Genomic DNA, 49,735 nt, shown 5'->3' on the forward strand with positions numbered 1-49,735 from the left:
GAGGTGGGACGACGAAATCGAATTCTAACGAATGACCGATTTCTGTCCCACTTTCTTTTTCTTATGCATGTGGGGGGAGCCATGAAAGGTCAAACTGGAGCAATTGGGCTTCAAGGAGATCTTGATGGGAAATCTCTTGTTTCTCTTTGCCATCTAATAGGGCTTTTTGGATGAAATAGGCGCCTGCAGTGTGTGAGTTGGCGCAAATCTTGAGCTCTTGCTTGGGAAGATGGAGAAGGACTTCTTTAAAGAGAGGGAGTCCCAGATCATAGATTGGTTTTCCTGGGCAGGTTGGATAGAGCCCAAGGGCTGACCAGATGTACCAAGCAGATAGGCTACCGTTGTCTTCATCACCTGGATAGGCTTGGAAATCTTGATGAAAAGCTTGGGAACGGATCTGGTGGATCAGGAGATTGGTGTATTCGGGATGAAGGCTGTGACGGAAGAGGTAGGGAATGTGAAAGCTGGGTTGATTGGAGATGGCAATCTGCCCAAATGGGGCTTGGGCCATTTCACTCATTTCGTGGATTTCATAGCCATATCCTCTTACGTCAAATTGAGGTCTTTGATTGGCCAGATCCAGCAGTCGTTGGGTGAAGGCTTTTTTACCGCCCATCAGCTCTATCAGGCCGGAGAGGTCGTGTAAGGCTCCAAAAGTAGCCTGGGTGGCAGAGCATTCTGCATAATCTCCTCCCCAGCTGGTAGGAGAGAAGGGCTCTTTAAAGTTTCCATTGGTGGATCGCGCTCTCATGAAGCCCGTTTGGGCATCATACAATGTTCGGTAGGAGAGGCTGGAAGTAGCATAGCGAGCGGCTGTTTCTGCATGACTCAATTGCTTGGCAACGGTAGCAATGCAAAAATCACTATAAGCATAATCTAGGCTGTGGCTCACACTTTCGTGAAAATCATCGGGTAGATATCCAAGGGTCTTGTAGCTTTCATTGCCATGGCGACCAAAATGTTGAGTAGGATCTGTTTTTTGGGCCGTTTGGAGCATGGCTGTCAGCATGTTTTCATGTAGGTCTGGTGCGATCCCTTTTGTGACAGCATCCGCAAAGACTCCATCGATGAGGGTACCTGGCATCATTCCTCGTTCATCTGGGGCCAACCATTTTGGTAGAAAACCAGTATCCTTGTAAGTGTTTAAAAATCCTTCGAGAAAGTGACGGTAATAATCGGGGTAGACAAGGCTAAAGAGCGGAAAAGAGGTCCGAAAGAGGTCCCAAAATCCGATATTGGTATAAGCTTTTCCTGGTTTGATTTCATTATGAGTGACATCCAGGTGCCAGTCATTTCCCTCGGTATCTGTTTCATAAAAGGTTTGAGGGAAAAGGAGGAGTCGGTAAAGGCAATGATCGAAAAAGGCTTGGTCACGCCCTCCGGTATCTTTTGCTTCAATTCGTTTTAGCAGCTGATTCCATTGATCGGCTGCTTCTTTTTTAGCTTCCTCTAGAGAAAGGTTGGGAAGATGGCTGTGAGCCATGTCTTGGGACAGATAAGAAGTTCCTAATTGGACGGTCACTTCATTGCTAGAAAAGGTCAGGAAAAGATCTTGATCGATGTGAGTGACGTTCTCGATCGGCTGGCTAAATTGCCACTGGAGATAGAAAGAGTAGGAAGTATCTGCGGTATGGGCCTGATCCAGAATATGGAAGTGGCAGGTTTGGTCTGTCAGGGTCAAGTCCTCTAGTTCATTTGCTGCATGAAAACAGAGTGTCAGCTTTTCTGGTGCTCGAAAGCGCATGACAGCCCCGTAGTGGCTTGGAACTAGCTCGCTTTGAATCTGATAACGTTCTGAAAAAATACGAAGGTAGTGGGGCTGGAAAACGGCTTCTTTCATCGAATAACTGCTTTGACGACGGAAGAGGTCGGAACTTGCAACTTCCCCTGTGATGGGCGTGATGAGGCACCAAGCGTAGTCTCCTATCCAAGGACTAGGCTGGTGGGTGAGACGAAATCCCTGAAAAATAGGGAGATTGGGGTTGAAAAACCAAGCTCCTTGTTCGTGTGTCGTCTGGGGAAGGAAGTAATTCATTCCAAAAGGGACTCCTGTATAAGGGAGGGTGTTTCCGTGGGAATAGTGGGGATGATTATCGCTTCCCCAGCGGGTATCGATGGTCTGGCAATGTGTGCGCATCTTGTCTCCTTTTTCTTCATCAACCTTAAATGATCTGTATTTTTTTTGAACACGCGCTGGTATTTTCTTCATTGTATCAAAGTGTTGTCAAATATGATAGCGTTTTTATCAAATGGAAAATTTTGTAGAAAAAGGGCTATAGTTTGCGTATGTATTTCCCATCTGAAATCTTTTATACTGAATAGGAAAGAATCGATACGTGTGAGGAAAATAAATGACCTATTCAAAAGAAATCGTCAGAGAATGGCTGGACCAAGTAGCAGAACGTGCCAAGGAGTACCCGGAGTGGGTGGATGTCTTTGAGCGTTGCTACACAGACACTTTGGACAATACAGTTGAAATCTTGGAAGATGGGTCAACCTTTGTGTTAACAGGGGACATCCCAGCTATGTGGTTGCGTGACTCAACGGCTCAATTGAGACCCTATCTTCATGTAGCTAAACGAGATCCCCAATTGCGCCAGACCATTGCTGGCTTGGTCAAACGCCAGATGACCTTGATTCTCAAGGATCCCTATGCTAACTCTTTTAATATTGAGGAGAACTGGAAAGGCCACCACGAGACCGACCATACCGACTTGAATGGCTGGATTTGGGAGCGCAAGTATGAAGTGGATTCGCTGTGCTACCCCTTGCAGCTGGCTTATCTTCTTTGGAAGGAAACTGGTGAGACTAGCCAATTTGATGAAACCTTTGTCACTGCGACCAAGGAAATCCTTCATCTCTGGACAGTGGAACAAGACCACAAGAACTCCCCTTATCGCTTCGTTCGGGATACAGATCGTAAGGAAGACACGCTGGTGAATGATGGCTTTGGGCCAGATTTCGCCGTGACAGGGATGACCTGGTCAGCCTTTCGTCCAAGTGATGACTGCTGTCAGTATAGCTACTTGATTCCGTCTAATATGTTTGCAGTGGTTGTCTTGGGTTATGTGCAAGAAATCTTTGCAGACTTGAATCTAGCCGATAGTGAAAGGATCATTGTAGATGCCAAACGCCTGCAAGCGGAGATTCAAGAAGGGATCGAAAACTACGCCTACACGACTAACAGCAAGGGCGAGAAGATCTATGCTTTTGAAGTAGACGGTTTGGGAAATGCTAGTATCATGGATGATCCAAACGTGCCAAGCTTGTTGGCAGCTCCTTATCTGGGATATTGCGCCATTGACGATGAGGTCTACCAAGCTACTCGTCGGACGATTTTGAGCCCTGAAAATCCTTACTTCTATGAAGGGAAGTATGCTAGTGGGCTCGGAAGTTCTCATACCTTTTATCGCTATATCTGGCCGATTGCTTTATCCATTCAAGGATTGACAACAAATGATAAAGCTGAGAAAAAACATTTGCTGGACCAGTTGGTTGCCTGCGATGGAGGCACGGGCGTCATGCACGAAAGTTTCCATGTAGATGATCCAACCAAATACTCGCGTGAATGGTTCTCTTGGGCCAACATGATGTTCTGTGAATTGGTCTTGGATTACTTGGATATTCGCTAATGAGCTGTCGCTTAACAGATTCTGGGAAAGAATCAAAAATATATTTTTAAATTTAAGTTAGAATGAGGTTTTACTCATGGAAAATGTTGTTGTACATATCATCTCTCACAGCCACTGGGATCGTGAGTGGTATTTACCTTTTGAAAGTCACCGCATGCAATTGGTGGAACTCTTTGACAATCTCTTTGATCTTTTTGAAAATGACCCTGAATTCAAAAGTTTCCACTTGGATGGACAAACCATTGTCCTTGACGACTATTTAGAAATTCGCCCTGAAAACCGTGACAAGGTGCAGCGCTATATCGACGAGGGCAAGCTCAAGATTGGTCCCTTCTACATCTTGCAGGATGATTACTTGATCTCCAGCGAAGCCAATGTCCGCAATACCTTGATCGGACAGGCTGAATGCGCTAAATGGGGCAAATCTACGCAGATTGGCTACTTCCCAGATACCTTTGGAAATATGGGACAAGCTCCTCAACTCCTTCAAAAATCAGGGATTCACGTAGCAGCCTTTGGGCGTGGGGTCAAACCAATCGGATTTGACAACCAAGTCCTCGAAGATGAGCAATTTACCTCTCAATTTTCTGAAATGTACTGGCAAGGGGCAGATGGTAGCCGTGTGCTTGGTATTCTTTTTGCCAACTGGTACAGTAACGGGAACGAAATTCCAGTGGATAAAGATGAAGCTTTGGCTTTCTGGAAACAAAAATTGGCAGATGTTCGTGACTATGCCTCCACCAACCAATGGTTGATGATGAACGGTTGTGACCACCAACCGGTTCAACGAAACTTGAGTGAAGCTATTCGCGTGGCCAACGAACTCTTCCCTGACGTGACCTTTATTCATAGCTCTTTTGATGAATATGTGCAAGCAGTGGAAAGTGCGCTTCCTGAGCAATTATCTACGGTTACGGGAGAATTGACTAGTCAGGAAACCGATGGTTGGTACACACTGGCAAATACGTCTTCCTCTCGGATTTATCTCAAGCAAGCTTTCCAAGAAAACAGCAACTTGCTCGAGCAAGTGGTGGAACCTTTGACCATCATTACTGGTGGGCACAACCACAAGGATCAATTGACCTATGCCTGGAAGACACTCTTACAAAATGCGCCACACGATAGTATTTGTGGATGTAGCATAGATGATGTTCACCGTGAAATGGAAGTTCGTTTTGCCAAGGTCAACCAAGTTGGAAACTTTGTCAAGACCAACCTTCTCAACGAATGGAAGGGTAAACTAGCAACTCAAAAAGCCCAGAGTGAGCACCTCTTTACGGTCATCAACACTGGCTTGCACAATAAGGTGGACACCGTCAGCACGATTGTCGATGTAGCGGTTTGTCCATTTAAGGAATTGCATCCGACAGAGGGCTTCAAGAAAATGGCCGCTTTGACCTTGCCAGACTACCACGTAGAAGATTTAGATGGGCATCTTGTAGAAGCAGAGATTGAGGACTTGGGAGCAAGCTTTGGCTATACCCTGCCTAAGGATAAATTCCGTCAACCTTATATCGCGCGTCAAGTGCGCGTGACGGTTCCGGTTCACCTAGCGCCTCTTTCTTGGACCACCTTCCAGCTCTTGGAAGGCAAAGCACCTCATCATGATGGTCTTTTCCAAAATGGGGTGATTGATACGCCATTTGTAACCCTTAGTATCGATGATGGCTTGACCCTCTATGATAAAACGACCAATGAGGCTTATGAGGATTTCCTTCGTTTTGAAGATCGTGGTGATATCGGTAATGAATATATCTACTTCCAACCAAAAGGAACAGAGCCGATCTATGCGGAGTTAACAGCTTATGAGGTCTTGGAAAACAATGCTCGCTATGCCAAAATCTTGCTCAAGCATGACTTGACGATCCCGGTTAGCGCGGATGAACAATTGGATGCGGAGCAAAGAGGCATTATCGAGTTTATGAACCGCAAGGCAAGTCGCTCAGAAGAGATGACAACCATCCCTCTTGAAACGGAGATGACCATCTTTGTGGATGACCCGCAAATTCGCTTCAAGACACGCTTTACCAATACTGCTAAGGATCACCGCATTCGTCTCTTGGTCAAAACTCATAACACTCGTCCAAGCAATGACTCGGAAAGCATTTATGAGGTGGTCACACGGCCAAATAAACCGGCTGCTTCTTGGGAAAATCCTGAAAATCCTCAACACCAGCAAGCTTTCGTCAGCTTGTATGATGACGTCAAAGGGGTAACAGTGGCCAATAAAGGATTGCATGAATACGAAATCCTTGGAGACGATACGATAGCTGTAACACTTCTCCGTGCTTCCGGTGAACTTGGTGACTGGGGCTATTTCCCAACACCAGAAGCACAATGCTTACGGGACTTTGAGGTTGAATATGCAGTAGAATGCCATCAAGCTCAGGGACGCTTCTCTGCTTATCGCCGAGCTAAAGCTTTGCAGACACCGATGACCAGCCTTCAAGTTGAAAAACAAGAAGGAAGTGTAGCAGCATCTGGTAGCTTACTCAAGCATACAGCCTTGACACATCCTCAGGTTTGTCCAACAGCCTTTAAGGTAGCAGAAAATGAAGAAGGTTACATCCTTCGCTATTACAATATGAGCCAAGAAAATGTGCGCGTGTCAGAAGGACAACAAACGGTTGTCGATCTTCTTGAACAACCGTATCCGGTCCATACAGGTTTATTGGCACCGCAAGAAATCCGGACAGAATGGATTAAAAAAGAAGAAGTCTAGCTGGTTGCAGCTGAAGAAACAATAAAAGGAAAGGAGGAGCGAAAAAGTAAGAACCGACTGCTGACTCGCTCCTTTTTACAGGTAAAAGCAATGACCATTGCAACGATTGATATCGGAGGGACTGGGATTAAGTTTGCTAGTCTCACTCCTGATGGAAAGATTTTAGATAAGGCCAGCACCCCAACGCCAGAGACTCTGGAAGAGTTGCTAGCTTGGTTGGACAAACGCTTGTCAGAACAGGACTACCGTGGGATTGCCATGAGTGTACCAGGAGCTGTTAACCAAGAAACAGGGGTAATTGAGGGGATCAGTGCCATTCCATACATCCATGGTTTTTCATGGTATGAGGCTCTTTCTCATCATAAGCTTCCTGTCCATCTAGAAAATGATGCCAACTGCGTTGGGCTGAGTGAACTCTTAGCTCATCCTGAGATTGAAAATGCAGCCTGTGTTGTGATTGGGACAGGAATTGGTGGGGCTATGATTATCAATGGCAAGCTTCACCGTGGTCGTCATGGCTTGGGCGGTGAGTTTGGCTACATGACAACCATCGAACCTGCAGCAAAGCTCAATAACTGGTCACAACTAGCATCAACAGGAAATATGGTGCGCTATGTCATTGAAAAATCTGGTCAGTCTGACTGGGATGGCCGCAAGGTGTACCAAGAGGCGGCAGCAGGCAATGCCCTTTGCCAAGAAGCTATTGAGCGGATGAATCGCAACCTAGCCCAAGGACTGCTCAATATCCAGTATCTCATCGACCCAGATGTCATTAGCCTGGGTGGCTCTATCAGTCAGAATCCAGATTTTATCAGAGGGGTTCAAAAAGCAGTAGATACTTTTGTGGACAGATATGAAGAATATACAATTGCTCCAGTGATTCAAGCTTGCACCTATCAGGCAGATGCCAATCTCTACGGTGCCCTTGTCAACTGGTTACAGGAGGAAAACCAATGGTAACTTTTACCGGAATCAGCAATAAACAAGCGCAAGCTTTAGAGTTGCTCCAAAATCACATTTCTCTACCAGATGTAGAAGTGGTAGTCGCTCAGTCTGGCCATGCTTCTATTTCTATCAAGGGAGAGAATGGGCAGTATCAACTGACCTACCGTAAACCTCATCAACTCTACCGTGCCTTGTCTGTCCTCGCAACAGCTTTAGCAGAAGGGGATAAGGTAGAGATTGAGGAGCAGGCGGCTTATGAAGATTTAGCCTATATGGCGGATTGTTCGCGCAATGCCGTGCTCAATGTCGCATCAGCCAAGCAGATGATTGAAGTTCTAGTTCTCATGGGTTACTCAACCTTTGAGCTCTACATGGAAGACACTTATCAAATCGAGGGGCAACCTTACTTTGGTTATTTCCGTGGAGCATACTCAGCTGAAGAGTTACAGGAAATCGAAAGCTACGCCCAACAGTTTGACATGACCTTTGTCCCATGTATCCAGACCTTGGCCCACTTATCAGCCTTTGTCAAATGGGGGGTTAAAGAAGTGCAGCAACTCCGCGATGTAGAAGATATCCTCCTCATCGGTGAAGAAAAAGTCTACGACCTGATTGACGGTATGTTTGCGACGTTATCTAAACTACAAACTCGCAAGGTCAACATCGGGATGGATGAAGCTCACCTGGTTGGTTTGGGACGCTACCTCATCTTGAACGGTATGGTGGATCGGAGTCTTCTCATGTGCCAACACTTGGAGCGCGTGCTGGATATTGCGGACAAGTACGGTTTCCACTGCCAGATGTGGAGCGATATGTTCTTCAAACTCATGTCAGCAGATGGCCAGTACGACCGTGAGGTGGAAATTCCAGAAGAAACGCGTGTTTACCTTGACCGTCTCAAAGACCGTGTGACCTTGGTTTACTGGGATTATTATCAAGATAGCGAGGAAAAATACAACCGCAACTTCCGTAATCACCATAAGATTAGTCAGGATATTGCCTTTGCTGGTGGGGCTTGGAAGTGGATTGGCTTCACACCCCACAACCATTTCAGTCGTCTCATCGCTCTTGAAGCCAATAAAGCTTGCCGTGCCAACCAGATCAAGGAAGTCATTGTGACGGGCTGGGGGGACAATGGTGGTGAAACAGCCCAGTTCTCGATCCTACCGAGCTTACAAATCTGGGCGGAGCTCAGCTATCGCAATAATTTAGAGTGTCTATCTGCTCACTTTAAGACTAATACTGGTCTATCCGTTGAGGACTTTATGCAGCTGGATCTGGCCAACCTCTTGCCAGACCTACCAGACAATCTCAGTGGCATTAACCCCAATCGCTATGTCTTTTATCAGGATGTTCTCTGCCCAATTCTTGACAAACACATGACACCTGAACAGGATAAGCCACACTTTGCCCAAGCAGCTGAGACTCTTGCTGCTATCAAAGAAAAAGCAGGCATCTACGCCTATCTCTTTGAAACCCAGGCTCAGTTGAATGCCATTTTAAGTAGTAAAGTGGATGTAGGTCGACGCATCCGTGAGGCCTATCACGCAGGTGATAAAGAGAGCTTGCAACAAATTGCTCGGGAAGAATTACCAAAACTCAGAAGCCAGATTGAACACTTACATGCTCTCTTTAGCCACCAATGGTTGAAAGAAAACAAGGTCTTTGGTTTGGATACCGTAGATATTCGTATGGGTGGACTCTTGCAGCGGATCAAGCGAGCTGAAAGCCGTATTGAAAACTACCTAGCAGGCGAAATCCCTCGTATCGATGAACTAGAAGTAGAGATCTTGCCATTCAACGATTTCTACGGGGATCAGGACTTCGCAGCCACAACGGCTAACCAGTGGCATACTATTGCGACGGCTTCAACCATTTATACAACGTAAAAAATGCCAAGTTGGATGACAGAAGTCTCATCCACAGTGGCTAGGAGTAGAAGAGGAGCTGTCTTTACGACCACCCTTTTCTACTCTTTTTTAAAGCTATGTCATAAATTTGTAGAATTTTTTCTATAATTAGGAGTTTGAAAATGTAAATGGGCTATCTTATAATAGGTGATGTAAACGCTACCAAAGCAAATAAACACGCTCAAGGCTCAAAGGGGGGGAGTTAAATGAAAAAGTTTGTAAGGACTCTGAGAGAAAATTTCATTTTTCTTTTAATGGTCTTACCTGGTGCAGCGTGGTTAATCTTATTCTTCTATATTCCGGTTTTTGGGAATATCGTAGCATTTAAGGACTATCATATTACGGGAGAGGGCTTCATTGACAGTGTCATGAAGAGTAAGTGGGTTGGCTTTGACAATTTCAAGTTCCTCTTTAGTTCCAAAGATGCCTACATTATTACAAGAAACACGGTCTTGTACAACTTAGGATTCATCTTCTTAGGATTGATTGTTTCCGTTGGGATCGCCATCATCTTTAGTGAGTTGAGATCAAAAAGAGTGGTCAAGGTGCTTCAAACCTCCATGCTCTTCCCATACTTCCTATCATGGGTTATCATCAGCTTCTTCACCGATGCCTTCCTTAACGTGGACAAAGGATTGGTCAACCACATCTTAACTTCATTTGGTATGAAAGCCATCAATTTCTACTCGGAATTGTGGATCTGGCCAGCGCTTCTCCTCTTCTTAGGAATCTGGAAAGGCTTTGGTTATAGCAGTGTCATGTACTATGCAACCATCATGGGAATTGACCCAACTTACTATGAAGCAGCGACTGTGGATGGTGCGTCTAAGTGGCAACGCATTCGCAACATCACCATTCCTCAGTTGTCTTCCTTGATTACGGTTTTGACTATTCTTGCAGTCGGAAATATCTTCCGCGCAGATTTCGGTCTTTTCTACCAAATCCCGCATAATGCTGGAGCGCTCTATAGTGTGACCAACGTTATTGATGTTTATGTCTACAACGGTTTGACCAAGTCAGGGGATATCGGGATGACAGCAGCAGCCGGTCTTTACCAATCGGTAGTCGGTTTGGTTCTTGTTTTAATCTCAAATATCATTGCCCGTCGCATTGATAAGAATGCCGCTCTCTTCTAGAAAGGAGGATCGTATGAAAAAATCAACCATTCAAAAAGAAAAAATTGATAATGTCGGGATCCATTCTTTCAGTAAGAAGAGCAACTTCTTCTTTACCTTGTTGTTGACCTTGGTCGGCTTGACCTGTGTGCTTCCCTTCATCTTCGTTGTCATGATCTCTTTGACAGACGAACAAAGTTTGGCAGTCCATGGTTTCCAATTCTGGCCAGCAAAATTTGGATTTGATGGTTACCTCTTCTTGGTACAGTTCAAAGACAAAATCTTGCAAGCCCTCTTCATTACCTTGTTTGTGACCATTGTGGGAACAGCATGTAATGTCTTTATCACCACAACTTATGCTTACGCAATCTCACGGAGTACCTTTAAATACCGCAAGTTCTTTACCGTATTTTCACTCCTTAGTATGCTCTTTAGTGCAGGGTTGGTTCCAAGCTACATTGTGACCACTCAACTCTTGCAGTTAGGTGATACCATCGGGGCTTTGATTATCCCAATGTTGCTCAGTCCATTTAACATCATCTTGATGCGGACCTTCTTTAAACGGACCATACCAGAAGCCATCCTTGAATCCGCTCGGATCGATGGGGCAAGTGAAACACGGATCTTCTTCCAAATCTGCTTGCCATTGTCTCTTCCAGGGATTGCGACCATCAGTTTGTTCACCGCTTTAGGGTTCTGGAATGACTGGTTCAACGCCCTCCTCTATATTAAGAGTGACAACCTTTACCCATTGCAATACCTCTTGATGCAAATCCAAAACAATATGGATTACATCGCTAAAAACGTCGGGGTATCCGGCCAATTGGCAGGAGCTGTACAATCCATCCCACGGGAAACAGGACGTATGGCCATGGTGGTTGTGGCAACAGTGCCAATCGCCATTCTCTATCCATTCTTCCAACGCTACTTTGTAAAAGGCTTGACCATCGGTGGTGTGAAAGAATAACATCGTTTATTGAAAATCAGCAGGATTTTCAACTCATAACTTAGTCTAAAAAGAAAATAACATAAAGGAGATTTTTCTTATGAAAAATTGGAAAAAATACGCGTTAGCATCTGCTAGTGTCATCGCTCTTGGAGCTACTCTTGCTGCTTGTGGAAACCTTACAGGGAACAACAAGAAGTCTGCAACAACTGAAGACGGTAAACCAATCATCAAGATGTACCAAATCGGTGATAAACCAGATAACTTGGATGTTCTTCTTAAAAATGCCAACAAGATCATTGAAAAGAAAGTTGGCGCAAAATTGGATATCCAATATCTTGGTTGGGGTGACTACGCACAAAAAATGAACGTTATCATCTCATCTGGTGAAAACTATGATATTGCCTTTGCTAATAACTACGTTATCAACGCTCAAAAAGGTGCTTATGCTGACTTGACAGAATTGTACAAGAAAGAAGGGAAAGACCTTTACAAAGCACTTGACCCAGCTTACATCAAAGGGAACACTGTAAACGGCAAGATCTATGCTGTTCCAGTAGCAGCTAACGTTGCATCTTCTCAAAACTTTGCTTTCAACGGACCACTTCTTGAAAAATATGGTATCGATGTTTCAAACGTGAAAGACTATGCTTCTCTTGAACCAGTCTTGAAAGCTATCAAAGAAAAAGATCCAAACGTTGTTCCATTTGCAATGAACAAGAGCTACGGTGGACCTTCAGATGACTTCGACTACGTAGCTGTTGATGGACTTCCATTCGTGGTTGACTTGAAAGGTGACACTACTAAGATCGTTGACCGTTACACAATTCCTCGTTATGTAGAAAACTTGAAGACTCTTCACAAATACTACGAAGCAGGATACATTCCAAAAGACGTAGCAACTAGCGACACTGGTTATGATCTCTCTCAAGATACATGGTTGGTTCGTGAAGAAACAGTAGGGCCAGCTGACTACGGTAACAGCTTGCTTACTCGTGTAGCAAACCGTAAGATCGACATCAAACCATTTACTGAACTTTACAAGAAGAACAACACCACTCAAGTAGCTAACTTTGTTATCTCAAATAACTCTAAGAACAAAGAAAAAGCAATGGAAGTATTGAACCTCTTGAATACAAACCCAGAACTCTTGAACGGTCTTGTTTACGGACCAGAAGGCAAGAACTGGGAAAAAGTTGAAGGTAAAGAAAACCGTGTCAAAGTCTTGGATGGCTACAACGGAAACACTCACATGTCTGGATGGAACACTGGTAACAACTGGATCCTTTACATCAACGAAAACGTAACAGATGAACAAATTGCACAATCTAAGAAAGACTTGGAAACTGCAAAAGAATCTCCAGCACTTGGTTTCATCTTTAACACAGATAAAGTGAAATCAGAAATCACTGCTCTTACAAATACTTTGAACCAATTCGCAGGTGCGATCAATACTGGTACTGTGGATCCTGAAGTAGAAGTTCCTAAGATGCTTGAAAAATTGAAATCAGAAGGTGCTTACCAAAAAGTGCTTGACGAAATGCAAAAACAATACGACGAATACCTTGCTTCTAAAAAATAAGAAATAGGTCGTGTGAAAAGGCTTTGGAGGGATCTCCAGAGCCTTTTTAAGTTTTTTATGAAAATGAATCTTGGAAATGAAAATCAATATTTCAATTTACTAATGCAAATATGGGGAAAGCGTTTTATTTTTATGATATAATAGAATAACTAATTGGGAAAGAGGCTGAATGATGGGAAAAATCATCGAGTTCATTTTTACGAGAGTCTATGTTGCCATGCTGGTAACAGGGATTTTTTGGGTCTTGACGATCTGTGGGGGCATTCTTCTAGGAGTAGGACCAGCCAGTGCCACTATCATGAGCCTCTATGCGGAAAATGGCATGAACTACAAAGACTACCATTGGTCACGCGCTTGGGAACTCTTCAAAGAAAATCTGGTTCCGGCTAATCAAGTCTTTTACACCTTCTTTGCCATTGAAGGAATCCTCCTCTATGGCATGTACCTCATGGTCCAGATTCCTCACTTGAATTTCTTCCAAATTTTGGTTCTCTTGTTTAATTTGGTTTTCCTCTTGGTTGCGCCTCTAGCTTATGCCGTTTATTTGAAATTGCAAGTGCATTTTGCTCTCTCTTATGCCAACAGTATCAAGCTCAGTTTGATCGGAATGTTGCTGGACATTCGTCCGGTTCTGAAGCTCATCCTTGGAACCGCGCTACTTGGCGTCATTAGCTACTACATGCCAGCCCTTCTCTTTTTTGTCTTGATCGGCGTCTGGCATTTCTTTGTCAATGATATCTTTGACCCTGTTTATCAAAACATCCACGAAAAATTGGTATCCTAACGATGAAAAAAATCTGGTTAAGTACGCTTTTAAAATTCTACGCCTATGTCATGGTGGTCATTTTGACCATTATGGGTCTCGTCGTAGCGGGGATCTCTTGGAAAAACCAGCAAGCTGAAGCCGATCGGATCGCCCAACGGGTCTTGACTGAAGTCGTGACGGATCTTGAGACCTCTTATCAGCGGGTCACACAAGAAGGGCGTAGTCTCGTTGAAAACCCTGCAAAATTAGAAGGGGTTTATCGCTATTTTACCTTGTCACCATCGGAGTATGAGACTTGGCGATTGAATGCCCAGTTCCCTTCTTATATCCAATTGTCCCTACATAAGAATATTGACAGTCTCTATTTGAGCAATAAAAACATCGAGGGTATCGATGTCACCTTGTCTGATTACAAGACGGTATTTGTCTCTACCCGGCAATCACAGGGAGGCAAGCAAGTCTCAGCGGACCATTACAAGGCTCCTGCGACAGCCATTCCGGTTCCTTTGACAGATCCGACTACGGGTGCTGGAGTTGGGATTGCTTATATGACGCTGAACCAAGAAATTTTGACGGCAGCGATTGATAATGCCAGAGGCGATCTTCCGGTCGCTGTACGGATCTTCACTCCCTTTGGGAAAGAGATGTACCATGAAGGGGATAAGGGGCAATCAAAAGATGTTAAATGGCAAACCCGTAGCACGATCTATGGCTACAAGGTGGATGTGGCTGTTTCTGAAAGTTATCTGGTCAAAAAGGGTCTAGCTAACCTGACCACTTTTCTCTCCATTGCTTTCCTGATTTTCTTGATCCTTTACTTGTTATTACGGCAGATTTTCAAAAATTACCGGCGTCAAGTCCTCGATTTGGTTGATACCATGAATCAGATCAGTCAAGGCGATAGTGAACGACGGATTGATACCTCGACCAAGGACCAAGAACTGCTGGTTATTGGTAATATGATCAATACCATGTTAGACAATATGGATAAGAATATTCGGGATATCTATCAGCTACAGCTCAGCCAAAAAGATGCCAATATGCGGGCCCTACAAGCCCAGATTAATCCCCACTTCATGTACAATACACTGGAATTTATCCGGATGTACGCCGTCATGCAAGAGCAGGATGAATTGGGTGATATTATCTATGAGTTTAGTAGTCTCTTGCGCAACAATATCTCAGATGAGCGAGTGACGACAGTTGAAAATGAGCTCGAATTTTGTCGCAAATACAGCTACCTCTGTATGGTGCGTTATCCAAAATCGATTGCCTATGGCTTTAAGATCGATCCAGGCTTGGAAAAGATGAAGATTCCAAAATTCACCATCCAGCCTTTGGTCGAGAACTATTTTGCGCATGGAGTGGATCACAAACGCAAGGACAATGTGATTAGTGTCAAAGTCTTGCAAGGAGAAGGGCAAGTCATGATCCTGATCAGTGATAATGGGCGCGGGATGGAAGAAGAACAGCTAGAAAAAATTCAAGAGATGCTAGCCAATCGCAATCCACGCTCAGAAATCGAAGAAAAGAGTGGGCGGCAGTCCATCGGAATTGTCAATGTTCATGAACGCATGCTACTCTATTTTGGAGATCGCTACCATATCCAAGTCTTCTCCCAACCTAACCATGGAGTGACCTATACGATAACCATTCAAGATGAATAAAGGAGACAGAATGTACAAAGTCTTATTAGTAGACGATGAGTATATGATTACAGAAGGGTTAAAAAAATTAATCCCCTTTGACCACTGGAATATGGAAGTGGTCGCAACTGCAGAAGATGCAGACCAGGCCCTTGATTATGTACGAGAGCATCCGGTGGATGTGGTGATCACGGATGTCAATATGCCTGGAAAGACCGGACTTCAGATGATTGCAGAGATGAAGGATTTGATACCAGATGCTGCTTTTATCATTATGTCAGGCTATCAGGATTTTGAATATGTCAAGACAGCCCTCAATTTGCGCGTGGCAGACTACCTGCTCAAACCGGTCAATAAGGTGGAGATGGGCAATATCCTAGAAAAAATCCAGCACCAAATCCAGCAACCAAGCCAAGAGTTGGCCAACCGCTTGATTCACGATGACATCTCTGAGGAAGAGTTTTGTCGGTATATCGCAGGCCGGAATTCACTGTGGATTGGGATTGCTAAGGAGAAAAAAGGTTTTATCAGCTCGTCTTACCAAGTTCTCGGGCAAAATCTTCAACTCTTTATCTCAGATCAAGAAGAAGCCATGATTGAGAAGGCCTTTGAGCCACCTTATAAGGAGCACTTTCATCAATTTAAGGACCTAGTGGAGCGGAGTCTCTTTTATGGAGCGACCCCTCTCAATCAAGATGAAGAGGTCTTCCATTACTACGAGCCGGCCTACCGGGTGATCATGCAAGGAAATATCCAACAGATCTTAGAAGAACTGGACTGGTTGGAAAAAATGATCCTTGAGAAGACACCCAAGGTTTCGCTGACCAAGCAACTCTTTATCCAATTTTTGATGGATGTCTTTCATTTGTTTGAATACCTACAAGGAGATGATTTGGCCGATGTGGTCAAGAAAGTCCAAGAAGCTGCTACCTTTAGAGAGATGATTAGCTTTATCCAGGAAGAATTGTCCCGTTTCTTATCCCACTATCGGATGAACGAAAATGTAGCGAGTGTCCTCCAAGTGATTAGCCGTGATTACCAAAAAGAGCTGTCGCTCAAGGACATCAGTCAGGCTCTCTTTATCAATCCAGTCTATTTAGGCCAATTGATTAAACGAGAAACCAATGCAACGTTCGCAGAACTCCTCAACAAACAGCGGATTAAGGCTGCCCAGCAGCTCCTCTTATCGACCAATGACAGCATTGAAGATATCTGCTATAAAGTTGGTTACAGTAATGTAGGCTATTTCTACAAGGTTTTCCGTAAACTCTGTGGGAAATCGCCTAAAACCTATCGCTTACAAGTCATGACAGAGCATACAGAAGATGAGTAAAAGGCTGAGACGATTTGTCTCAGCTTTTTAATTGAAGATAAAGTCTTCTTAGAAACTTTCCTTAGGTGAGTAGATAACAGAAGGTCAGAGACTCTGAAGCTAAGTTTTGAGTATTTTTTAATTTGACAAATATAAATAGACAGTGTATACTTTATAAAAAGTAGACGGCGTATACTTTGATAGGGAAAGGTGGTCAAATGAAACGGAATACGGAAGAACTGAAAGAAAAGTTAATTTCGGTCGGCATTGAAGAAATTAGAACTAACGGGATTGACCGGATGTCTATGCGTACAATAGCTCAAAAATGTGGGGTGACTCATGGAGCTCCCTATAAGCATTTTGGAAGTAAAGATAGATATATTCAAGTGGTTATGGAACACTTATCAATGTTCTTTTTGACAAATATGATACAAGGGATTGATACTTCCATAGATGCAAGAACTCAACTAATTCTGATGGGCTGTAACTTTGTAAGGTTTGCCCAAGAGGAAACCTATCTATTTGAAGCATTATTTATCAAATTTCCATATAACTATTTGGAGCTATCCCAGGAAACTATTTCAGTCAACTCCTCTTTACCAGGATTTGAACATTTTAAGTCGGTAGCGTTAAGACTTAAAGATGAGGAAAATCTTTCTAGTAGTGACGCAGAAATTTTGATCCATTTTTGGAGTTTTATTGCTGGTTTGGCTCTATTGGTAAGGAGTCCCGTTGGAGAAAGCTTTAAAGAAAATGATGTTCAAAAGACCGTCAGAACGATGCTTGATATTTATATAAAAGGAGATAGCTGATGAATGTTTTAATAATCTATTCACATCCGAATGAAACAAGTTATAATGCATCAATCCTTCAAACTGTGCAAAAGCATTTAGCACCAGAGCATAGGGTTAAAATAGTAGACTTATATAAAGAAAACTTTGATCCGGTTTTACGTTTTGATGAAAGGCATAAAAGGAGAGATTTACAGCATAATGAAGACATGAAACCGTATAGAGATTTATTGAGTTGGGCGGATCAGTTGATTTTTATTTTCCCTACTTGGTGGAGTGGAATGCCAGCTATTTTAAAAGGTTTTATTGATCGTGTTTTTGTTGCAGGTTTTGCTTATCAGAATGGACCTCGAGGTCCGGTGGGGCAACTAGATGGAAAAGCATGGATCATTACGACGCATAATACGCCAAAAATTTTTCTTCCTTTTTCTCAAGACTACGCAAAGGTTCTAAAATCCCAAATCTTGAAACCCTGTGGTATTAAACCGGTTAAAGTGACACAAGTTACACGAGTGGAATATATGAGTGATCGTCAACGGAAAGAAGAACTCGAAAAAATCGCACAAATAGCAAAAAGGATTTAAAAAGTGCTTTACAAGTCATGACAGAGCATGCAGAAGATGAGTAAAAAGGCTGAGACAAATCGTCTCAGCCTTTTTACTTTAAGTCCTTTGTATCTTGATTTTCCCAACTAGAAGCTCAGCTTCAATGGTGATTTCTGTGAGTTGGGTCCAGTCGATTTTTTCTTGGTCAACGTGAAATAGAAGAGGGGTCATAGCGAGGAGCGCTTGGCGTTCTTCAGGAGTTAAACTCTTGGTGAGGCTGACTGTTTCGGATGAGAGAATTTGGCAGTGGTCTTCAAAGTGCTCCAAAATTTCCTGGTTGGAGTAGGATTGCTTGGTCAATTGATCTTGGGCCAACTGACGAATTTCTTTCAGATGAGAAGAGGTTGGGACGACTTTAATGATCACCCCTTCAGCCTTTAAGACACGCTCAAATTCAGCGTAATTAGCCGGGGAGAAGATGTCCAAAATGACCTCTATACTCTTGGATTGAATGGGTAAATGAGCCAAGTCTCCTACAAACCAATTGACCTTCCAGCTAGTGTCACTCTTGGCAGCTAGTTGCACAGATTCCTTTGAAAGATCAAAGGCATAGAAAGTAGCTTCGGGATAAGCTTCTTGTAGCTTTCGGGAGTAATAGCCTTCTCCACAACCGGTATCTAGAATCTTGGCATCACTGGTCGGAATTTTTTGTCCGATCGCTGTTAGAATCGGCTCATAAAAACCTGCTTCTAGGATTAGCTGGCGATTCTGGAAATTTTCTTTGTCATAGTCCTTTGATTGTTTGATCTGGGGAGCCAGGTTGACATAGCCAAATTTCGCCAAATCAAAAGAATGGCCCTTGGGACATTTAAAACTGGTCTCCACAAGTTCTAGGTCCAGTTGACAGATGGGACAGGCAAAAGCAGTGGCTGTTTGAAATCGTTGTAATTTTGGTTTAATCGGTGTATTCATATTAGTAGTGTAACAAAAGAGCCTCTAGATAGCAACCGATGCTCTAATAGAGTACCAAACAGAATATGAGCTGATAGAAAAAGGAAATTCACTGATGCCAATTTTAAAGGACTTGAATCAATGGGGAAAAGAATGGCTGCAATAAATTTTTTCCTCATTTTAATCTCTTCTATCTCGCCACTCATCTCTTCATTTTGACCACTTATCCCCAAAAGCCATTTTTTAAGCGGCTTTTTTGTTAGACTGGTTTTATCAAAAGGAGAGAGAACATGATATTACAAGCTAAAAACATCAGTAAACGATATGGAAATCATTTAGCCGTAAACAATATTCATTTACAGTTTGAAAAGGGAACCTTTAATGCGATTCTAGGACCAAATGGGGCGGGGAAATCAACGACGATTTCCATGTTGATTGGTTTGAAACAACCAACGCAAGGTGAAATCATCTATGAACCAGGTACTAAAATTGGTGTGGTCTTCCAAACCAGTGTTTTAGATGAGATGCTAACGGTTAGAGAAAATTTGACCATTCGTGCGAGACAGTACAAAGACCTAAAACCAAATCGTGTGTCTGATCTTATTGATCGGCTAGGTCTATCAGCTTTCCAAAAGCAGAAATACGGGACGCTTTCAGGTGGCCAAAAGCGTCGGGTTGACATTGCGCGTGCCCTGCTCTCGCAACCAGATATTCTGTTCTTAGACGAACCAACGACAGGTTTGGATATCCAAACCCGAAAGTCTATTTGGGATTTGCTCTATCAATTGCAGAAAGAAGAGGGGATGACCGTTGTACTGACCACGCATTATCTTGACGAGGCAGATGAAGCTGATCAGATTTATATTGTGGACCATGGGAAAGTGATTGCTCAGGGATCAGCACTAGATATTAAGAGTCAGTATGCTACTAATATCTTAAAGATTCGTTTCAAGGAGATGCAGCAGATAGAAAGTCTCAAATCTTCGGGAATGTCAGTAGAGCAACAAAGTCAATTGGAGTATATTTTTCAACCCAAGAGTGAAAGGGAAGCCATTGATTACCTGGCGCAAGTTAGAGATAATCTAGCCCATTTTGAGTTTCGTCCAGGGACCATGGATGATGCCTTTATTGCACTTACAGGAAGGGAGGTTCACTAATGCTAGCCTTACTAAAGCGAAATTTTTTATTGTACTTCAGAAATCGTTCAGGAGTTTTCTTCTCTCTGTTGGGAGCCTTGATTTCCTTTATTCTTTATATTATTTTTCTTCAAAAAAATCTAACAGATGCTTGGGCTCAGCTCCCCAATAGTGGTCCTGTGTTAAATAATTGGTTAATGAGTGGGACGCTGGCTGTGACAGGGATTACGACAAGTCTGGCTGCCCTGACTCAGCTAGTAAAGGATCGTGAACATCAAGTAGATCAGGATCTTTATTTATCGGATCAAGGAAAGTGGCGGTTACCATTTTCGTATCTAACGAGCGCAATCATCATCTCTTTTTTCATGCAGGCCCTTATGTATGTGCTGATGTGTGGCTATTTTAGAGAAGTTCCAGCACTGTCTTTATTACCTGAAGTACTCCTTATTATGCTGCTTAGTAGCCTGCTTTCTAGTTTAGTGAATGCCATTTTTGTTTATTTTTTCCATTCCGTAGACAGTCTTGGGAAGTTTTCGACCATAGTGGGTACAGCTTCTGGTTTTTTGGTAGGGACTTATGTACCTTTAGGTGTTCTACCTGATTTTGCACAACTACTAATGAAATGTACTCCAGCAACTTATATTGCTGCACTTTATCGACAAGTACTCATGAAAGAAGCAGTGAGCGAAACCTTTAAGGGGCGAGATGATCTTCTTCGAGAATTTCAAGAAAAAATGGGTGTTCAGCTCAAATGGCAAGCCTTATTGACAAAGGAACAAACATACCTTATAGTGTTAGGTGGTATTCTTCTAGCTTTGGGGATTTGGGTTCCCTTAGCAAAAAGATCGAATAAAAGAAAGTAAGTGAGAATTGGAGTAGGAATGAAGATTCGTTTTGAGGAAAAACAGGATATCCCAGAAAACGACCCCTGTGTGGTCATTCAAGCCAAGCAATTATCCGATCAAGCACGAGAGGTGATGGACTATCTCGAACAATTTTCGACAGTGAATCAAGTAGTGATCCCTATCAAAACAGATGATCATTTGATCATGGTGAAAATTGATGACATTATTCTAGCCGAGATTGATAAGAATCAGCTGACCATTTATACGACAGACAAAACGTTTACCGTCAGAGATACTTTGACAAATTTTCAACATCGGATTAATCGTCGTAATTTTTTACAGATATCCCGCCACGCGGTGATGAATATCGACCATTTGGAATCGCTATCGGATAGTTTTTCAGGCAATATGATGGCTAAACTGACACGCGGAGTGAAATCAAGTGTCAGTCGGAAATATGTCAAATCCTTGATGGATTATTTAGGGGTATAGGAGAAAGTGATGAAACGAGTTATAGCTTATTTTGTATCTGGTATGAGGACAGGATCCTTCTTTTATTTGTGTTTGGTGTTATTATCCCATATCTATCCCAACATCGTCTATCCCGCTGTGAATGTACGCAACATCCTAGCGATCTTTTTAATGAGTGGAACAATGGGAGTTTTGACGTTCATTCTTGAGGAAGAAGAGTTTTTGACCTATAGTTTGCGTGTGGTCCTGCATTTAGTTGTGACAGCTACCATCTTAGCATTGACCTACTTATTTTTTGGCTGGGGGGCAGCCTTACGGAGCCCGATTCCTTGGTTGATCTTTCTAGCCATTTACGGCCTGATCTGGCTTTACCAGATTTGGCAACTCCATAAAAAAACTCAACGAATCAACCAAGCATTGTTGTATCGCAGAAAAGGGAAATAGTCCCAGAAAAAAGTGTATAAGAAAACCACGAAGTTTCGTATTAACTTCGTGGTTTTACTTTCTTAATAAGTCAAAACAAAGTATTTTTTCTTACCGCGGCGGATAACGGTCAATTCATTTTCTAATTTATCGCTATCGCTCAAGACATAGTCAAGGTCTTGAATGCGTTCGCCGTTGACGTAGATAGCTCCGTTTTGAACATCTTCGCGGGCTTGGCGTTTAGAATTTACCACACCAGCTGTGACCAAGAGTTCAACAATGTTGAGGTTGTCTTCTGCTTGGACCTGGTAGTTTGGCACACCACGAAGGCCTTGTTTGAGTTCTTTTACAGAAAGGTTTTTGATGTTTCCTGCAAAGAGTTGTTCGGTGATGTTGAGGGCTTCCTTGTAGGCTTCTTCGCCGTGGACGAGGGTAACCACTTCACGCGCCAAGATCTTTTGAGCCAAGCGTTCATGAGGAGCGGCCTCAAACTGTTTGCGGATCTCTTCAATCTCATCAAGTGACAAGAAAGTGAAGATCTTCAAGAAACGCACAGCATCCGCATCCATCACATTCATCCAGAATTGATACATTTCGTATGGAGATGTTTTGTCTGCATTGAGCCAGACCGCATTACCTTCTGATTTACCGAATTTCTTACCAGTTGCATCTGTGATCAAAGGCACAGTCATAACATGACCAGTTTTATCTGCTTTACGACGCATCAACTCAGTACCGGCTGTCATGTTTCCCCATTGGTCAGATCCACCGATTTGAAGGGTTACATTGTGTTCTTGGTTGAGGACGTAGAAGTCATAGCCTTGCATGATTTGGTAGGCAAACTCTGTGTAAGAAATCCCTGTTTCAATCCGTTTTTTAACAGATTCTTTACTCATCATAGCATTGACCGTAAAGTATTTTCCGACATCACGAAGGAAGTCAATAAAGCTAATGCTTCCAAACCAATCGTAGTTGTTGACCATTTCGGCTTTATTGTCACCATTTTCAAAATCGAGGAAACGAGACAATTGCCCTTGAATGGAGCGAACCCATTCTTGTACAGTTTCTTTTGTTTGGAGACTACGTTCAGCATCTTTGAAGGACGGATCACCAATGAGACCAGTCGCACCGCCAACGAGCGCATAAGGTTTGTGGCCTGCTAGTTGAAGGCGACGGCTCGTCAAGATGGCAACCAAGTGACCAAGGTGAAGGCTGTCAGCAGTTGGATCATAACCAGTATAATAAGAAACCTGACCTTCTTCCAGTGCTTTGCGTAAGGCTTCTTCATCCGTCGTTTGAAATACCAAACCACGCTCTTTTAGCTCATCAAAAATGTGCATGTGTCTTTTCTCCTTTATAAGTTTATTCATTTCTCTATTCTACCATAAACCACGGAAATGGCAATGGTTTCCATCATTTTCTTGTCCTTACCCAGGAAGAATGAGTGACGATTTCTACGCTCTTGTGATTGAAAACAAAGGGCCTAATCTGCTATAATATAGGGAACAAGGAGAAAGAATCAGTGAATCAATTAAAAGAGAAGCTGCAAGAGTTTTGGAAGAAAGTCCAAAAATTCTTTGCAAAGATGTATACAGAAACTCCGAATAAGGAAAAAAATGAGGAAAGTAGCTGGTCTGTCGGCGATATTTTTGCGACATTTTTGAGGACCCTCAAACTCTTGTGGGATGTCATGATCGCCCTGTTCGTGTGCCTCTTTTTATTTGGTGCAGGGATCGGGATTGGTTATGCGGCGAGCCTCTTTAGCAATGTCAAGGTTCCAAAGACAGAAGAATTGGTCCAGCAGGTCCGCAACGTCAGCAGTGTTTCAAAACTGACTTATTCCGATAAGAGCTTGATTGCAGAAGTGGACAGTGATTTGATCCGCACGCCAGTCGCAGGAGACGCCATTTCAGATAATGTCAAGAAGGCTGTGATCGCTACTGAGGATGAGAATTTTGAAAGCCACAAGGGGGTTGTGCCTAAAGCCGTTCTTCGGGCAACACTTGGATCTGTAGCCGGCGTGGGTTCCTCTAGTGGGGGATCAACCCTGACCCAGCAGTTGATCAAACAGCAAGTCGTGGGAGACGCTCCAACCTTTACTCGTAAGGCGACAGAGATTGTTGATGCCCTAGCTTTAGAGCGGGGAATGGATAAAAATGAAATCCTAACCACCTACTTAAATGTTTCGCCTTTTGGACGAAATAATCGAGGACAAAATATTGCAGGTGTGGAAGCTGCAGCTCAAGGGATCTTTGGCGTCTCTGCAAAAGACTTGTCTGTTCCACAAGCGGCCTTTATCGCTGGCTTGCCACAAAGTCCGATTGTCTACTCTCCTTATGCTGCAGACGGTAGCCTAAAGAGCAAGGAGAACCTCGAGTTAGGTCTGGCGCGTGCCAAAGACGTTTTGTTCAATATGTACCGGACGGGAACCTTGTCGAAAAAAGACTACGAGACCTATGCTCAGTACGACTTGACCAAAGACTTCATCGCTCCAGATGGCATCGAGAAAACACCGCATGACTACCTCTACTTCCAAGCCATGGCAGAAGCAAAAGAAGCCATGTATGATTACTTGATCAAGCGAGACAATGTCACCAAGCAAGACTTGAAAAATAATGAAACCGTCAAGGCTTACCAAGAATTAGCTGAGAGCGAATTGCGCGAAGGTGGCTACACCATCCAAACCACGATCAACAAACCGGTTCACAATGCGATGCAGGCCGCGGTAGCGAATTTTGGAAGCGTCTTGGATGATGGGACGGGTCTTGTAGAAGTTGGGAATGTCCTTATGGACAACCGAACGGGTGCCGTTTTAGGATTTATCGGTGGACGGAATTTTGACGGCAACCAAAACAACCATGCCTTTGATACAGAGCGTTCCCCAGGGTCTACAATCAAACCACTGTTGGCCTATGGGATTGCCATCGACCAAGGCTTGATGGGAAGCAATAGCATCCTTTCTAACTACCCGACTAATTTCTCAAGTGGGGAGCCGATCATGCACGTGGATAGCCGAGGGACAGCCATGATGGATCTCCGTGAGGCCCTCAATACCTCATGGAATATTCCAGCTTACTGGACTTACCGGACTCTTCGTGAAAAAGGTGTGGATGTCCCATCCTACATGAAGAAAATGGGCTATGATATCCCTGAATATGGCATTGAGAGTCTGCCGATGGGGGGAGGAATTGAGGTCACTGTTGCCCAACATACCAATGGTTTCCAAACCATTGCTAACAATGGGAACTACCTCAAACGCTACATGGTAGAGCAAATCATTGATCGAGATGGAGATGTGGTATACAAGCACGAGGCAGATCCTGTTCGTGTTTACTCTCCAGCAACGGCAACGATTATGCAGGATCTCTTGCGCGGGGTTATTACGTCTGGTGCAACAACGACCTTTAAGTCACGGATTAGCCAAGTCAACCCAACGCTGGCAGGTGCAGACTGGATTGGAAAAACCGGTACCACTAACTCAAATGGAGATATGTGGTTGATGCTGTCCACCCCTAATGTTTCTTTAGGAGGTTGGATCGGTCATGACAACAATGCTTCCATGCAGACCTTGACTGGATACAACAACAATGCCCAATACATGGCGCAGTTGGCGAATGCAATCTACCAAGCAGATCCAAGTCTCTTTGGGATTCAGGATAAATTCACTCTCGATAAGAGTGTGATCCGCTCTGAAGTGCTCAAATCGACTGGTGAAAGACCGGGCCGCGTCAATGTCAATGGTCGGGATATCGATGTGAGCGGTCAAATGGTGACGAGCCTTTGGGCCAAAAACGGAGCGCCAACCACTCAATACCGCTTTGCCATCGGGGGATCGGATAGCGATTATCAAAGTGCTTGGGCAGCCATTCTCGGCAATACCAGTGGAAATCAGTCGAATAATAAGAACAATTCGACAACCAATAGTTCATCCAGCAATAGTTCAAATCGAAACAGCTCAAATCGTGGCAATCGACACTAGTCTGATCCAGTAGAAAACCTGGAGAAAGCCTTGATTTTTGGAGCAAAAAACGGTATAATAGTGATAACTAATTTGTCGTGTGCTTTATTTGAAATATTGTCCAAATAAGAGCTTACAGCAGTTAAATCTTACTTGAATAAGTCGATTTAGCTGCTCTTTTTGTGCCTATTTTTCAGAAAAATCCTAGTTTGTTACACAAATTTAATTTTTCTAAAAATTACAAAAAGCGACGAATGAGGTGAAGAGATAGCTCTTCACGTGATGCAAATCACACAATTGTAGTTAAAACCGGATAGGTGGTGAAAGTCATTTTACCAAGCTATCCTAGTATGGAAAAAGGAGCTAAAAACTTTGGCAGGACATGACGTTCAATACGGGAAACATCGGACCCGTCGTAGTTTTTCAAGAATCAAAGAGGTTCTTGATTTACCAAACTTGATTGAAATCCAGACAGACTCATTCAAAGATTTCTTGGATCATGGCTTGAAGGAAGTATTTGAAGATGTGCTTCCCATCTCAAACTTCACGGATACAATGGAATTGGAATTTGTGGGTTATGAAATCCGCGAACCTAAGTATTCGCTTGAAGAAGCGCGCATCCACGATGCCAGCTACTCAGCACCAATCTTTGTGACCTTCCGTTTGGTCAACAAAGAAACAGGTGAAATCAAGACCCAAGAAGTTTTCTTTGGTGATTTCCCAATCATGACTGAAATGGGAACTTTCATCATCAATGGTGGAGAACGGATTATCGTATCTCAGTTGGTCCGCTCACCAGGTGTCTACTTCAATGATAAGGTGGACAAGAATGGTAAGGTTGGTTATGGATCAACTGTTATTCCTAACCGTGGGGCTTGGTTAGAGCTTGAAACCGACTCAAAAGACATTGCTTACACACGTATCGACCGCACACGTAAGATTCCATTTACAACTCTTGTGCGTGCTCTTGGATTCTCTGGAGATGATGAAATCATCGATATCTTTGGGGACAGCGAATTGGTTCGCAATACCATCGAAAAAGATATCCACAAAAACCCAATGGATTCACGGACAGATGAAGCCCTCAAAGAAATCTACGAGCGTCTTCGTCCAGGTGAACCAAAAACAGCGGAAAGCTCACGTAGCTTGTTGGTAGCCCGTTTCTTTGATCCACGTCGTTATGACTTGGCACCAGTTGGTCGCTACAAGATCAACAAGAAACTCAATATCAAGAACCGCTTGTTGAACCAAACAATCGCAGAACCATTGGTAGATGCTGAAACAGGGGAAATTCTTGTAGAAGCTGGTACTGTCATGACGCGCGATGTGATCGACAGCATCTCTGAACAATTGGATAACGGTTTGAACAAAATCACCTACATTCCAAATGATGCTGCTGTTTTGACAGAGCCAGTAGAATTGCAAAAATTCAAAGTTGTTGCTCCAACAGATCCAGACCGCGTTGTTACCATCATCGGAAATGCCAACCCATCTGACAAAGTGCGCATCGTAACTCCAGCTGATATCTTGGCAGAAATGAGCTATTTCTTGAACCTTGCAGAAGGTCTTGGCCGCGTGGATGATATCGACCACCTTGGAAACCGTCGGATTCGTGCCGTTGGTGAATTGCTTGCTAACCAAGTGCGTCTTGGACTTTCACGGATGGAACGAAACGTTCGCGAACGGATGTCTGTACAAGATAACGATGTCTTGACACCACAACAAATCATCAACATCCGTCCAGTAACTGCGGCAATTAAAGAATTCTTTGGATCTTCCCAATTGTCACAGTTCATGGACCAACACAACCCACTTTCTGAGTTGTCTCACAAACGTCGTTTGTCTGCCTTAGGGCCTGGTGGTTTGACACGTGACCGCGCTGGATATGAAGTGCGTGACGTGCACTATACCCACTATGGTCGTATGTGTCCAATCGAAACACCTGAAGGACCAAACATCGGTTTGATCAACAACTTGTCATCCTACGGACACTTGAACAAATATGGTTTCATCCAAACGCCATACCGTAAAGTGGACCGTGAAAAAGGTGTAGTCACCAACGAAATCGTTTGGTTGACAGCCGATGAAGAAGATGAGTACATCGTTGCTCAGGCCAACTCTAAGTTGAACGAAAAAGGTGGCTTTGCTGAGCCAATCGTTATGGGACGTCACCGTGGTAACAACCAAGAATTCCCATCTGATCAAGTCGACTACATGGACGTATCTCCAAAACAAGTAGTTGCCGTTGCGACAGCATGTATTCCTTTCTTGGAAAACGATGACTCCAACCGTGCCCTCATGGGTGCCAACATGCAACGTCAGGCTGTGCCATTGATCGATCCAAAAGCCCCTTATGTGGGGACTGGTATGGAATACCAAGCAGCCCATGACTCAGGAGCTGCAGTCATTGCACAACATGGTGGTAAGGTTACCTATGCAGATGCAGACAAGGTAGAAGTTCGTCGGGAAGATGGATCTCTTGATGTTTACCATATCCAAAAATTCCGTCGTTCAAACTCCGGTACAGCTTACAACCAACGTACTCTGGTTAAAGTTGGTGAAACCGTTGAAAAAGGCGACTTTATCGCTGATGGTCCATCGATGGAAAAAGGGGAAATGGCCCTTGGTCAAAACCCAATCGTCGCTTACATGACTTGGGAAGGGTATAACTTCGAGGATGCTGTTATCATGAGCGAACGCTTGGTGAAAGAAGATGTCTACACATCTGTTCACTTGGAAGAATTCGAATCAGAAACACGCGATACCAAGTTAGGCCCTGAAGAAATTACCCGTGAAATTCCAAACGTCGGGGAAGATGCTCTTCGTGACTTGGATGAAACAGGTATTATCCGTATTGGTGCTGAGGTTAAAGAAGGCGATATCCTTGTCGGTAAGGTAACACCGAAAGGTGAAAAAGACCTTTCTGCCGAAGAACGTCTCCTTCACGCTATCTTTGGGGATAAATCTCGTGAAGTGCGTGATACATCACTCCGTGTACCTCACGGTGGAGATGGAGTCGTTCGCGATGTTAAGATCTTTACCCGTGCAAACGGTGATGAATTACAATCTGGTGTCAACATGTTGGTTCGTGTTTACATTGCACAAAAACGCAAGATCCGCGTCGGAGATAAGATGGCCGGTCGTCACGGAAACAAAGGGGTTGTGTCTCGTATTGTTCCAGTTGAAGATATGCCTTACCTTCCAGACGGTACACCGGTTGATATCATGTTGAACCCTCTTGGGGTGCCATCACGTATGAATATCGGTCAGGTTATGGAACTTCACCTTGGTATGGCAGCTCGTAACTTGGGTATTCACATCGCAACACCAGTCTTTGATGGAGCAAGCTCAGAAGATCTCTGGGATACTGTGAAAGAAGCTGGTATGGATAGCGATGCCAAGACGATTCTTTACGATGGACGTACTGGTGAGCCGTTTGACAACCGTGTCTCTGTCGGTGTCATGTACATGATCAAGCTTCACCACATGGTTGATGATAAACTCCATGCCCGTTCAGTCGGACCATACTCAATGGTTACCCAACAACCACTCGGAGGGAAAGCTCAGTTTGGTGGACAACGTTTCGGGGAAATGGAAGTGTGGGCCCTTGAGGCTTATGGTGCATCAAATGTCCTTCAAGAAATCTTGACTTACAAGTCAGATGATGTCAACGGACGTTTGAAAGCTTATGAAGCGATTACCAAAGGTAAACCAATTCCAAAACCAGGTGTACCAGAATCCTTCCGCGTTCTTGTCAAAGAATTGCAATCTCTTGGTCTTGACATGCGTGTCTTGGACGAAGATGATCAAGAAGTGGAACTTCGTGACCTCGATGAAGGGGAAGACGATGATGTGATTCATGTGGATGACCTTGAAAAAGCACGTGAAAAAGCAGCCAAGGAAGCAAAAGCAGCCTTTGATGCTGAAGAATCAGAAAAATAATCAGTAAAAATGATTGTCTTGTGAGAAACCAATGCTTCTGACAGGATGATTCGATAACAAGATACAGATACAAGGAGGTGGCAAGAAAGTTTCCTTTCTTCCCCCACCTAAGCTGTATCCAAATGAAACAAGTATGAAAACAAGGAAAGGTAAGAAATAGTGGTTGATGTAAATCGTTTTAAAAGTATGCAAATCACCCTAGCTTCTCCAAGCAAGGTCCGTTCATGGTCTTATGGAGAGGTCAAGAAACCTGAAACAATCAACTACCGTACATTGAAACCAGAACGTGAAGGTCTCTTTGATGAAGTCATCTTTGGACCTACAAAAGACTGGGAATGTGCGTGTGGGAAATACAAACGGATCCGTTACAAAGGGATCGTTTGTGACCGCTGTGGGGTTGAAGTAACACGTGCGAAAGTTCGTCGTGAACGCATGGGGCACATCGAGTTGAAAGCTCCTGTATCACACATCTGGTACTTCAAAGGCATCCCTTCTCGTATGGGATTGACCTTGGATATGAGCCCTCGTGCCCTTGAAGAAGTCATTTACTTCGCAGCTTACGTGGTGATCGATCCAAAAGATACACCACTTGAGCACAAATCCATCATGACAGAACGTGAATACCGTGAACGCTTGCGTGAATACGGACCAGGTTCCTTTGTAGCTAAGATGGGTGCAGAAGCGATCCAAGACCTCTTGAAACAAGTGGATTTGGAAGCTGAAATTGCTCTCTTGAAAGAAGAATTGAAGACTGCAACTGGTCAAAAACGTGTGAAGGCTGTTCGTCGTTTGGATGTCTTGGATGCCTTCTACAAATCTGGTAACAAGCCAGAATGGATGGTTCTCAACATCCTTCCGGTTATTCCACCAGATCTTCGTCCGATGGTCCAATTGGATGGTGGCCGTTTTGCTGCCTCTGACTTGAACGACCTCTATCGTCGTGTGATCAACCGGAACAACCGTTTAGCACGTTTGCTTGAGTTGAATGCCCCTGGTATCATCGTGCAAAACGAAAAACGGATGCTTCAAGAAGCGGTTGATGCTTTGATCGATAACGGTCGTCGTGGTCGTCCAATCACAGGACCAGGTAGCCGTCCATTAAAATCATTGAGTCACATGCTCAAAGGGAAACAAGGACGCTTCCGTCAAAACTTGCTCGGTAAACGGGTTGACTTCTCAGGACGTTCTGTTATCGCCGTTGGTCCAACTCTTAAGATGTACCAATGTGGTGTGCCACGTGAAATGGCCATCGAGCTCTTCAAACCATTCGTGATGCGTGAAATCGTTGCGCGTGATATCGTGCAAAACGTCAAAGCTGCAAAACGCTTGGTCGAACGTGGAGATGAACGCATCTGGGATATCCTAGAAGAAGTGATCAAAGAACACCCAGTTCTCTTGAACCGCGCACCGACCCTTCACCGTTTGGGGATCCAAGCTTTTGAACCTGTCTTGATTGACGGGAAAGCTCTTCGCTTGCACCCACTTGTCTGTGAAGCCTACAATGCCGACTTTGACGGGGACCAAATGGCCATCCACGTACCGCTTTCAGAAGAAGCTCAAGCAGAAGCTCGTATCTTGATGTTGGCTGCTGAGCACATCTTGAATCCAAAAGACGGTAAACCAGTTGTTACTCCATCTCAGGATATGGTATTGGGAAACTACTACCTCACTATGGAAGAAGCTGGTCGTGAAGGCGAAGGCATGGTCTTTAAAGACCGTGATGAAGCGGTGATGGCCCTTCGCAATGGCTATGTTCACTTGCATACCCGTGTCGGAATTGCGACAGATAGCTTGAACAAACCATGGACAGAAGCGCAACAACACAAGATTCTCTTGACAACTGTTGGTAAGATCCTCTTTAACGATATCATGCCTGCAGAACTTCCATACCTTCAAGAGCCAAATAATGCCAACTTGACAGAAGGCGTTCCAGCTAAGTACTTCTTGGAACCTGGTCAAGATGTCAAAGCAGCGATTGAGAAATTGGAATTAAACGTTCCATTCAAGAAGAAAAATCTTGGAAATATCATCGCAGAAATCTTCAAACGCTTCCGTACAACTGAAACGTCTGCATTCTTGGACCGCTTGAAAGACTTGGGTTATCATCATTCAACCCTTGCTGGTTTAACAGTGGGGATTGCCGATATTCCGGTCGTTGAAGATAAGGCAGAAATTATTGAAGAATCTCACAAACGTGTGGAACAAATCACCAAACAATTCCGTCGTGGTTTGATCACGGATGACGAACGCTACAATGCCGTTACAGCTGAATGGCGTGCAGCCCGTGAGAAATTGGAAAAACGCTTGGTGGATAACCAAGATCCGAAGAACCCAATCGTTATGATGATGGACTCTGGAGCCCGTGGTAACATTTCAAACTTCTCGCAACTTGCCGGTATGCGTGGTTTGATGGCCGCTCCAAATGGACGGATCATGGAATTGCCAATCCTGTCAAACTTCCGCGAAGGTTTGTCAGTACTCGAAATGTTCTTCTCAACTCACGGTGCCCGTAAAGGGATGACCGATACGGCCTTGAAGACAGCCGACTCAGGTTACTTGACTCGTCGTTTGGTTGACGTGGCCCAAGACGTCATTATCCGTGAAGATGACTGTGGAACAGACCGTGGACTTGTGATCCGTGCCATTACTGATGGTAAGGAAATGATCGAGCCACTCGAAGAACGCTTGACTGGTCGTTATACCAAGAAATCTGTTAAACATCCTGAAACAGGTGAAGTCATCGTTGGTCCAGATACCTTGATTTCAGAAGACCTAGCACGTGAAATTGTCAAAGCTGGTGTTGAAGAAGTCACTATCCGCTCTGTCTTTACATGTAACACCCGCCATGGTGTCTGCCGTCACTGTTATGGTATCAACTTGGCGACTGGTGATGCGGTTGAAGTGGGTGAAGCAGTCGGAACTATCGCTGCCCAATCTATCGGGGAACCTGGTACACAGTTGACCATGCGTACCTTCCACACGGGTGGGGTTGCCTCAAATACCGATATCACTCAGGGTCTTCCTCGTGTCCAAGAAATCTTTGAAGCCCGCAATCCAAAAGGGGAAGCGGTCATCACTGAGGTCAAAGGGGAAGTCACAGCCATCGAAGAAGATGCTTCTACACGCACCAAGAAAGTCTTTGTTAGCGGAGCAACTGGTGAGGGCGAATACGTTGTCCCTTACACTGCCCGCATGAAAGTCGAAGTGGGAGATCAAGTCTCTCGTGGTGATGCTCTGACAGAAGGGTCTATCCAACCAAAACGTCTCCTTGCCGTTCGTGATGTCTTGTCTGTTGAAACTTACCTTCTTGCAGAAGTACAAAAAGTATACCGTAGCCAAGGGGTAGAAATCGGCGACAAACACATCGAGGTAATGGTGCGTCAAATGATCCGTAAAGTACGTGTCATGGATCCAGGAGATACAGACCTTCTCATGGGTACTCTGATGGACATTACAGACTTTACAGATGCCAACAAGGACGTCCTTATTTCTGGTGGAGTTCCTGCGACAGCTCGTCCAGTCCTTATGGGAATTACCAAAGCCTCACTTGAAACCAACAGTTTCTTGTCTGCGGCTTCCTTCCAGGAAACAACTCGTGTTCTTACAGACGCAGCGATCCGTGGTAAGAAAGACCATCTCCTTGGACTGAAGGAAAATGTTATCATTGGTAAGATTATTCCTGCAGGTACAGGTATGGCTCGTTACCGTAACTTGGAACCACAAGCGATTAATGAAGTTGAAATTATCGAAGAAGTGCCATTAACAGATGGAACAGTTGATGAAGTTCAAACAGCTGAAGTCGTAGAAGAATAAGAAAATTAGTCGGAACCACAAGTTCCGGCTTTTTTTTGAAAAAATTATAAAAATTTATTATTTGAAAAATAATTGTATAATTATTGAATTATTTTTTTACCAAAAATATTAGCCCGGTAAAAGTCGTGCTGTAAATACTTACAATTAGTGATTATATGGATATGTATTCTAAACACCAAAATAATAAAATGACTAACTATTAGTAATTTCTTTATAAAACCCAAAATCGGTTTGACATTTAAAGTCATTGGCGGTAGAATGAAAAAAGATGCACACAAATTAAAAAAATGTCGAATTACATGCATGTCGACGGGGGAAGTTTATGGGAAAATTGAAAATAATGGTTGTGTTTGGGACGCGACCGGAGGCCATTAAAATGGCCCCTTTGGTGTTGGAGTTGCAAAAGCAAAAAGAGGTTATTGAGACCATTACGGTGGTCACTGCCCAGCACCGTCAAATGCTGGACCAGGTTTTAGAAACCTTTAACATCGTACCTGATTACGATTTGGATATTATGGGGAAAAGCCAGACCTTATTGGACATTACCTCTAAAATCCTGAATCAATTAGATCCAGTTATCAAAAAAGAAAAGCCGGATATGGTGCTCGTCCATGGAGATACGACCACTACCTTTGCGGCGAGTCTGGTTGCCTTTTACAATCAAGTCCGCATTGGTCACGTCGAAGCTGGTTTGAGAACCTTTGATAAATATTCTCCATATCCAGAAGAGATGAACCGTCAAATGACGGATGATTTAGCAGATCTGTATTTTGCGCCGACGGGCGAAAGTAAGGCCAATCTCTTAAAAGAAAATCATCCGGAATCCTCTATTGTGGTGACAGGAAATACTGCCATTGATGCGCTGAAACTCACGGTTCAAGACGACTATCACCACGAAGTACTGGATCAATTGGATCCAGCTAAAAAAGTCATCCTGGTCACCATGCATCGAAGAGAAAATCAAGGCCAACCTATGCGAGCGGTCTTTGGGGCTCTGAGAGAAATGGTGGATCAAGAACCGACGATTGAAGTGGTTTACCCAGTGCATCTTAGTCCAGCGGTCCAAGAGGCGGCAAACGATCTATTAGGAGATCATGATCGGATCCACCTCATTGAGCCTCTAGATGTGCTAGATTTCCACAACTTAGCTTCGAGAAGTTACTTTATCATGTCGGATTCAGGTGGGGTGCAAGAGGAGGCACCATCATTAGGAAAACCGGTATTGGTATTGCGCGATACAACGGAACGCCCAGAAGGGGTCAAAGCGGGGACTTTGAAATTAGTTGGTACGGATCCTACCGTTGTCAAAACGACGATGACAGAGCTCTTAACCAACGAAAGCCTGTATCTTCAAATGGCAAATGCCCGAAATCCTTATGGGGATGGAAAAGCTTCTGAGCGAATCGTACAAGCCATTAAACATTACTTTGGCCAGGGAGAGGTTGCCGAAGAATTTCATGAGGGAGAGAAAGAATAAATGAAAAAAACGGAAAAGTTAAGTAGATGGTTGCTGATTTTGATTGTTTTCGAAGTACTTCTTTTACTTTACTGCTTGTTTTTTGCAAGAGAGATTCTGATTGAAGAAGGATTGTTCTTTGTTTTAGGATTATTTTCTGCTATTGTCTTATCGGATTTATTGTTGACATGGACCATCCTGTTGTCATTTGCCCTTGGGATTGTCTTTTTGGTGGCGGGGGTCGTCTATATCCCATTTCATCAAGCCTTGCTCTTGCTCTTTAGTTTTCCGATCTTGATTGGAATATTGACCCGAATTCGCTATCACCTCTTTAAAGAGATTGCAAAAGTGAAGGATCAAGAGCCAGAAGCTTACGCAGATTACCGCAACCGCATCGCTTCTTATGGCGGACAAACCAATGATACAATTCAGGCCTTACTCATTCACTGGTCGCACGAGGAATTGTTCTTCCAATTGCAACCGAGAGAGTACAATCGGACCTTGAACCAAATCAACTATTTGTTAACGCATCATCTGAAGCCAAATGAAAGCTTGTATTATGTATCAGACGGTAATTTCTTGATCTTATCTTCTGATAGCGAGCGGGATCTGAAGAGCGATTATATGACGGTCTTAAAACCACAGTTGGAAGGACTGGTTTTCCAAGGAGAAGATGGGGTTCAGGGCATCCAATTTCAGTCAGGATTTCTTGTAGTGGATCAATCCAATCGAACCAAATACCATCGCTATAAAGAAATGATTCGTTACTTAAAACGTCAACTTGAAACAGATATTATTGTGGAATATTAGGAGGAAAACATGTCTCTTACAAATATATTTTTTAATATAGCTGTAGGCATCAGTGTATTTTTTGCCTTGTGCTTTATTGTATTATTTGTAGCTTATACGGTGATTTACCACCGTGTCAATAAAAATTTTAAGGCGGTGGACCATGATTAGTCAGATTGTGATGATTATTGCCTTGATTTCGATTTGGTTGTCCTTAGCCTGGGGCTTAGTAATCCTCTTTTCAGCCGTTCATTTTTGGTTTAAACACAGTGATTTTCGTGTTAATACGGATCCGCTTCCTTATTATCCAAAAGTGACGATCGTCGTGCCCGCCCATAATGAGGATGTGGTCATTGCACAAACAGCTAAAGCGATCCTTGATATGAACTACCCACATGATCGTGTTGAATTACTGCTCTTTGCGGATAATTGTTCTGATCGAACCTATGAAGAGTGTTTGGCGGTTAAAGCATTGCCAGAGTATGCAGGACGTGATTTGACCATTATCAATCGAAGCGGGACAGGTGGGAAAGCCGGTGTGCTAAATGACGCTTTGGCGATGGCAACCGGAGACTATATCTGCGTCTATGATGCAGATGCCATGCCTGAAAAGAATGCTCTTTATTTCCTTGTGAAAGAAGTCCTCAAAGATCCAGAACGTCATGTGGCTTCTTTCGGCCGCAATAAAACGCGGAATGCCAATCAAAACTTCTTGACTCGCTGTATCAACCAAGAAATTGTCGTTACCCAACGGGTTCATCATGTGGGCATGTGGCATCTCTTTAAGATTGGACGGATTCCAGGAACTAACTTCATTATTCAAACCGAATTTGTCAAGAGTATTGGAGGATGGAAAAACGGTGCCTTGACTGAGGATACAGATATTTCCTTCAAGATTATGCAAAGTGGGAAGTTGATTGCGCTAGCCTATAATTCAGAAGCCTTCCAACAAGAGCCAGAGACTCTGAAGAGTTACTATATGCAACGGAAACGTTGGGCCAAAGGGAATTATGAAGTGGTTCTTTCCAACTTCAAGCATTTATTTGGTAAGGGAAATTGGCGCGTGAAGTTGGAAGTGACCAACTATTCCTGTGTCTTCTTCTGGTTTAACGCAGCCATCGTCTTATCGGACTTGATCTTTTTTGCCAATATTCTGGCCATGTGTATCCATACAGTGGTGCCAGGTGTGCAAATTCCATTTGCCTTTGATTCAGAAAATATCTATATTGCGCAATTGATGTTGTTCAATTGGGTCTTGATGATTGGACTTTATCTGCTTCAGATTAATGTGGCTCTTGCCTCACAATTTGGTCAAGCCACTACCAAGCAAATTTGGTTGGCCTTGGCTGCCTATTTCACCTATTCTCAACTGTTTATCATTGTGTCGATTGATGCCATCTCTTCGATTGTGATGGATAAACTATTGCACCGGAAAGAAACCAAATGGGTTAAAACAAAACGATTCGCAGGATAGGAGAAATTATGAAAACGAAAAAGATGAGATATGTATGGTTTCTAGTCATCCTTTGCATTTTCTGTTTGACCTTGTTTTTAGCGAGAACGAGAAGTAAAGTGGAGATGCGAAATCGAATTTATCATCAGTGGAATGAGCATTTTGTTGTTTCAAAAGGGAAAGAATCCTATGTTCGAACCACCAATGATAGCAATCAAACAGTAGTGTTATCCGAGGCACAAAGTTATGGAATGCTCATTACTGTTGCAGCTGCCGAAAAAGGACAAGCCCAACAAGCAGACTTTGACCGACTCTATCACTATTATCTAAATCATCGCTTGGAAGGTACCCAATTGATGTCTTGGAAACAAACCATCAGCAATGGAAAAGCAAAGGATGAGGATCATAACGCTACAGATGGAGATCTCTACATCGCCTATGCTCTTCTAAAAGCCGCTCAGAAATGGCCAAAGCAAGCCAAAGACTACCAGGCTCAAGCCAAAGCGATTTTAGAAGATATTCTCGCACACAACTACAATGAAGAAACGGGTGTGTTAACGGTGGGGAATTGGGCCAATCAGGACTCGGAGTTTTATCATTTGATGCGGACGTCTGATACACTGCCAGCGCAATTCCAGATCTTTTATGAAGTGACAAAAGATTCAAAGTGGTTGGACATCAAAGAAAAGATGTTGCAACAACTCCAAACGATCAGCTCCCAAACAAAAACAGGTTTACTACCTGATTTCATCTGGGTAGATGAGCAAGGAACGCGCGTAGCGGATCCAAAGACGATTGAATCCAAGTATGATGGTGCCTACTCGTATAATGCTTGTCGCCTTCCATACAACCTTGTTCAAAGTAAGGACAAAACCAGTCAACAATTGGTGAAAAAGATGCTTAACTTTTTCAAGAGTCAACGAAACCTGTATGCAGGTTATGACTTGAAAGGGAAGGCCTTGAACAATCATCAGGCAGCAAGCTTTTTGGCACCGATTGTCTATGCCTCTGAACATGAAAAAGGCTATTTGAAGTTGGTGCAACAGAACAAGTATATCTTTACACAAGATCTACCTCTGAACAACTATTACGATGCAACCATGACAACCATGATTGCACTTGAATTGTTCTAAATACTTGAGAAGAGAGAGTTCCCCAGGATGGTCTGTCCATTTTGTTGGGACTCTCTTCTTTTGATTCTCGAAAAAAGGAACCAATAGCAATTAGGCAGTCTATTTTTGAAAAATAATTGTGAAAATCACCTGAAAACTACCTGAAAAATCATGTTCTGAGCAGAAAACTTTTATTCTCAAAGGATTTTCTATATAATAGAGGATACAAAGGATGGAAGAGTTTATGTATCGAGTGATTGAAATGTACGGGGACTGTGAACCCTGGTGGTTTTTAGAAGGTTGGGAAGAAGATATCTTGAGTAGTCGGAAGTTTGAAGACTATTACCAGGCTTTGAAATACTACAAGCAGAAGTGGTTGGAGTTAAATGAGCACTTTCCAAGTTATAAGAGTCGGAGTGACCTCATGACGATCTTTTGGGATACCAAGGAGCAAGAGTGGTGTGAGGACTGCAGTGAAGATGTGCAGTTTTTCCATTCGATTGTCCTCCTAGAAGACGAGCATAAGATCCCTAAAAGCAAGCTCCGCCCAGGCTACGAAAAGGAAAGAGGCAGTCGCAAACACCGTTCTTGTCAATATACACTCGATTCAAAAAAGGGGACGACCCTGTCATAAGAGAAATGCGGAAGATTTTTTAGAGCGATCTAGAAAGTCTTCTTTTTTTGTCTTCTTTTTCGAATAGTATAAGTGAGAGGAGGAACTATGGTTCAAGAAATTGCAAAAAAACTGATCCGTATGGGAAAGAAGGAAGAGGCTCAGGATCTTTACTTCATTCCTCGGAAGGAGGAGTACCAGGTTTTTATGAGGGTGGGAGACGAGAGGCGCTTTGTGCAGTCCTTCCCTTTTGAGGACATGACGGCTATGATTAGCCACTTTAAGTTCGTGGCAGGGATGAATGTGGGAGAAAAAAGGCGCAGCCAGCTAGGGTCGTGTGATTACCCATTAGAGGATGGAGTGGTCTCGATTCGCTTGTCGACGGTGGGGGATTATCGTGGTTATGAAAGCTTGGTTATTCGGCTCTTGCATGATGAGGAACGCGAATTACGGTTTTGGTTTGATCAATTACCGGACTTGAAGAAGAAATTGGCTGGTCGTGGGCTTTATCTTTTTGCGGGTCCCGTTGGCTCGGGAAAGACCACTCTCATGCATGCTTTAGCGCAAGAGCGCTTTGCGGACCAGCAAGTCATGTCTATTGAAGACCCTGTCGAGATCAAGCAGGATAATATGCTTCAGCTTCAGCTGAATGACCAGATTGGCATGACCTATGACAACCTGATCAAACTCTCCTTACGCCATCGGCCGGACCTTCTCATTATTGGAGAGATCCGAGATAAGGAAACAGCTCGTGCAGTCGTACGGGCTAGTTTGACAGGAGTCACCGTCTTCTCTACGATTCATGCGAAAAGCGTTCGAGGTGTTTATGAGCGACTTTTAGAACTTGGAGTGAGTGAGGAAGAGCTCAAGATTGTTTTACAAGGAATTTGCTACCAACGATTAATTGCAGGAGGAGGTGTGGTCGATTTTGCGACGGAAAACTACCAAGAGCACTCAGCCAGCCGCTGGAACCAACAAATGGATCTCTTGGCTCAATCGGGATATATCCAGCTGGCTCAGGCCCAAGCCGAAAAAATTATCTACCGCTAAACAAAAGCAAATCATCGAATTGTTTTTGAATCTTTATTCGAGTGGTTTTCACCTGTCTGAGATTGTCGATTTTCTGGATCGCTCTCACCTAGTGGAGAGTCGTTTGGTTTCCCAGATGCGAGAGGATCTCTCGCGGGGGCGGAGTTTTTCAGAGATGATGGCAGGGATCGGTTTTTCAGATGCAGTGACGACACAGCTGTCTCTCGCTGAGCTCCATGGCAATCTTGCATTGAGCTTGGAGAAAATCAGTGCTTACCTAGAAAACATGCGCAAGGTCAAGAAAAAGTTGATCGAGGTGAGCACCTATCCTCTCATCTTGCTTGGATTTTTAGTTCTAATTATGCTAGGCTTGCGCAATTATTTGCTTCCTCAAATGGATGCTCAAAATATTGGGACGCAATTGATCAGTTCCTTCCCCCAACTCTTTTTGGTCTTAGGAGCGGGACTGGTGGCCTTCTTTTTACTCGGATTTCTCTATTACCGCCAGTCAGGCAAGATCAACGTTTTTAGAACCTTGTCTCATCTGCCTTTCGGAAAAGGCATGATTCAAGCTTATTTGACAGCCTATTATGCCAGAGAATGGGGCAATCTGATTGGGCAAGGATTGGAATTGACTCAGATTTTTTCCATGATGCAGGACCAAAAATCCCAGCTTTTTCAAGAAATTGGAAGGGACTTAGCTCTTTCTTTAGATCGTGGCCAGTCCTTTTCAGAGACGGTCAGGGGGTATCCTTTTTTCAAAAAAGAATTGCCTCTTATGATTGAATATGGTGAAGTCAAATCAAAGCTCGGAAGTGAGCTAGAGATCTATGCTGAAAAAACATGGGAAGATTTCTTTCGTCGGGTTCACAAGGCCATGAATGTGATACAACCCTTGGTGTTTGTCTTTGTGGCTCTTGTGATTGTGTTACTCTATGCAGCCATGTTGCTGCCGATTTATCAAAATATGGAGGTTCGTTTATGAAAAAATTAAAAACCTATAAGGTTAAGGCCTTTACACTTATTGAAATGTTGGTGGTCTTATTGATCATCAGTGTGCTCTTATTGCTCTTTGTGCCGAATTTGACCAAGCAAAAAGACTCCGTGAAAGAGACAGGAAATGCAGCGGTTGTGAAGGTGGTCGAAAGTCAGGCTGAATTGTACGAGCTCAATCATACCAATGACCAAGCCACTCTATCAAAGCTAATTGCTGATGGAAATATTACCAACAAACAAGCAGAATCTTATCGTGCCTATTATGCGAAAAATAGTGGAGAAACTCGTGCGGTTGCAGATTAAGGCCTTCACCTTGGTGGAGACTCTTCTGACCTTGATGATCGTCAGTTTTATCTATCTGGGCTTATCGGGATCGATCAAGACGAGCTTTCAGCAGGTGGAAGAAAAAGTATTTTTTGCAGAGTTTGAACACCTCTATCAAGAAAGCCAGAAAATAGCGCTGGCAAGGCAAACGGAATTGGATGTTGAAGTGACTGCAAGGAAGATTCAAACGCCCTACCAGACAGTGGAGATTCCTGATTCTGTCATTTTGCAAGATCCTAAAACCATTCGTTTAGACCGTGCAGGTGGCAATTCATCCCTGGCCAATGTTCACTTTCAGACACAGAGAGGAGTGGTGACCTATCAACTGTCGCTTGGAAATGGGAAAATTAAAAAAAGCATCCGTTCCCGCTAGTATTCTCATAGAATCTTTGGTAGCCTTGGGTTTATTTGCCATGATTACGACCTTATTGTTAGGGGAGATCCGGCGTTCGCGTAGGGAGCGACTAGCGGATTTCAAAGAGGTAGAGGTCTTATCTGTCGCTCAAATGGCACTTCAGACAGGGCAAAATCATCTGGAGGCCAATGGTATTCAAGTTCAAGTCGAAAAAGATGCCGATCAACTCACGGTCTATCATCAAGGAAAGGTGGTACTGCATGTGGAATAAAGGTAAGGTCAAGGCCTTTACCCTGCTCGAAGCCTTGGTCGCTCTCTTGGTCCTTAGTGGGGGTGTGTTGGTCTTTCAAGGCTTGACTAAGCTCCTGCATGCTGAATTGGACTACCAAGCACACCAAAAGCAGGAGGAATGGATACTTTTTCAGCAACAATTGCAGGTGGAATTGGACCGGAGTCATTTTGAAAAAGTAGCGGACAATCATATCTACTTGGTTCAGGATCAAAAACCAATTGCTATTGGCCAATCTAAAGGAGATGATATCCGAAAAACAGATGATAAGGGCAGAGGCTATCAGCCTATGATTTCAGGGGTTCGCTCTAGCCAAATTTGGCAGGAGGGAGAGCTCCTTCATCTGCGGTTGAATTTTGAAGAAGGTCTAGAAAGGGAGTATGTCTACCATGTGGTACCAGCGATACAAAATGAAAAAAGTTAAGGCTGGTGTCTTGCTTTACGCTCTCTTGATGGCAGCGATTTTTAGTCTCTTGCTTCAGTTTTACCTGCACCGTCAGGTTGCGGAAAGACGAATCTTAAAGACGAGTCAAGATCGCCTTCAGGCCTATGCTTTGGTGCAAATGGCTCTTGAAAAGAGAAAGAGTGATGAGAAGACATCAGAGATTCATTTAAAATCTGGAACCGTTCAGCTAAAGAAGGATACTGGTTTTCTTCATGCCCAGGCTGAGATGGATGGCGAAAGCTATGAGTTTGTCCTTCCAGTAAGGGAAGAAAAAGAAAGTAAGAAGAGCCAAAAAGAAAAGAAGAAGACACAGAAAGATAAGGAGAAGGCAGGGAGCGAAACGCCTTCTGAAGAGACGCTAAACGAGACCAAGGAACCATCAGAAAATAGCGAAAAAGACTAATTTTTGGTATGATAGGGTGCGGAGGAAATCATGAATTTCGAAAAAATTGAACAAGTCTATACCTATCTATTAGAAAACACTCAAAGTATTCAAAATGAATTGTCGACCAACTTTTATGACGCCTTAATTGAACAGAATGCCATGTATTTGGATGGCAAGACGAATCTAGACATCGTTAAAAACAATAGCAAAAAATTAAAAGAACTAGGTTTAAGTAAGGAAGAATGGCGCAGAGCCTACCAATTCCTTTTTATGAAAGCTGCTCAGACAGAGCCTTTACAAGCGAATCACCAGTTCACACCAGATGCGATTGGTTTTATCATTACATTTTTGATCGATCAGTTGGCTAAAAGCGACCAACTGGATGTCTTAGAAGTGGGAAGTGGAACCGGAAATCTCGCTGAGACTATTGTCAACAATAGCCGTCTCACGATTGATTACTTAGGATTGGAAGTAGATGATCTCTTGATTGATCTATCTGCTAGTATCGCAGATGTGATGGAGTCTAGCGTTGTCTTTGCACAAGGCGACGCGGTGCGTCCGCAAGTGTTAAAAGAAAGTGACTTGATCGTTAGCGACTTACCGATTGGTTATTATCCAGATGATGCGATTGCACAGCGCTATCAGGTGGCGAGCTCCGAAGGCCATACCTATGCTCATCACCTTATGATGGAACAGGCTCTGAAATACCTGAAACCTCAAGGAGTAGCCATCTTTTTAGCTCCAAACAACCTCTTGACGAGCTCTCAGAGTGATCTGTTGAAAGCTTGGCTAACAGACAAGGCTCAACTCCTTGCCATGCTGACCTTGCCAGAATCTCTTTTTTCAAATCCGGCATATGCTAAGACGATTTTCGTCCTACGAAAACAAGAAGAAGAGTCTGTTCAGCCCTTTGTCTATCCGTTTACCGATCTCCAGGATCAAGACCAGGTGGTTCACTTTATGGAAAGTTTCCAAAACTGGTTAAAGGATAGTGAAATTTGATCAAAGATCTGATATAATAGAGGAAGTGAAAACGCTTAATGAGGTGAATATATGTCGAAAACAATTTCTATTAATGCAGGAAGCTCTAGTTTGAAATGGCAATTGTACCAAATGCCAGAGGAAACTGTTCTTGCAAAAGGGTTGATTGAACGGATCGGTTTGAAGGATTCTATTTCAACCGTTAAATTTGATGGACGCTCTGAAAAACAAGTATTAGATATCCAGGACCATACACAAGCTGTAAAAATTTTGTTGGATGATTTGATTCGCTTTGATATTATCAAATCCTACGATGAGATTACAGGTGTGGGCCACCGCGTCGTTGCTGGTGGAGAATACTTCAAGGATTCTGCCTTGGTAGATGACGAAGTCCTTCGAAAAGTAGAAGAATTGTCTTTGTTAGCACCTCTTCATAATCCTGCAAATGCAGCTGGAATTCGTGCCTTTAGAGAGATTTGTCCAAATATTACCAGTGTTGTGGTATTTGATACTTCTTTCCATACAACCATGCCGGAAAAAGCTTATCGTTACCCTCTTCCAACTAAATATTACACAGAAAATAAGGTCCGTAAATACGGCGCTCATGGAACCAGTCATCAGTATGTAGCTGGTGAAGCTGCTAAACTTCTTGGAAAACCATTAGAAGAATTGAAATTGATCACCTGCCACGTTGGAAATGGTGTATCTGTTACAGCGGTTGACAAGGGAATCTCTGTCGATACCTCAATGGGCTTCACCCCTCTAGGTGGAGTCATGATGGGAACCCGTACAGGGGATCTCGATCCAGCGATTATTCCTTACTTGATGGAACATACAGAGGATTTCAATAAGCCTGAAGATATCAGCCGTATCCTCAATCGTGAATCAGGTCTTCTGGGTGTTTCTGGATCTTCTAGTGACATGCGGGATATCCATACAGCGATGCACAATGGAGATGAAAAAGCTAAATTGGCTTACGATATCTTTATCGATCGTTTGCAAAAATACATCGGTCAATACTTGGCTGTTTTGAATGGTGCAGATGCCATCATCTTTACAGCAGGAATCGGTGAAAATGCAGTAAACGTTCGCTCTTCTATTATCAATGGCATCAGCTGGTTTGGCTGCAAGGTCGACCCTGAAAAGAACGTCTTTGGAGTTGTCGGAGACATTTCCACAGATGATTCCCGTGTGAAGGTATTGGTGATTCCAACGGATGAAGAGTTGGTGATTGCGCGTGACGTTGAACGTTTCAAAAATCAGTAAACTGTAATAAAGAGAGAAGGCTGGAGGCGAAAGCCCCAGTCTTCTTATTTTATACAAGAAAGAGGTTGTCCATTGAAAAATATACAGTCTTTTGTTCGAAAGCACCCATTATGTAAGAATGCCCTCTGGCTCCTTCTTTTTGTGCCCGTATTCTTTCTCTCACAATTCCCCCTCATCACCATGGTTTATTCCCTTCAAGAAGGAGTAGATGCAAGGTGGGTCACTATCCTCACTCTCATGGTGACAGTGGCAGTGCTCTTTGTTTTTTATAAGGTCATCAAGATGAGCCCTCTGGAGAACTTAGATGTTCGGGTCATTACCTGGCCGGCTTTGGGGAGAAATTTTCTTTTTCTTCTCTTGTTGATGGCTAATAATCTGCTCGCCTATCCCTTGTTGAAACAAGAGGCAGGTGGTACAACAGCAAACCAAGCGGCTCTGAATGAGCTGCAATCTCATGCTCCTTTTCTCGCTATGGGCATGGTCGTGATCCTTGTTGCTCCGATTCTAGAAGAGCTGCTCTGTCGGGCCATTATCCCTCATTTGATCTTTCGAGGGGCAGAACCGATCGGTTATCTAGCCGGTGCTCTCTTTTTTACGTACTTGCATGGACCGAGTACCCTAGGGGAATGGGTAGCTTACGGAGGCATGTCCTTGATCTTAACTTGGGTGGCTTATCGCTACAAGCGGATCGAATATAGCATTTACCTTCACATGACCTTGAATGCGCTGGCTTATTATTATCCGGTGGTCATACTCCTTTGTTTATTGCCAGTATGGAGAGTTTTCTTCCATGATAAATTATGATAAAATGGTAGGTACCAATGAGTTTTGATGCAGAACCATCCTACAGAAGGTCAGATAAAATCAGAAATCCGTATGGAGAGTAGACTCAGGGGTTTAGAACACTTGTTCTAGCCTCTTTTGTTCGCAATCATGCTGTAGTAAGGGAATCAAAGGAGAACGAAAATGATTGATAAAAAATGGCTGAGTGGCCGAGGGACCGGTCTTTGTGGGATCTTAAATGTCACTCCGGATTCATTTTCTGATGGCGGTAAGTATACGAGTGTGGATGCAGCCTTGCAGCAGGCGAGAAAACTGATCCAAGAAGGAGCTCAGATCCTCGATATCGGAGGAGAATCAACCAGACCAGGTAGTCATTATGTAGAGATCCAAGAAGAGATTGACCGCGTGGTTCCAGTGATTAAAGCCATTCGGAAAGAAAGTGATGTCTGGATTTCAGTGGATACCTGGAAGTCCCAGGTGGCGGCGGCAGCGCTCGAAGCTGGAGCTGATATTGTCAACGATATTACTGGTTTTCTTGGAGATCCTAAGATGGCTGCTGTCGTCGCGGAGCATGAAGCGAGCGCAGTTCTCATGTTTAATCCAGTGATGGCAAGACCGCATCATCCAAGTTCCACTATCTTTCCACGTTTTGGTTTCGAACCAGTCTTTTCAGAGCAAGAGCTTCAACAGATGGCTCAAGAACCGATTCAAGACTTGATGTGGACCTTCTTTGACCGCTCGCTTGCTGAAGCGAAAGCAGCCGGTGTCCAGATGGATCGTATTATGTTGGATCCTGGGATCGGATTTGGGTTGACCAAGCGAGAGAACTTACTCTTATTACAAGAACTTGGGACGATTCACCAAAAGGGGTATCCGATCTTTCTAGGGGTCTCCCGCAAACGTTTTGTGGTCAATATTATTGAGGAAGCTGGATTTGAGACAGATCCTGCAACGGAGACTGGTTTTTGGAATCGGGACCTGGCTTCGAGCCATTTGACCAGTATTGCAGCCAGTCAAGGAGTCGAAGTAGTGCGGGTGCATGATATTCCCCTTCACAAGATGGCAGCCAGTCTGGGCCAAGCCATTTTCCAAGCCCAAGAGGCAGCAGATACCAATTTAAAACAATACAAGTAAATGAAGACAAAAGAACATCAGTTGGATCTTCGTTGGCTAGAAGCCTATCGTTCCCAAGATCCACATTTCGGCTTGGAGCGCATGGAAGCTCTCTTGGCTTTGAGAGGAAATCCTCACCTAGACTGTCGGGTTATTCATGTTGCGGGGACCAATGGCAAAGGATCTACCATTGCCACCTTGTCCCAACTCTTGAGGCAGGCAGGTTTACGAGTTGGAGTCTTTACCTCTCCTTATCTGATCCATTACAATGACCAAATCACCATTAATGGCGAAGCCATTTCGGATCAAGACCTGCAAACCTACCTGGATAGTTACCAGCAACTCCTGGAAGCTGAACAATCAAGGGCTGTTTTTCAAGGGTTGACTGAATTTGAAGTGATGACGGCCATCGCCTATGATTATTTTGCTCACGAGGAGCTGGATTATGTGATCATGGAAGTCGGTATGGGGGGACGACTAGACAGTACCAATGTCTGTCAGCCTGTTCTGACTGCGATCACTTCGATTGGCTTGGATCATGTTGCCCTTCTTGGGCCAGATCTGGCTTCCATCGCCCGTGAAAAGGCTGGTATCATTAAGCCAGGAATTCCTCTGGTTCTAGGGAAATTAGAAGCAGAAGCCAGCCAAGTCATTGAAGGCATTGCGATTCAGAAGCAGGCACCGATAACAGCCTATGATAAGGATTACCAAGTTGAGCTAGAAGCCTCTTGTCTATCGGGTCAATCCTTTTCTTATCACAGTTCCAAAAGAGAAAAAGCCTCTTATCAAGTAGCGCTCTTAGGTCATCACCAGGCCAGAAATGCAGCTCTTGCTATCAGTATCTGTGATGTACTTTTTGAAAGAGAAGGGCGTGAACTCTTGTCAAGAGAGTTAGTGGATGAAGCCTTGCATCAAGTCGTCTGGCCTGGCCGGATGGAAGTGGTCTCGCAAAATCCCATGGTCTTGCTAGATGGGGCCCATAATCCCCATGCCGTTGCGCCTTTGATCGCAAGTCTTCGGGAACTGTTCCCAAGGCAAAAAAAGACCATTCTTTTTACCTGCATCCGGACCAAAGCTTTAGAAGAGATGCTCATTCAGTGGCAGGAACTGGAAAATAGTCGCTTGATCCTAACGACCTTTGAAGATCCAAGAGCCTATTCTCAAGAAGAGATAAGAGCTGCTGCGAAAAACCATCAGCTTGAGGAAGTCAACTGGCAAGAGTTTCTACAAAACTGGCAAGCAAAAGGCGATGAGCTCCTCATTGTAACGGGATCGCTCTACTTTCTTAGCCAGGTACGACCTTATTTATTAAAAACAGAAAAATCCAACTAGGAGATGATATGGATACAAAGAAAATTGAAGAAGCAGTGAAAATGATCATCGAGGCAGTCGGTGAAGATGAGAACCGTGAGGGACTTCAGGAAACGCCGACCCGCATTGCCAAGATGTACCAAGAAATCTTTGCAGGATTAGGGCAGACAGCAGAAGAGCACCTGTCTAAATCATTTGAAATCATTGATAACAATATGGTGGTCGAGAAGGATATCTTCTTCCATTCCATGTGTGAGCATCACTTTTTACCATTTTATGGAAAAGTGCACATTGCCTACATTCCAAATGGCCGTGTGGCTGGGCTTTCCAAACTGGCTCGTACGGTCGAAGTTTACGCTAAAAAACCACAGATTCAGGAACGTTTGACGGTAGAAATCGCAGATGCCTTGATGGAATATCTTGGAGCACAAGGAGCACTTGTCTGGGTAGAAGCAGAGCATATGTGTATGAACATGCGTGGTGTCCGTAAACCTGGGACCGCTACAGTGACAACTGCTGCGCGTGGACTGCTTGCGACAGATAAAGACTTAAAAAATGAAGCCTATAAACTCATGGGCCACTAATGGCTGGCTATAAGAGGTGAACAGAGTGGATCAATTACGGATCAAGGACTTAGAGGTATACGCCTATCACGGTGTTTTCCCAGCAGAAAAAGAATTAGGACAACGCTTTGTCCTAGACCTATGGGTAGATTATGAGATGACTCGTGCTGCCCGCACAGGTGATTTGGAAGCTTCGATCCATTACGGGATCTTGGCGGAACAGTTGACCGAGTGGATGCAGGCAGAAAAGATTGATCTGATTGAAACGGTGGCCTTTCAATTGGTTCAAAAGATTTTCGAAAGCTATGCCTTCGTAGAAAAAGTTCGTCTGGAGTTGAAAAAACCTTGGGCTCCTGTTCCCTTGCCACTCGAGACTTGTTCGGTGACAATCGAACGGGAGAAAAAACGGGCCTTTATTGGGCTTGGCACCAATATGGGAGATAAACAACTGCAACTAGAGACGGCGCTAGAAAAACTCAAGGATCGAGGCATTCGCCTTCTTCAGACATCCACAAGGATTGAAACAGAACCCTGGGGAGGAGTGGAGCAGGACACCTTTTTGAATCAGGTGGCAGAGGTTGAAACCTGGATGACCCCAGAGGATTTATTAGAGACCTTACTTGCCATTGAGCAGGAAATGGGGCGTGTCCGTGAGGTCAAGTGGGGGCCACGTGTGATCGATCTAGATCTGCTCTATATGGAGGACACCATTTGTTACAGTCCGAGCTTGATCTTGCCACATCCTTATGTGGCAGAACGTGCCTTTGTCCTAGAGTCTTTGAATGAAATTGCTCCTCATTTTGTGGACCCTGTTCAAAGAAAGCCAATTCGCCAATTATGGGATGCCGTCAAATAGTCTCTCTTCTTTGCATCATAAAAAAACAATCCCTGCTCTAGGAATTGTTGAGATTGAAGACAAAGTCTTCTTAAAAAACTTTCCTTAGGTGAGTACGGACGTCAGCGAACTTCTATGAAGTTCCATGACTAATTATTGAGCCTAAGGTCTCAATAATTCCGAGTG

42 protein-coding genes and 1 pseudogene are annotated in these 49,735 nt (G+C 43.8%); 40 read left to right on the forward strand and 3 right to left on the reverse strand.

Annotated elements, in window-relative coordinates:
* Window positions 1-61: 61 nt before the first annotated feature.
* Window positions 62-2,137 (reverse strand): GH92 family glycosyl hydrolase, encoded by a 2,076-nt coding sequence (locus ADG03_RS08850; protein ID WP_049472901.1) that lies wholly within the window; start codon window positions 2,135-2,137, stop codon window positions 62-64.
* 214 nt (window positions 2,138-2,351) lie between these two features.
* On the opposite strand from ADG03_RS08850, the gene ADG03_RS08855 reads away from it, so the two are divergent.
* The 12 genes from ADG03_RS08855 (at window position 2,352) to ADG03_RS08910 (ending at window position 17,951) form a co-directional block, all read left to right on the forward strand.
* Window positions 2,352-3,632 carry a glycoside hydrolase family 125 protein gene (locus ADG03_RS08855; RefSeq protein ID WP_049472899.1) on the forward strand — a complete coding sequence of 427 codons (1,281 nt, stop codon included), beginning with the start codon at window positions 2,352-2,354 and terminating at the stop codon, window positions 3,630-3,632.
* A gap of 76 nt (window positions 3,633-3,708) precedes the next feature.
* Complete coding sequence (locus ADG03_RS08860; RefSeq protein ID WP_049472897.1) at window positions 3,709-6,354, forward strand: alpha-mannosidase; 2,646 nt, start codon at window positions 3,709-3,711, stop codon at window positions 6,352-6,354.
* A gap of 90 nt (window positions 6,355-6,444) precedes the next feature.
* Window positions 6,445-7,314, forward strand: a complete 870-nt coding sequence (locus ADG03_RS08865) for an ROK family protein (protein WP_049472896.1) — start codon at window positions 6,445-6,447, stop codon at window positions 7,312-7,314.
* Complete coding sequence (locus ADG03_RS08870) at window positions 7,308-9,188, forward strand: beta-N-acetylhexosaminidase (RefSeq protein ID WP_049472895.1); 1,881 nt, start codon at window positions 7,308-7,310, stop codon at window positions 9,186-9,188. Before ADG03_RS08865 ends, ADG03_RS08870 begins: the two co-directional genes overlap by 7 nt.
* A gap of 227 nt (window positions 9,189-9,415) precedes the next feature.
* Window positions 9,416-10,345 (forward strand): ABC transporter permease, encoded by a 930-nt coding sequence (locus tag ADG03_RS08875; protein ID WP_003009701.1) that lies wholly within the window; start codon window positions 9,416-9,418, stop codon window positions 10,343-10,345.
* A 13-nt stretch (window positions 10,346-10,358) separates the two neighbouring features.
* A complete protein-coding gene (locus ADG03_RS08880; protein WP_003004100.1) occupies window positions 10,359-11,291 on the forward strand; it encodes a carbohydrate ABC transporter permease in 933 nt (310 codons plus the stop codon).
* Window positions 11,292-11,370: 79 nt separating this feature from the next.
* Window positions 11,371-12,852: an ABC transporter substrate-binding protein gene (locus tag ADG03_RS08885; protein ID WP_049472894.1), complete on the forward strand. Its 1,482-nt coding sequence runs from the start codon at window positions 11,371-11,373 to the stop codon at window positions 12,850-12,852.
* A gap of 172 nt (window positions 12,853-13,024) precedes the next feature.
* Window positions 13,025-13,636, forward strand: coding sequence for a YesL family protein (locus ADG03_RS08890; protein ID WP_049472892.1), 612 nt, complete (start codon window positions 13,025-13,027; stop codon window positions 13,634-13,636).
* 2 nt (window positions 13,637-13,638) lie between these two features.
* A complete protein-coding gene (locus ADG03_RS08895) occupies window positions 13,639-15,285 on the forward strand; it encodes a sensor histidine kinase (protein WP_049472891.1) in 1,647 nt (548 codons plus the stop codon).
* Window positions 15,286-15,295: 10 nt separating this feature from the next.
* Window positions 15,296-16,597 (forward strand): response regulator transcription factor, encoded by a 1,302-nt coding sequence (locus tag ADG03_RS08900; RefSeq protein WP_049472889.1) that lies wholly within the window; start codon window positions 15,296-15,298, stop codon window positions 16,595-16,597.
* A gap of 197 nt (window positions 16,598-16,794) precedes the next feature.
* Window positions 16,795-17,388: a TetR/AcrR family transcriptional regulator gene (locus tag ADG03_RS08905; protein ID WP_003004492.1), complete on the forward strand. Its 594-nt coding sequence runs from the start codon at window positions 16,795-16,797 to the stop codon at window positions 17,386-17,388.
* Complete coding sequence (locus tag ADG03_RS08910) at window positions 17,388-17,951, forward strand: NAD(P)H-dependent oxidoreductase (protein WP_014712763.1); 564 nt, start codon at window positions 17,388-17,390, stop codon at window positions 17,949-17,951. Before ADG03_RS08905 ends, ADG03_RS08910 begins: the two co-directional genes overlap by 1 nt.
* Before the next feature lie 78 nt (window positions 17,952-18,029).
* On the opposite strand, the gene ADG03_RS08915 is transcribed toward ADG03_RS08910, so the two are convergent.
* Window positions 18,030-18,884, reverse strand: coding sequence for a putative RNA methyltransferase (locus ADG03_RS08915; RefSeq protein WP_049472888.1), 855 nt, complete (start codon window positions 18,882-18,884; stop codon window positions 18,030-18,032).
* Between the two features lie 58 nt (window positions 18,885-18,942).
* Here ADG03_RS08915 and ADG03_RS11945 point away from each other — a divergent pair.
* The 5 genes and pseudogenes from ADG03_RS11945 to ADG03_RS08940 all read left to right on the forward strand — a co-directional run.
* Window positions 18,943-19,029: pseudogene (locus tag ADG03_RS11945) on the forward strand (winged helix-turn-helix transcriptional regulator); the annotation flags it as partial.
* Window positions 19,030-19,153: 124 nt separating this feature from the next.
* Window positions 19,154-20,020, forward strand: coding sequence for an ABC transporter ATP-binding protein (locus ADG03_RS08925; protein WP_049472887.1), 867 nt, complete (start codon window positions 19,154-19,156; stop codon window positions 20,018-20,020).
* Window positions 20,020-20,862, forward strand: a complete 843-nt coding sequence (locus tag ADG03_RS08930; RefSeq protein ID WP_049472885.1) for an ABC transporter permease — start codon at window positions 20,020-20,022, stop codon at window positions 20,860-20,862. The genes ADG03_RS08925 and ADG03_RS08930 overlap by 1 nt, the downstream gene beginning before the upstream one ends.
* A gap of 18 nt (window positions 20,863-20,880) precedes the next feature.
* On the forward strand, window positions 20,881-21,336 hold the full coding sequence (locus ADG03_RS08935) for a LytTR family DNA-binding domain-containing protein (RefSeq protein WP_031572580.1): 456 nt from the start codon (window positions 20,881-20,883) through the stop codon (window positions 21,334-21,336).
* Between the two features lie 9 nt (window positions 21,337-21,345).
* Window positions 21,346-21,759, forward strand: a complete 414-nt coding sequence (locus ADG03_RS08940) for a DUF3021 domain-containing protein (RefSeq protein WP_049472884.1) — start codon at window positions 21,346-21,348, stop codon at window positions 21,757-21,759.
* 62 nt (window positions 21,760-21,821) lie between these two features.
* Here the strand turns inward: ADG03_RS08940 and tyrS are convergent, their stop codons facing one another.
* A complete protein-coding gene (tyrS, locus tag ADG03_RS08945; RefSeq protein WP_003004779.1) occupies window positions 21,822-23,078 on the reverse strand; it encodes a tyrosine--tRNA ligase in 1,257 nt (418 codons plus the stop codon).
* Window positions 23,079-23,260: 182 nt separating this feature from the next.
* On the opposite strand from tyrS, the gene pbp1b reads away from it, so the two are divergent.
* The 23 genes from pbp1b (at window position 23,261) to folK (ending at window position 49,570) form a co-directional block, all read left to right on the forward strand.
* The gene (gene pbp1b, locus ADG03_RS08950; protein ID WP_049472882.1) at window positions 23,261-25,717 is read left to right on the forward strand and encodes a penicillin-binding protein PBP1B; all 2,457 of its coding nucleotides are present in this window, start codon (window positions 23,261-23,263) and stop codon (window positions 25,715-25,717) included.
* Window positions 25,718-26,068: 351 nt separating this feature from the next.
* Window positions 26,069-29,638, forward strand: a complete 3,570-nt coding sequence (gene rpoB, locus ADG03_RS08955; protein ID WP_049472880.1) for a DNA-directed RNA polymerase subunit beta — start codon at window positions 26,069-26,071, stop codon at window positions 29,636-29,638.
* Between the two features lie 159 nt (window positions 29,639-29,797).
* Window positions 29,798-33,451 (forward strand): DNA-directed RNA polymerase subunit beta', encoded by a 3,654-nt coding sequence (gene rpoC, locus ADG03_RS08960; protein ID WP_003009742.1) that lies wholly within the window; start codon window positions 29,798-29,800, stop codon window positions 33,449-33,451.
* Window positions 33,452-33,773: 322 nt separating this feature from the next.
* Window positions 33,774-34,928 carry a non-hydrolyzing UDP-N-acetylglucosamine 2-epimerase gene (gene wecB / locus ADG03_RS08965; protein WP_049472879.1) on the forward strand — a complete coding sequence of 385 codons (1,155 nt, stop codon included), beginning with the start codon at window positions 33,774-33,776 and terminating at the stop codon, window positions 34,926-34,928.
* Window positions 34,929-35,717 carry an MMPL family transporter gene (locus ADG03_RS08970; protein WP_023919656.1) on the forward strand — a complete coding sequence of 263 codons (789 nt, stop codon included), beginning with the start codon at window positions 34,929-34,931 and terminating at the stop codon, window positions 35,715-35,717.
* A gap of 9 nt (window positions 35,718-35,726) precedes the next feature.
* Entirely contained in the window at window positions 35,727-35,867 is a 141-nt protein-coding gene (locus ADG03_RS11780) for a hypothetical protein (protein ID WP_003009749.1), read from the forward strand.
* On the forward strand, window positions 35,860-37,170 hold the full coding sequence (locus ADG03_RS08975) for a glycosyltransferase family 2 protein (protein WP_049472878.1): 1,311 nt from the start codon (window positions 35,860-35,862) through the stop codon (window positions 37,168-37,170). The genes ADG03_RS11780 and ADG03_RS08975 overlap by 8 nt, the downstream gene beginning before the upstream one ends.
* Window positions 37,171-37,178: 8 nt before the next feature.
* Window positions 37,179-38,282 (forward strand): family 8 glycosyl hydrolase, encoded by a 1,104-nt coding sequence (locus tag ADG03_RS08980; RefSeq protein WP_049472876.1) that lies wholly within the window; start codon window positions 37,179-37,181, stop codon window positions 38,280-38,282.
* A 223-nt stretch (window positions 38,283-38,505) separates the two neighbouring features.
* Entirely contained in the window at window positions 38,506-38,895 is a 390-nt protein-coding gene (locus ADG03_RS08985) for a DUF1033 family protein (protein ID WP_049472903.1), read from the forward strand.
* Between the two features lie 87 nt (window positions 38,896-38,982).
* Window positions 38,983-39,924: a competence type IV pilus ATPase ComGA gene (comGA, locus tag ADG03_RS08990; protein ID WP_031572599.1), complete on the forward strand. Its 942-nt coding sequence runs from the start codon at window positions 38,983-38,985 to the stop codon at window positions 39,922-39,924.
* Window positions 39,857-40,888 (forward strand): competence type IV pilus assembly protein ComGB, encoded by a 1,032-nt coding sequence (comGB, locus tag ADG03_RS08995; RefSeq protein ID WP_192832140.1) that lies wholly within the window; start codon window positions 39,857-39,859, stop codon window positions 40,886-40,888. Before comGA ends, comGB begins: the two co-directional genes overlap by 68 nt.
* On the forward strand, window positions 40,885-41,202 hold the full coding sequence (comGC, locus tag ADG03_RS09000; protein ID WP_023919650.1) for a competence type IV pilus major pilin ComGC: 318 nt from the start codon (window positions 40,885-40,887) through the stop codon (window positions 41,200-41,202). The genes comGB and comGC overlap by 4 nt, the downstream gene beginning before the upstream one ends.
* A complete protein-coding gene (comGD, locus tag ADG03_RS09005; RefSeq protein ID WP_003004513.1) occupies window positions 41,192-41,596 on the forward strand; it encodes a competence type IV pilus minor pilin ComGD in 405 nt (134 codons plus the stop codon). Before comGC ends, comGD begins: the two co-directional genes overlap by 11 nt.
* On the forward strand, window positions 41,562-41,849 hold the full coding sequence (gene comGE, locus ADG03_RS09010) for a competence type IV pilus minor pilin ComGE (protein ID WP_049472874.1): 288 nt from the start codon (window positions 41,562-41,564) through the stop codon (window positions 41,847-41,849). The genes comGD and comGE overlap by 35 nt, the downstream gene beginning before the upstream one ends.
* Window positions 41,839-42,291, forward strand: a complete 453-nt coding sequence (gene comGF / locus ADG03_RS09015; RefSeq protein ID WP_049472872.1) for a competence type IV pilus minor pilin ComGF — start codon at window positions 41,839-41,841, stop codon at window positions 42,289-42,291. Before comGE ends, comGF begins: the two co-directional genes overlap by 11 nt.
* Window positions 42,257-42,715: a competence type IV pilus minor pilin ComGG gene (comGG, locus tag ADG03_RS09020; protein WP_023919648.1), complete on the forward strand. Its 459-nt coding sequence runs from the start codon at window positions 42,257-42,259 to the stop codon at window positions 42,713-42,715. The genes comGF and comGG overlap by 35 nt, the downstream gene beginning before the upstream one ends.
* A 30-nt stretch (window positions 42,716-42,745) precedes the next feature.
* Window positions 42,746-43,699 carry a class I SAM-dependent methyltransferase gene (locus tag ADG03_RS09025; protein WP_049472868.1) on the forward strand — a complete coding sequence of 318 codons (954 nt, stop codon included), beginning with the start codon at window positions 42,746-42,748 and terminating at the stop codon, window positions 43,697-43,699.
* A gap of 51 nt (window positions 43,700-43,750) precedes the next feature.
* Complete coding sequence (locus ADG03_RS09030; RefSeq protein ID WP_023919646.1) at window positions 43,751-44,944, forward strand: acetate kinase; 1,194 nt, start codon at window positions 43,751-43,753, stop codon at window positions 44,942-44,944.
* A gap of 72 nt (window positions 44,945-45,016) precedes the next feature.
* Complete coding sequence (locus tag ADG03_RS09035; protein WP_049472866.1) at window positions 45,017-45,748, forward strand: CPBP family intramembrane glutamic endopeptidase; 732 nt, start codon at window positions 45,017-45,019, stop codon at window positions 45,746-45,748.
* 162 nt (window positions 45,749-45,910) lie between these two features.
* A complete protein-coding gene (gene folP / locus ADG03_RS09040) occupies window positions 45,911-46,861 on the forward strand; it encodes a dihydropteroate synthase (RefSeq protein WP_049472865.1) in 951 nt (316 codons plus the stop codon).
* Window positions 46,862-48,172, forward strand: a complete 1,311-nt coding sequence (locus ADG03_RS09045; RefSeq protein WP_049472864.1) for a bifunctional folylpolyglutamate synthase/dihydrofolate synthase — start codon at window positions 46,862-46,864, stop codon at window positions 48,170-48,172.
* Window positions 48,173-48,180: 8 nt separating this feature from the next.
* Window positions 48,181-48,735: a GTP cyclohydrolase I FolE gene (gene folE / locus ADG03_RS09050; RefSeq protein ID WP_003019101.1), complete on the forward strand. Its 555-nt coding sequence runs from the start codon at window positions 48,181-48,183 to the stop codon at window positions 48,733-48,735.
* A 25-nt stretch (window positions 48,736-48,760) separates the two neighbouring features.
* Complete coding sequence (gene folK / locus ADG03_RS09055; RefSeq protein ID WP_023919641.1) at window positions 48,761-49,570, forward strand: 2-amino-4-hydroxy-6-hydroxymethyldihydropteridine diphosphokinase; 810 nt, start codon at window positions 48,761-48,763, stop codon at window positions 49,568-49,570.
* Window positions 49,571-49,735 lie beyond the last annotated feature (165 nt).

Origin of the sequence: Streptococcus parasanguinis (assembly GCF_001069785.1) — a bacterium.
Lineage (GTDB): Bacteria > Bacillota > Bacilli > Lactobacillales > Streptococcaceae > Streptococcus > Streptococcus parasanguinis_T.

What these genes read in the sequence shown, in the direction of transcription:
- ADG03_RS08850 (WP_049472901.1), bottom strand. Translation starts at nt 2,137, where the DNA reads ATGCGCACACATTGCCAGACCATCGATACCCGCTGGGGAAGCGATAAT.
- ADG03_RS08855 (WP_049472899.1), top strand. Translation starts at nt 2,352, where the DNA reads ATGACCTATTCAAAAGAAATCGTCAGAGAATGGCTGGACCAAGTAGCA.
- ADG03_RS08860 (WP_049472897.1), top strand. Translation starts at nt 3,709, where the DNA reads ATGGAAAATGTTGTTGTACATATCATCTCTCACAGCCACTGGGATCGT.
- ADG03_RS08865 (WP_049472896.1), top strand. Translation starts at nt 6,445, where the DNA reads ATGACCATTGCAACGATTGATATCGGAGGGACTGGGATTAAGTTTGCT.
- ADG03_RS08870 (WP_049472895.1), top strand. Translation starts at nt 7,308, where the DNA reads ATGGTAACTTTTACCGGAATCAGCAATAAACAAGCGCAAGCTTTAGAG.
- ADG03_RS08875 (WP_003009701.1), top strand. Translation starts at nt 9,416, where the DNA reads ATGAAAAAGTTTGTAAGGACTCTGAGAGAAAATTTCATTTTTCTTTTA.
- ADG03_RS08880 (WP_003004100.1), top strand. Translation starts at nt 10,359, where the DNA reads ATGAAAAAATCAACCATTCAAAAAGAAAAAATTGATAATGTCGGGATC.
- ADG03_RS08885 (WP_049472894.1), top strand. Translation starts at nt 11,371, where the DNA reads ATGAAAAATTGGAAAAAATACGCGTTAGCATCTGCTAGTGTCATCGCT.
- ADG03_RS08890 (WP_049472892.1), top strand. Translation starts at nt 13,025, where the DNA reads ATGGGAAAAATCATCGAGTTCATTTTTACGAGAGTCTATGTTGCCATG.
- ADG03_RS08895 (WP_049472891.1), top strand. Translation starts at nt 13,639, where the DNA reads ATGAAAAAAATCTGGTTAAGTACGCTTTTAAAATTCTACGCCTATGTC.
- ADG03_RS08900 (WP_049472889.1), top strand. Translation starts at nt 15,296, where the DNA reads ATGTACAAAGTCTTATTAGTAGACGATGAGTATATGATTACAGAAGGG.
- ADG03_RS08905 (WP_003004492.1), top strand. Translation starts at nt 16,795, where the DNA reads ATGAAACGGAATACGGAAGAACTGAAAGAAAAGTTAATTTCGGTCGGC.
- ADG03_RS08910 (WP_014712763.1), top strand. Translation starts at nt 17,388, where the DNA reads ATGAATGTTTTAATAATCTATTCACATCCGAATGAAACAAGTTATAAT.
- ADG03_RS08915 (WP_049472888.1), bottom strand. Translation starts at nt 18,884, where the DNA reads ATGAATACACCGATTAAACCAAAATTACAACGATTTCAAACAGCCACT.
- ADG03_RS08925 (WP_049472887.1), top strand. Translation starts at nt 19,154, where the DNA reads ATGATATTACAAGCTAAAAACATCAGTAAACGATATGGAAATCATTTA.
- ADG03_RS08930 (WP_049472885.1), top strand. Translation starts at nt 20,020, where the DNA reads ATGCTAGCCTTACTAAAGCGAAATTTTTTATTGTACTTCAGAAATCGT.
- ADG03_RS08935 (WP_031572580.1), top strand. Translation starts at nt 20,881, where the DNA reads ATGAAGATTCGTTTTGAGGAAAAACAGGATATCCCAGAAAACGACCCC.
- ADG03_RS08940 (WP_049472884.1), top strand. Translation starts at nt 21,346, where the DNA reads ATGAAACGAGTTATAGCTTATTTTGTATCTGGTATGAGGACAGGATCC.
- tyrS (WP_003004779.1), bottom strand. Translation starts at nt 23,078, where the DNA reads ATGCACATTTTTGATGAGCTAAAAGAGCGTGGTTTGGTATTTCAAACG.
- wecB (WP_049472879.1), top strand. Translation starts at nt 33,774, where the DNA reads ATGGGAAAATTGAAAATAATGGTTGTGTTTGGGACGCGACCGGAGGCC.
- ADG03_RS08970 (WP_023919656.1), top strand. Translation starts at nt 34,929, where the DNA reads ATGAAAAAAACGGAAAAGTTAAGTAGATGGTTGCTGATTTTGATTGTT.
- ADG03_RS11780 (WP_003009749.1), top strand. Translation starts at nt 35,727, where the DNA reads ATGTCTCTTACAAATATATTTTTTAATATAGCTGTAGGCATCAGTGTA.
- ADG03_RS08975 (WP_049472878.1), top strand. Translation starts at nt 35,860, where the DNA reads ATGATTAGTCAGATTGTGATGATTATTGCCTTGATTTCGATTTGGTTG.
- ADG03_RS08980 (WP_049472876.1), top strand. Translation starts at nt 37,179, where the DNA reads ATGAAAACGAAAAAGATGAGATATGTATGGTTTCTAGTCATCCTTTGC.
- ADG03_RS08985 (WP_049472903.1), top strand. Translation starts at nt 38,506, where the DNA reads ATGTATCGAGTGATTGAAATGTACGGGGACTGTGAACCCTGGTGGTTT.
- comGA (WP_031572599.1), top strand. Translation starts at nt 38,983, where the DNA reads ATGGTTCAAGAAATTGCAAAAAAACTGATCCGTATGGGAAAGAAGGAA.
- comGC (WP_023919650.1), top strand. Translation starts at nt 40,885, where the DNA reads ATGAAAAAATTAAAAACCTATAAGGTTAAGGCCTTTACACTTATTGAA.
- comGE (WP_049472874.1), top strand. Translation starts at nt 41,562, where the DNA reads ATGGGAAAATTAAAAAAAGCATCCGTTCCCGCTAGTATTCTCATAGAA.
- comGF (WP_049472872.1), top strand. Translation starts at nt 41,839, where the DNA reads ATGTGGAATAAAGGTAAGGTCAAGGCCTTTACCCTGCTCGAAGCCTTG.
- comGG (WP_023919648.1), top strand. Translation starts at nt 42,257, where the DNA reads ATGTGGTACCAGCGATACAAAATGAAAAAAGTTAAGGCTGGTGTCTTG.
- ADG03_RS09025 (WP_049472868.1), top strand. Translation starts at nt 42,746, where the DNA reads ATGAATTTCGAAAAAATTGAACAAGTCTATACCTATCTATTAGAAAAC.
- ADG03_RS09030 (WP_023919646.1), top strand. Translation starts at nt 43,751, where the DNA reads ATGTCGAAAACAATTTCTATTAATGCAGGAAGCTCTAGTTTGAAATGG.
- folP (WP_049472865.1), top strand. Translation starts at nt 45,911, where the DNA reads ATGATTGATAAAAAATGGCTGAGTGGCCGAGGGACCGGTCTTTGTGGG.
- ADG03_RS09045 (WP_049472864.1), top strand. Translation starts at nt 46,862, where the DNA reads ATGAAGACAAAAGAACATCAGTTGGATCTTCGTTGGCTAGAAGCCTAT.
- folE (WP_003019101.1), top strand. Translation starts at nt 48,181, where the DNA reads ATGGATACAAAGAAAATTGAAGAAGCAGTGAAAATGATCATCGAGGCA.